Source organism: Sporosarcina sp. P16b, from assembly GCF_002743065.1.
Taxonomy (GTDB): Bacteria; Bacillota; Bacilli; order Bacillales_A; family Planococcaceae; genus Sporosarcina.
Genome location: NZ_PDYO01000010.1, coordinates 1 through 57,671 on the forward strand (window position 1 = coordinate 1; position 57,671 = coordinate 57,671).

The window sequence follows — 57,671 nt, forward strand, 5'->3', positions numbered from 1 at the left end:
AGTTATATGACGTACTACAATCATTATCGAGGTCAATGGAATTTGAAAAAGCTGCCGCCTGCAAAATACAGACAACAGCTTCAACAAACAGTCTAGGCTTTTTTAAAACTGTCCTTTACAAAGGGTACATTTTAGACATCACTTGGTGTCGAGGATAGCTTTTTTATGATACTTTTGCGAGTGAAAATCCTCTACCGAGAATTTCCGAAGCATTTAGAAAGACGACAAATGCCTGAGGTTCTTCCTCTCTTAAGATCTTCTTCAAGTAAATTGCTTCCGATTGCTCAACCACACATAGAATCATGGTCCTTTCCTGATTGGAAAAGCCACCTACCGAACGAACTTTAGTCAATCCACGATCAATCTTCTCCTTGATAATCGTCTGGATATGTTCTTCATGATCCGTAATAATCAATACTAGTTTAGATTGAGAAGTTTGTAACTGTACAAAGTCAATCACCTTACTCGTCACAAAAATCGCCATCATCGCAAATAATGCCAACTCCAGATTGAATACGATAGCGGACGCAATCACAACCAATCCATCCACGAATAATTGCGCATACCCACTAGACAGACCCGTGTACTTCTTAACAACCTGAGCCACTGTCGCAAGTCCTCCAGTTGATCCATTTCCCCGGTAGACTATGCCAAGCCCTACTCCTAACATAATTCCCCCATAGATTGCTGACAATAAAGGATTGTCAATCGTTGAAGGTATATCAGCAGTCAGCCAAATGGTTAGCGGTACAAAAAACGTTCCCACTAATGTTTTCAGACTAAAATCCTTACCTAGAAGCACAAGACCTATAAAAAATATCGGGATATTAATAAGCCACTGCACAAAGGCGGGTTCAAATCCATACATCTCATACAGAATGGTACTAATACCAGACACGCCCCCAGCTGCGAGTCTTGCTGGTAAGAAAAATATATTGAAAGCCAAACCGACTAACATGGATCCGATCATAATCCAAACATATTCAATCAGTAGCTTTTTTCTCGGTGAACGGGTCTTCATTTATAAAACCTCCCTATCTTGATGAGCTAAAAGCACTTTTGCTATTTTACATCATATTGTAAGCGGTGAATAGCCTATCCGTAGTTTATAGGCATAAGTGGTCCCTTCTATGCATCTACTAGTTTTGATAGTAAATTCACTTGGAAGGAAGCGATGTATTGAAATTAACACCGTTTATTGATCCACTACCTATTCCACAATATCTAACTCCACTTGAGAGGCATAAATGCTTCTCGTACTATGAAATTGGGATGAAGGAGTTCTTCCACGAATTTCATTCAGAGCTGACCCCAACAAAGATTTGGGGATATGAGGGGCAATTCCCCGGTCCTTTAGTAAATGTAAACAGCGGCGAGTGTGCACATATCAAGTGGAAGAACGAACTACCCGATAAACATTTCCTACCGATTGATAGAACACTCCACGGTTCAAGCGAACATATGCCAGATGTTCGTACAGTGGTGCATTTACACGGAGCGGAAGTAGAGCCCGAAAGTGACGGACATCCTGAAGCATGGTTTACGAATAACTATCATACAGTGGGTCCAGTATTTGACTCTCCCGTTTATAAATACAATAATAATCAGCGTGCCGCTACACTTTGGTACCATGATCACGCAGTCGGCATTACCCGTTTAAATGTCTATGCGGGTCTCGTTGGCATGTATATTATTCGCGATGAAGAAGAACGCAAACTAAAACTTCCTTCCGGGGCGTATGAAATTCCATTAATTATCGCTGATCGCGGCTTTAACGAAGACGGCTCCCTTTTCTATTCAGACACAACTAATGTAAGACCAGGACCTGTACAGCCTGGATTGACATTCCCGCATCCATCCGTCACACCTGGTGAAGCGTTTGAAAACATCACAGTTAACGGGAAGGTCTGGCCCTACCTAGAAGTAGAGCCAAGAAAGTACCGATTCCGCATATTGAACGCCTCAAATGAACGCTTTTACAAAATGAACTTATCAAACGGACAAAAAATTATACAAATCGGCTCAGATGGTGGGTTATTGGAAACGCCTGTATATATGGATGCGTTAACGATTGCACCCGCTGAACGAATGGATGTAATTATTGATTTTTCTAAACTGGCACCCGATGATACGATTGTTTTAGAAAATACGGCTGCCACACCATTTGATTTCCCACCGCCAATAGGCACTCTCCCTGATCCTGAAACCGATGGACAGATTATGCAGTTTAGGGTGGTTGAATTAACAGGACCAGATACAAGCAAAGTTCCCGCTATACTCAGCAACATACCTAAACTACGGGAATGTGACGCCGCCCAAACACGTGACATTACACTGGATGCAGACATCGATGAATATGGTCGTTTAAAGTTCTTGTTTAATAATAAAGGTTTCATGGAACGAATCGATTTCAAGCCTAAACTGAATGATACAGAGATCTGGCGCATCATCAACACGGCTGGCGCAACGCATCCTATACACATCCACTTGATCCAATTCCAGATTCTCGACCGTATTCCCTTTGACGCCCAAGGCTTCACGGCGAATGGTTTACTCAACTTTACAGGCCCGCCTGTACAACCAGACGTAAATGAACGAGGCTGGAAAGACGTCGTCCAGTCTCCACCCGGGTTTGTGACACGGGTCATTATGCGCTTTGCTCCATTCACCGGTCGCTATATGTATCATTGTCATATTTTAGAGCACGAAGATCATGATATGATGCGTTCTTTCGAAGTAGTGGAGCGCAAATGTGGTTGCAAAAATAACTGCATATGCAAGGAACATAAACCAAAACGTAAATGTGAGTGCAAGAAGAATTGCAGATGTCACGGCAAGTGTACATGTAAAAAAACCTGTACTTGCAAGAAAAAGAAATCAAATCACCCATCGAAAGAAGAACGTCGTCATAAAAAGTGTCCTACGTGTCCTCCTTGTTCTGAGACGTATCGTTGTGAATGTGAATAATGAAAATGAGCCCCGCGAGATATTTTAATCTCGCGGGGATTTTTAGGCTTCTATCAAATAATCATAGAGTTTATTTTCTACCGGATGTTCCATTACCATGTTCATATGGACTACTGGCAAACGCTTTCCTTTACCGTCTATCATATAGTCTTCCGCAACACTTTGCTGGTCAGGTAGGCCTTTACCCAAATAATAGAAGTCTGTTCCCTCGTCGTCATCTTTCTTCACGAATAGATGAATATCTATATCCTTTTCCTTAGCCTGAATAATAGTTTGTACTTCATTCGATCGCAACGTTCGGTTACTGCGTGTATACCATTTGAATAACTCAGGATTGATGAATTCATCACCGTAATCCACACTTGCTTCTACTTCTCCATGCTTATGATACGTTACGAATATAGGACAAGTTCCATGTTTCGTTTTATAACCATACATCGTCGAGCTTTCGTCCGCCTGCCAATTCAATAATTTACATACATCTTTACGTGAGTATTTGGCATGCAGCGTTAACTTGTTAGCGCAATCGTATACTCTCGACTTTTCCTTCGCACTGCGCAACACGTCTTCAATTAGAGATACTACGTACGAATCCTGTTCAATACTCTGTTGGATTTTTTCGTTAAATGTGAACACTTGGTTATGATCCATCGTAATAATCGCTTGATTTCCGTATTTCTTTTGGGCATTTTGTGTGAAAAACGATAAGTCATAGATTCGCGTGACGGATTCGATCGTATCGTCATCAACTTGACAGCCTGTAGACTTCAGCTCGTAGATGAATTCGTCCAAACGAACTTTTCCCTTATTGAGCAACATCTCGGCTAGCACTACTTCATGAATCCGTTTGCCATTGATCAATTCCAGAGAGAACATCGTTAATATCTGACTTTCATATGGTGTGATCGTTGGAATAGGATCTTCTGTAGATTTAACTTTCATTAGAAAATCAAAGTAATTATTGTGTTTGTTTATAATAACGACTGGATCGATAGAGTGCTGTTCGATAAAATCATATAGATAAGGCACTTTACCAATTTTATTCCTCAGATCCTGATACGCATCTTTCAAGATTTTCAAAGACGTTAAATTACTGCTATTGATTGCGTTGAAAATACGCTTCTGTGCAACTTCCTCAAAATTGATTGTCGAGACACCCTTGATATAACTAGTATCTTTCATATTTCGTCGAACATTATCTTTATTCATCGAACGGTCACCAGACAACGCAATTGGAATCAAATAGTTATTCGCATAGTTTCCGATAAAATCAATGACCGTAACAAATGGCTTATCTTGATCCTTGCGCAGTCCTCGCCCTAGTTGTTGAATAAAAATGATACTGGACTGTGTTTGTCTAAGCATGACCACCTGATTGATACTTGGGATATCGATACCTTCATTGAAAATATCCACAGTCAGTATATAATCGAGTTCTCCTTTTTCTAGCTGATCAACTCTACGCATGCGCTCTTCGTACGAATCATCACCCGTTAATGCTACAGTTTTATAGCCGCGCAAATTCAGTTCTCTTGAAAACTCACGCGCCTCTTCTTTTCGACTGCAAAACATCAAACCTCTCACTTGATCGCCGGCATGACTGTAATAGGATACTTTTTCAATTACATGTTCTACACGTTCGCTCGTTACCAATTTAGAAAGAATCGTGTGATCACCTATTAGCTCGCCATCTATTTCAAAATCTGTTACGCCGAAATAATGAAACGGGCATAGCATATCCTCTTCTAGTGCTTCTTGAAGACGGATTTCATACGCAATATTATAATCGAAGAGTTCGTATATATTGAAGTCGTCGGTTCGTTCAGGTGTAGCGGTCATCCCCATCAAAAACTGAGGGGTGAAATAATCGATCACACGCAAATAGCTAGTCGCACCCGCTTTGTGTACTTCATCAATCAAAACATAATCAAAGTCTTCCGAATTAAAGTCCCGAAGGTTTTCAGGCTTGGACAACGTTTGGATACTTGCAAACACATACTTCTTATTCGACTGCCGATTGGCTCCGACATACAACCCGAATTCTTCGTCTATTCCTCCGAGTACCCGCTTGAAGTCTTGCATAGCTTTCTTCAAGATTTGCTCTCTATGCACAATGAATAGCATACGTTTCGGTGCAAACTTACGTACGTCAAAAGCGGATAGATACGTCTTCCCTGTACCTGTTGCCGAAATGATCAGCCCTTTATCCTGACCGTTCGCACGCACCGCTTCAATATTCGCCAGAGCCGCCTGTTGCATTTTATTTGGCGTAATCTCTAACGCCTGTTCAATTGCATTGGTTTGATAGGCCGATGGATGCTCAAATACTTGAGCCGCGCTTGTCCGATCTGCATGTTCCTGATAAATCGTTTCATAGTGTGCTATCCAACCTTCAGTTAATACTTTGGCATCTGACCATACATCCTCAAACTGGTCTTTAAAATGATAGACAATTTCCCCATCACGATGAGATGTTAGCTTCACATTCCACTCATAATTCACTTGTAGCGCATGTGCCGTCAAGTTGGAACTGCCTACAATTAATGAGTATTGATCACTCTTTTGAAAAATATAACCCTTTGAATGAAAGCCTTCCTTTTCAGTTAGACGTACTTTTACATTCGGAATGTTCAGGAGCTCACGAAACACTTTTGGCTGATTGAAATATAAGTAAGTAGACGTAATGATTCGGCCGTTAACGCCCCGTTTATGTAAATCGTAAAACAAAGATTTAAGTGTAGCCAATCCACTTTCCGTGATAAATGCCACTGAAAATAAGAATTGGTCACAGTGTCGAAGTTCATCCTGAATCGAGGATAGCACCGTCGTATTCTTTATTGAATTATTCACCAATAGCTCCGGTTTATAACTGTCACTCTGCTTATGTCCTTTATTCACAAACCCCTTGTGCAAAGACGCTTCCAGCTGCCGAATAAAATCTCCCATCCCACAGACACCTCTCTCTTCATGCTATTGATTTTCCAACTTTTCAATCGCCGGTATATCCGCAGGTGCCCACTCCAGCATATGTAACTGATCTTTTGGAATCCAACGTAATTCCGCATGTTCTGTCGCCACAGGCTTTCCTTCTACGATCTTCGACATGAATGTTTCTAATCGAACAATGACTTTTTCGTACTCATATGTAGTGTCTTCTACTGCTTCTCCTACCGTAATGGTGCAACCGAGTTCCTCTTGAATTTCACGTCGCAAGGCTTGCTGATGTGTTTCCCCCATTTCAATTTTGCCTCCAGGGAACTCCCAATAATTCGGCAGTGTCATCGTAGGACTACGAAGTGCGGCTAATACTTCACCTTTCTCGTTTTCAATCACCGCTCCCACTACATGCACATTTTTCTTCATGTGTTCCGACCTCCAGTTTATTACCCACCCATTTGGGATCCATTATACCATCAACCATTATAAATTGAAGAAAGCTTCCCATGTTTCACCCCGCATTAAATCAGGAATACTTAACTATGGACTACACTATAATGAAACAAAGTGGAGGTGTGGAAATGAAACAAGAGAAAACTTCTGTGCTGTTACGCATAGCTATTTTTATCACCTACGCAATCATGATCACAGCTAACGCATTGGCCAATATCCTTCCTCTAAATGGACAAACAACAGGTGAGCTATCGGATAAATACGGAAATCTATTTGCGCCGGCAGGATTTACGTTTTCTATTTGGAGTCTGATCTACTCACTGTTATTATTCCATGTCATCTATCAACTAGGCTTTTTCCATAAGAATAAAAATCCACAACGTCTAAGTCAAGTAGGCATATGGTTCTGTATCTCTTCTGTATTGAATGCATCGTGGATTTTCTTATGGCATTATGAATATCTGTTACTTTCCGTTATAGTCATGTTACTCATATTGCTGACATTAATAAGAATTAATACCCTCACATTTAATGCTTCACTGACTAGAAGAGAAGCGTTCTTCATAAAGCTCCCGTTCAGCATCTATTTCGGATGGATCACTATCGCTACGATTGCAAACATTACCGCTTTTCTCGTTTCTATTGAGTGGGACGGATTGGGTTTATCTGACGTCACATGGACGATTATCATTTTATTCGTCGGAGCTGTTATCGGAATTTTAACAACGATTCGACGCCAGGATATAGCCTACGCACTTGTATTGATTTGGGCATATTACGGGATATATTCTAAGCACACTTCAGAAAGTGGATTTAATGGAGAGTATCCTTCTATTATCTTATCTATCTTAATCTGTTTGGTGCTCATAGTTTTGTCTATTGTACTCGTTGCAGCAAATAAGCTTCGCAAATAAAAAGCGCAAAGGAGCAGGCTATTGCCTCTTCCTTTGCGTCAAATAATCATGCCATCAGGTCGTGTTATCATACAATACCCAATACTTACATACTACTACAAAAACTTATCGTGATGTTTTTAACAGCCTGTGCAATCGGGGATAATTAAAACGTTGCACACGTCAACCGATATACTTTGCTAGGGAACAATTGATTCAAGTTATGACATCAACCATGCTTCCGGCCATAAATCCTCTTTAAAAAACTCTATTAAATCCTCTGCGCGTCAGAGTTAATTGGTGTTGTCTAACCTTGTCCTGCCTGCACCAATTTCGTGTACTTTTATCATTTTCTTCATCTCCCCACTTCTATTGTCAAATAACATATAGTTCGAGAAGATATATCCAATAAGAAATTCCACAACTAAAGAGCCAGTGTTTTTTAAAACTATGTGAAAAGCCTTTGCCCTGACCCCTTAACTTTATTACAAATTGACTCTTTTTAAAGCATCAGATTTCCTTTATTCTAAATTTACTACTTTTTACGTGAGGAAGGTTCAGGCCATGCAAAAAACATATAGCTATCCAGCACAACGAACGAAGACGTTTGATCTAATTCTGACATCCATGCTTGCATCACTCGTCTTCGTCGCTACTCTTTTACTCAATATTAAACTACCTCTTGGAAACGGTGGACTAATCCACCTCGGCACTTCCATGTTGTTCATTGTCTCCATTTTATTCGGACCGAAGAAAGGTATGATTGCTGGGGCTGTCGGAATGGGCTTGTTCGACTTGGTTAGCGGATGGGCTCTATGGGCACCTATTACAATCCTAACACGCGGCTTGCAAGGTTATATCGTAGGTAAAATCGCTTGGTCAAACGGTCGTAAAGGAACGAGCTTCAAGTTCAATCTACTCGCCATGCTAGCTTCCATACCATTCACTATTGCTGGCTATTATATCGGAGAGAGTATTCTATATCACAGTTTGATCATCCCGCTTGCTTCCATTCCTGGTGATCTGGTCCAATGTGCAGTGGGAATCGCCATTGCCGTTCCCGTCTGTGCCATGTTAAAAAAGGTTTCAATGTTCAAGTAAATATACAGTTGAAATCCACGGTATCTCACACGCTGCCATTAATTCAAAATTCTTAAAGTCCACTTGATTAGTCGTTTTAGTGTCATAGACTATCTACATGCATGAGTATGGAAACAGTAGTTCGTGACAAAAAATAACCTGTCCGAGAGATTTTTCTCCCCGACAGGTTATTTCTATTACTGCTTCATATTTACGAATACACTTTTCACTTCCGTGTAATTCGCTAAGCCATATTCTCCGCCCATTTCGCGGCCAATGCCCGATTGCTTATAACCACCGAATGGCATAGTCTCCCACTCAAGACCGAAGTCATTAATCCATACAGTACCAGACTGCAACTTACTTGCAATATAATGTGCTTTTTTGACATTCTCTGTCCAAACACTTGCCGCCAAGCCATATTCACTATCATTCGCACGCTGGATTACTTCTTCTATTGTATCAAAGACGAATAGTGATAAAACAGGCCCAAAGATCTCCTCACGAGCGATCGTCATATGATCTTCTACATCCGCAAACACTGTTGGTTGTACGAAGAAACCTCTTTCATGCGCTTTCCCGCCTCCAGCTACTAGACGTGCACCTTCTTCTTTCCCTTTTTCGATATACTCTAAGACCGTTTTCTGTTGCTTAGCAGATACGAGCGGACCCATTTCGGTAGTTAGGTCCATTCCTGGTCCAACTTTCAACGCTTTCGCTTTGTCAGCTAATGCTTCAACGAATTGATCATACAGGCTACGATGGATGTACGCGCGAGTACACGCGCTACAGTTTTGTCCATGGTTATACATAGTTCCTGCAAATACGCCTTCGATAGCCTCTTCTACATCCGCATCTTCCAATACAATAGAAGGTGATTTTCCACCCAGCTCAAGGGTAATACCTTTCATCTGATCTGCAGCAGATTTCATTACTTGTTTCCCTACTGCAGTAGATCCTGTAAATGCCACCTTGTCTACCTTTTCATGTGTGATTAAAGCATTACCTGCTACACTTCCAGCGCCTGGCAATACGTTAACAACACCGTCGGGGAAACCGGCTTCTTTAAACAGGCGAGCCGCATAAAGTAACGATAATGGTGTTTCACTTGCCGGTTTGATGACTACTGTACAACCTACTGCAAGTGCAGATCCAAGCTTCCACGCTGCCATCGCTAGAGGGAAGTTCCAAGGAATTACTTGCCCTACCACGCCAACCGGCTCATGCACGATATAGTTGAGGTAATCAGGAGATACTTGAACAGTTTGTCCAGTGATCTTCGTTGCCCAGCCTGCATAGTAACGGAAATGCTGTACAGTACCGTCTACATCGTCAGCCAATGCCACTTCGTATGGTTTCCCATTGTCTAATGCTTCAAGCTGTGCCAGTTCTTCGCGGTTCTCGTCAAGTAAATCTGCAAACTTGTAGATCAAGTGTGAACGGGTTGCCGCGTCCATCTTTGTCCATTCACCTTCATCGAATGCTTTACGAGCGGCTTCCACCGCAACATCGACATCTTCTGGCTGTGCTTCACTTACTTTGGCAATGATTTCTTCCGTTGCAGGATCGATTACGTCAAATATTTTCCCGCTCTTCGCCTCTACATACTTTCCATTAATATAAAGACCTTTTGTATTGTGTAAAAATTCCTGTACTTTAGGTTTTAGTTCATAATCTACTTTCAGCATTCGTCGCTACCTCCAATTCTTTCTCCAGTACGCCAAGTCCATCCATCAAATCTTTTAGCTTTTGATCTTCTTCTTCGTTTAATGGCAGACGCGGCAGACGGCAAGGTCCTCCTGCACAGCCTTTAAGCTCCATTGCACGTTTTGTGATTTGTACATATTTACCCGAACCTTCAAGGAACTCACACAGAGGCAGTAATTCATCATATAACTTCCACGCTTCATCCATATTTCCGCCCTGCAATGCATTGTACAATTTCATAACATGACCCGGTACGATGTTCCCTGAAACGGAAATCCATCCTGTTGCGCCAACCAAGAATGATTCAATCGCCAAGTCTTCTGAACCGCAGAATACTTTTAGGAATCCTTCACCTTGACGTGCAATATCGCGCGCTTTACCGATTCCACCGCTAGACTCTTTGATGTGTGTAATATTTTCCACGTCACGACCTACGCGCAGAATCGTTTCTGTGCTGATGTCTACGCCAGACGTGAACGGGTTGTTGTAAATCATAACTGGTATTTTAACGGATTCAGCTACTGCTTTGAAATGCTCGTAGATTTCGTCTTCTTTTGGATGGGCGTAATAAGAGTTAATTAATAATGCTGTGTGTGCACCCGCTTTTTCTGCCTGCTGTGTGTATTCAATTGCATCCGCTGTTGTTTCAGCTGCTGTACCCACGATCAACGGAACGCGGCCATTGATTTGTTCCACTGCTACTTCTACTGCTTTGAAACGCTCTTCTTTTGTTAAACTGACGAATTCTCCTGTACTTCCGTTAATCGCAATTCCATTAACGCCTTCTCCAATAAAATGCTCAATATTATTACGGAATCCGTCCCAATCAATCTCTTTCTGATTTAACATCGGTGTTACCAATACTGGAAAGATACCTTTTACTTCTGTCATTTTAAATTCCTCCAATTAGTGTTTTAGTTAGTTACATTTCCTATTTTATTTATACTGCTTACGCTACTTGTTTCACCCTCAAGCTCTTGCGTTTGCTCGCCAGGCTGGGTCCGCCAAATAAATTTACCTGTAAACCCGTAAATAAGCGAGATGATGAGGACTAAAAAGTTAAACCATAAGAATGGCAGATAACTCATTGTGGATACTCCGAGTGCTGCGGCCATAAATACACCGCCATCCGACCAGGGAACCATAGCCGTAGTGACTGTTCCACCGGCTTCTGAGTTTCTCGACAGCACCCGGCGATCCATATGCAATTTATCATAGTTATCTCCAGTAATTTTAGTAGCCGTAATCAACGAAACATATGCTCCACCGAATGCGTTACCAAGAAGACCTGCCAACAATGTCGTTACCGTTGCTTTACCAGGATTGTTTGCCCATTTACCAAGATAATTTCCTACTGCACGCAATACACCAATTCGCTCCATCAATCCACCTACACCTAAAGCAAAAATGATCAATGCGATTACATCTAACATAAAGACAATCCCACCACGATTTAATAAATTATCGATAAATGGTACGCCTGATTCAATCGTGTTACCTGCATACATAATATTGAATGCCCCGAGGAACGTCGCACCTTGGAACAAAAATGCCCAGATTGTTCCTAAAAATGCACCAAACAAAATAACAGGAATAGAAGGCATTTTGAATATCAACAACAAAATAACCACTGCCGCTGGAACCAACATATACCAGCTTATATTGAAATACTCTTCTAATGAATCCATTGTGTTCAATGCAGCTGATAGATCTCCGCTCCCTTTGTAGAAGAGTCCTACAACTAAGAACAAGACAGCTGAAATAATCCACGCTGGCAATGCGACTGTGAACATCGACTTAATATGATCGATGAGATCAACCTTTGACAGTGATGCCGTCATAACCGTTGTGTCAGAAAGCGGCGACATTTTATCCCCTACATAACAACCCGAAATAACAGCACCTGCAACAAGCGGTAATGGGAATCCGAAACTAGCTCCAATTGCCATCATGGCAATACCGGCAGTACCTGCAGATCCGAATGAAGTTCCTGTGGCAATCGATGTTATCGTACAAATAATGAAAGCAGCCAATAAGAAAATACTTGGGTTAATGACTGATAATCCGTAATAGATAATCGAAGGAACAATACCGCCCGCAATCCAGGTACCAATTAACGCACCCACCGACGTCAGAACGATGATAGCTTCCAGACCATCATTGACACCACTCAATAAACCATCTTGCATTTGCTTATAGCTATAACCAATCTTTAATCCTAAGCCTATAATCAGGAACCAAGTCGTCAAGAGCGCCAGATGAATGGAAATGCCGAATACGACAATAAATGTCACCATAATTGCTCCAAATCCGATTAGCACAAACAATACTTCGGCCAAGCTGGGTAATCTCTTCTCCATTTTAAAACCCCCTGTGGTTTTACTAGACGTGGCTTTTAAGCTAAGATAAATCCTTTTGGTAATGGATCTTCAGGATCAAGAATGAATTCATGCGAACCTGTTATGTAAGGTACGCCCTCCACCGAGAAAATCCCTTTGTCGCCTGGGACAGATTGAATCTCAATTTTGCTTTCGAAAATACTTTGATTGCTCAATGAATTTATAGTGCGCTGCTCATTCACTGCCAAAGCGATGGTACTTTCTATACCTGGCGAACGTAAGATATAGCCGTCCCGTTCAAACGTAACTGATCGATACTCGTAATCTCCAAGTTGCTCCTGCAAGATAATGCCATCAAAAGCTTTCTGTTGTGACTTCAGCTTTTTTACCTGTATTGCTCCCCACTCCATAATCTCTGACAGTTGTCCCAATTGAAGAGATTCAATAGTAATGGGCAACGGATACACATAGAACCTGTGACCACTTGATAGCTCCACGCAAGAAGCTTCGGAATCACTCACCAGCATTTTTCCTTCTGCTACTTCCATCTTCACATCGATTACTTCCTGTTGCTCTACCGCCACTTTTACATGCCATACACCATGAACGGTTTCCACAGTATATTGCCCATCTTCCTTCTGTTGCAAATGCCCTATTTCAAGCAGTGCAGCCGTAGTGGCAAGTAGTGATTCGTATTTAAAACTGATTGCTTCCTGATGATGAAGAAACAACAACTGATAATCTGCTTTGGCTGAAGGACCTACGATACAACCGTTCATTCCACGGTGTCCGCGGGGTTCATTTAACAGTAAATTCTTTTCGGCATTAAAGTGATTTTCTAACTTCTTTTGATTACTCTGCGTATCCAGGCCTTCAAAGTAAAAAGGTGAATGCACAATGATACGGTACGCCTCTCCAAATACCTGTGTGTCCATCGTACGGAACATCTTTTGTAGAATCATTCAGTTTTCCCACCTTCAATGATCCATTGGCGGAATGAGAAGGTACCCTTCCCGCAAAGGATCTTTTTCGTTGTAGTAAAAGCGGTGCATGCCCATGATCCATGCAGAACCGGTTACCTCAGGAATGACTCCGGCAACACCACCTACCGTTACCTCTTCTAGAATACGCGCTGTAAAGAGTGTTCCGACGATACTTTCATAGACAAAACGTTCATGAACTTTCAACTCATTTTTACTATGCAATGTCGCAAGTTTTGCAGACGTTCCCGTGCCGCATGGTGAACGGTCGATGCCGCCAGGTGGTACGATGACCGTATTTTTTAAATCCGCTTCTGGATGAGTGGGATCAGTATAAAATTCGATATGTGTCAACCCATTGATGAAAGGAAACTCGGGATGAATAATTTCCTCAGTTGCATTGATTGCGTTACGAATCTTGATTCCTTTACTAATGAGCGATGCTCCATTTTCTTCCGTCAGCTGAAGATCTAGCTTCCGGGCATCAACAATGCCATAGAAGTTACCGCCGTAAGCAATTTCACAAACGACATGACCCACATCCTCTACATCCAACTCTACTGTTTTCAATAAGAAAGAAGGGACATTGACGAACGTAACTTCCTTCGCCACACCTTTTTCCACTTTTACCGTAACATCCACTAAACCAGCCGGTGTATCTACTTTGATCATAGTGTAAGGCTCTCTCACTTCTATCATGCCGGTTTCAATCAGTGCAGTGCAAAAACCAATCGTGTCATGCCCGCACATCGGCAAATAGCCTCCCGTTTCAATATAAATGACACCCACATCTGCATCGGGATGACATGGATCCGTCATAATTGCTCCCGACATAACACCATGTCCACGCGGTTCATTCATTAGGAACCTTCGTATCCAGTCATACTCTTTCTGCATGTAAAGCATTTTTTCAGACATCGTATTGCCCTGTAGTGGAGGCATGCCACTAATTAACGTACGGGTTGGATTACCCCCGGTGTGCGTATCTAGTGTCGTAAATACTCGTTGATACTTCACGCATGCACAACCCCCTGTCGAAAACGATCGAGACTTAACTGTTCAATAGGTATGCAAGTTTCCTTATCGTTCAACATTTCTTCTATTAACTTACCTGTAACTGCTGCTAGGCTGATTCCATCACCTTCATGACCCGCCGCAATATAATAACCAGGGATATGGTCGACTCTCGAGATAATCGGCAAATGATCTTCTGTCCACGGACGTAAGCCTGCATACGTGCGAATGACAGTCATATCGGCCATCTGAGGATAGAAGCGCAATGCACGTTTGGCGATTTGCCGTATCACTTTATAGTCTACTTTTGTATTGAACCCAGCAAATTCACGACTGCTACCAATTAAAAAGTTCTGTGCTTCCGTTGGTTCAAAGACCAATGCCACGCCATACTTTTCCGTCAGTGGATCTACAGAACGTTCACCACCAAACTTTGAGATTAAGTAACCGAACTCCATGACTTTTCGTAATCCGACAGGCTGTTGTCTAGATGCGACAATTAGTTGCCCTTTTCTAGGTACAATGGGTATAGACAAATCTAGCATCTGACCAATCACCGGTGACCAGACACCCGCCGCATTCACTACACGCTTGGCAGTAAATTGCCCTCTAGTCGTCTCTATTAAAAACTCACCTGAAACATTGCGTGACATACTCGTTACTTCCGTGTTTTTATGAATGATTGCCCCTTGCTTTTCAGCACTGTGAAACATGGAAAATGTCATCATATAGGGATTAACGGTAGAATCCGTCTTACATTCCAATCCGCCGTATAAGTCATCTGCAAAATACTTTGATTCATTTCGTAAATCTTGCCGGTCCAGCATCTTGAAGCTCAAGCCCGCTTCTACTTGCTTTGATACCCATTGATTTGCGGCTCCCATCTCTGCATCATTCTCACAAACTAAAATACTTCCTGGGTTTCGATATTCAAATGAAAGCTCCAAGTCTTTATCTAATTGATGAACCAGTTCCTGACTCTTTAAAGACATTTGACTGTCGAAACCGGGATCTTTATCAATCGCCAGTATGTTTCCATCACATTTTGAGGAAGTACCACTCGCCAGTTCATTCTTTTCAAGCACCGTAATTTCTAAGCCCGCTTTAGAACCGTAGTACGCAATGGCGGCTCCCATAATTCCCCCACCAATCACAACGATATCGCTATGTTGTATTCCCTTCACAGGATTCCTCCTCTCGGTTGCCTATTCACTTTTATATAATGCAAGAACCATGCCAAATTTATGATTCAACAATTACGTGACAGTTCATTACCGATAAAAACCTTATGGAATGGTAGCGCTCTCTATTTACGGAATCTTCTATAACTACTATACTTTTAGAAGGCGGTTCGCTGTAACTATTGAATTATCAGACAAGTTGCGTAAAGTATTTTATACACTGTAAAAAAAACTGACACTGGAGTGACCAAAATGTTGAAATATATTCAGGACTTTATTACAGACATTATGAAAAAAGACTTTCTTATCATGAACGGACATACAAATGAAGAAACTATTGAAAAACATTTGATAAGCTCTCCATCTACACAGCTGTTTATTAAACAAGCACAAGACTACTGGCATGTACGTTTGCACAAAAATCAACTCCGCTACGCAAACGCACCAATCCTATCTATAGATATTCCAATCAGTGAAGTATCCGTGAAACTTTCCCATGGTGAATTCTTAGTATGTCGTGACACGCATGGTGAAATTACAGGGTATATAAAAGCTGAACAATTTATTGATAAGTTAATAGAACAACATGAAAAGACGTTGGCGTATTTGCAGACCGTCCTTCAGACTATCGACGAATCTTGTACCGTAATTGATCAAGACGCCAATGTATTGTACTGGACCAAAGGAGCGGAGTCTTTATTTTCTCTCAAAGAACAAGACGTAATAGGTAAACCCATTACAGACTTTTTTGATACGAAGCACCTAGAGATACTACATACACTACAAAATGGTTCTTCAGTGCGTCATTCGCAGCATCATGCACGCAAGGATCTCGTAGTGCTAATCAACTCCAACCCTATTTATCATAGGGATCGTATCATCGGTGCTGTCGTATCAGAAACCGATATAACGAGCCAGATTCGGATGAATGAAGAGTTGTACGCGACTTCCGAAAAACTGTTCCTGCTTGAGGAAGAGATGCGGAAAAGCGCATCCAGCCACAGTCCTTTCGATTATATAAAAGGAAACAGCGATAAGCTAAAGCAGACAATTGATATGACCAAAAAGGCGGCTACTACGGATGCCAGCATATTGCTATACGGAGAGAGTGGTGTGGGGAAGGAACTGTTCGCAAAAGCTATCCATAATCTAAGAGAATCGCAGAACGCACCATTCGTCGCTATAAACTGCGGGGCAATTCCCGAGAGCCTATTTGAAAGTGAAATATTTGGTTATGATAAGGGAGCATTTTCAGGCGCTGACCAGCGAGGGAAAAAGGGAAAAATCGAATTAGCCAGGGGCGGTACTCTTCTATTAGATGAAGTAGGAGAAATGCCGCTCGATATGCAGGTGAAATTTCTACGGGTCCTTCAAGAGCGGAGATACTATTCAGTGGGCGGTACAAAAGAGATTGAGGCAGACTTCCGCATTGTTGCCGCAACCAATCGTGACTTAAGGGAGCTTGTAAGTGAAGGGTCTTTCAGGGAAGACTTGTATTATCGACTGAATGTTGTCAACGTGAAAATCCCTGCATTACGCGAAAGGGCAGAGGATATCATAGAATTGACACATTACTTCCTTTATGAATTCTCCATTAAGTACAACCGGCAGATCAATAGTATTTCGCAAGTAGTAATGCAAGCTCTTTTACAACATAATTGGCCGGGAAATATTCGGGAACTCCGCAATGCTATTGAGCGCCTAGTCGTATTCTCTGACAAAGGTCTCGTCAATGTTCATGACCTCCCTTCTGAAGTCATTGAAAATACCAACTCGCTACCTTCAATCCATATGACAAAACCTGTTCAATCAGAAAGCGCACCACTTACGGAACAGATGCAGAACTTTGAACGCAAGTTAATTGTGCAGGAGTTGGAAAAAGCAAACGGTAATAAACTACAGTGTGCAAAAAATCTAGAAATCACCCGTGCCACTCTATACAATAAAATGCATAAATTAGACATACCTTTCTAAGAGCTTCTTTCATTGGCATGATTCTTGCATATTAGTTAAGCAGTAAACTAGCAAGGAGTGAACATATATGTCCGAAAAAGATATAATTATTTGTAGATGCGAAGAAGTTACTTACTACGATTTAAAAGAAACGGCAAAAAGATTTCAATGCACACCGAGAGAACTTAAATTACGCACGCGCGCAGGCATGGGCTATTGCGGAGGAAGAACTTGCCGCAACGCCGTAGACAGCATAGCACTAGAAAGTACAGAACGGGATGAATCCCAAATCACCTTAAAATATCAACCACCAATCAGACCCGTAAGTTTTGGAAAATTAGGGGAGGTGTTTGAATGAGTCAGCGTATCCTCAACCACCCGGTACTCGGAACTTTAGACGAATCACGAAGCATCACATTTACATTCAATGATATAGAATACAAAGCGCTTCAAGACGAATCGATTGCCGCTGCCCTGCTAGCCAACGGGATTAGAACGTTGCGCCATCACGAAGAAAGCGGTTCCCCTAGAGGGATTTACTGCAATATTGGTCACTGCTTTGAATGCCGAGTAACCGTGGATGGCGTACAAGGCGAACGAGCTTGTCTAACGCCTATTACACAAGGGATGAAAGTTGTAAGCGGTGGTAAACTACTGACTGATGTGCGTGATTGGAGGGCCAATCATGGAAAATAAAACTATCATTATCGGTGCGGGACCAGCAGGATTAACTGCGGCCATCACGATCGCGTCACGCGGTCACAGTGTAATGGTTATCGATGAATACATGAAACCCGGTGGAAGATTACTTGGCCAACTATACGAAGAACCTAACGGCAATTGGTGGAACGGTATCGTAGAATCCAATAAACTGCATCAACGAGCTAAGGAACTGGGTGTCGATATCAAGCTTCACACACCCGTCTCTAACATCGAGTTCCAGGACGGAATTTGGAGTGTCCATACAGACGTAGACATTCATGAAACTACTCATTTACTGCTAGCAACAGGCGCGGCAGAGAGTCCTCTTCCCATTAAGGGTTGGACACTTCCAGGCGTCATGTCAGTCGGTGCTGCACAAGTCATGACGAATGTTCATCGTGTCAAGCCGGGAGATCGTGGGGTCATTATCGGAGTAAATGTTTTATCATCGGCAATTGCAATGGAACTAAAAATGGCAGATATTGATATCGCTTGTATTACATTGCCCGAATCCAATACCGTTAATGAAAGATTCGGTCAGCCATTGGAAGTGATGAACTCACTTCTGCATGTTTCACATATGGCGCCTTCTGCATTTATTAAAATGGGTAGTAAGCTGATGAAAAATGACTTCTTCAAACAACTTGGCATTACATTCTTTCCAAAGAACGGTGTAAAAATGTGGGATATACCGATCATGTTACGAAAAGCAGTCACAGAAATCATTGGTGACGGACAGGTCGAAGGCGTGAAAATTTCTACGATTAATGCAGCTGGCGAAGTAATTCCTGGAACTGAAGAGGTCATTAGAGCAGATTTCGTGTGCATTGCCGGTGGATTGTATCCATTAGCGGAATTGGCGGCAGTCGCTGGCTGTCCTTTCTATCACATAGAAGAACTTGGCGGATATGTCCCGTTGCATAACGAACGCATGGAATCCACCCTTCCCGGGCTTTATGTAGCGGGGAACATCACGGGTATTGAAGGAGCTAAAGTTGCTATGAGCCAAGGACAAACTGCTGGTCTCTCTATTTCCAACGACTTGGAGAACGGCATACTGGAAAATGACTTAATTTCCTCGATACGGGATACCGAGCATACGAGAGAGAATGCTTACATTCAATTTCATCCTGAAATTAGTCAAGGTAAGAATAAGCTGAAGATGTATTGGGATGAATACCACGCCGTGGTAACAACATAGTTTTTCTAATCGAAAAAGCTCTACTGCGACATACATCGCAGTAGAGCTTTTCACTATCTTCACTATTAACTATGAACGGTTTCTTTCTCCAGCTCATTTTCTGTTAGCTTCAATATCTTGGAAGTAGAAGCATGCATGTCCTTCAATAATTCAGGATGCTCTGCTAATGCTTTTCCGTATGAAGGAATCATTTCTTTCAACTTTGGCTCCCAATCGCTTACTTGTTCCGGGAAGCACTTGTTAATCAGATCCAGCATAACTGCTACTGCAGTTGATGCACCTGGAGAAGCTCCAAGCAATGCTGCAATGGAACCATCCTGATCCGTTACAAGCTCTGTACCAAATTGAAGCGTACCTTTGCCATCTGGAGTATCTTTGATGACTTGCACGCGTTGACCTGCAGTCCATAGATCCCAATCTTCGCTTTTCGCGTCAGGAATAAACTCGCGCAGTTCATTGATACGTTGTTCTTTTGTTTGTACTACTTGTTCTACCAAGTATTTAGTCAACGACAGATTTTTTGCACCACATGCAAGCATTGTCGTAAGGTTATTTGGTTTCACGGAACCAATAAGGTCCATCATGGATCCTTCTTTCAAGAACTTCGGTGAGAAGCCCGCGAACGGTCCGAATAGTAAGGACTTTTCTCCATCAATATAGCGAGTATCCAAGTGTGGGACAGACATTGGTGGTGCACCAACTTTTGCTTTTCCGTATACTTTCGCGTGATGTTTTGCAATTACGTCTGGATTTTTACAGACCATGAAGACACCACTGATCGGGAATCCACCGATATGCTTACTTTCAGGAATACCTGTTTTCTGTAGCAATGGAAGACTTCCGCCTCCGCCACCAATGAAAACAAATTTAGTTTTATGGAATTCAAGCTTGCCATCTTTGTTATTCTTTATTTTTAATTCCCATTCGCCATCACTTGTACGTTTGATATCTTCTACTTGATGACCGTAGTTTACATCAACGCCCACTTTTTGCATATGCTCGATTAACATACGAGTCAATGCACCAAAGTTTACGTCTGTACCTGTGTCAATTTTCGTTGCAGCAATTGCTTCATCGACAGTACGGTCTTTCATGATCAACGGAATCCATTCTTTTAGTTTTTCCGGATCTTCCGAAAACTCCATTCCTTCGAATAGTGGATTTGCTGTCATAGCCTCAAAGCGTTTCTTCAAATACGTCACATTGTCTTCACCTTGTACAAGACTCATGTGTGGCAGTGGCATAATAAATTGCTCAGGGTCTTTAATCAAATTTTTCTCTACTAGATGTGACCAAAACTGCATGGATAATTGGAACTGTTCATTTACTTTAACCGCTTTGGTGATATCTACAGTCCCGTCCGACTTTTCGGAAGTATAGTTCAGTTCACACAATGCTGCGTGTCCTGTTCCCGCATTATTCATCTCATGCGAACTCTCTTCCCCTGCTTTATCTAATTTCTCAAATACCGAGATATTCCAGTCAGGCGCTAATTCTTTTAGCATTGTTCCTAGCGTTGCACTCATAATTCCGGCACCAATTAATATAACATCTGATTTAGTTTGTCTATTACTCATTTTGACCTTCCTTATATGTGAAATTTACAGAAACGTAAATGTTCCTAAATAAGGCGTCACAGCCTACATGGCGCGTACTAGGAGCATTTATTCTGTCTCAGTTTAACCATACATCTACTACTATCTGTTCTATTATACATCAAATATAACGAGGTTTAAAGGGACTTGTTTATTTGTCAGGATAAAGCTAGGAATATGTCGGAATTTTGAACCATCTTATGACTTTTATTAGATTAATGGTTGGTTTCATGTCAATAAGTCTTCCGAAATCACTTTGAATCCTTCAATGACTGTATCCTCTTCTACCTCAATTAAAATACATTGCTTGCCATCATAGTTCACTTGTTTCACATATTTCAAGTCTTGTGGACTGATTGAAATGTTTGCTACTTTGGTTTCGATTTTAATCGATTTCGACGTATAGCTTGGTACGATGTGAGTTGCTTTCATTTCATAAGAGGTATCATCCACTACGGTCTGGAAAGCGGTTTCTACTGCTTCTGTATTGACGTAGTCGACACCACTCATTTTCAACACACGTTCTACTTGCTTCGCATCGATTGCTGGTGGCTCTTCCGGTTCTTCCTCTTCTTCATCCGCTACAGTTAATCGGTATATTGCTTCATATACATTTCCCAGTGTTTCCGTATCTACTTCACCACCGACTACTTGTTTTACGATTTCCTCGAAAACGGCCTTGTCGTCGGCAGCGGTAACCACTTCTTCGCCATTCAGGACATTCTCTATGAACGCATAATCGGGTTTATTCGCTTTACCCGCCGAATATAGTACATGATTGACATCAGCTGAATTGTCTGTAAAGCAAGGGAATAAAAAGCCACCTATTGGTGAAGCAAGATTAATGATTGGATCGAGCATCGTATTCGATTTGAATTCACGCTCTTGAAAGTCAAATATAATGGAGCGCTTCGGCAAGTCTGTATGATTCATACTGCACAAAATAAACGGTGTGGTAAACACTTCATCTCGCATATCAATTTCAGATTCTTCACTGTTACGCTTGGTCTTCTTAAAGTAGTTACCACGAATAAACGTCACGACCAGATCTTTTTCATATTGGACATCTTTCACCATCTTTAGTGCTAGATGTTGCATCTCTTCTTTCCATTCTTCAGCTTCTTCCGCCTGCAATCCTTCATACAATAATTTTTGTGCGTGATCTTCATGACTCTCTTCATCCTGACGTTCAAACTTCACTTCAAACAACTTCACACCTAGTTTACCGCCAAGCACTTTTTTAAAATTGGTCATGAACAGTTCCTGTTGCTCGCGGTCAAGCAAAGCAAATGCCTGACTTTCTTCATGGTAAATCTCACTGCTTTCCTGCCTAATATAGACATGGTAAATGTCAGTGATCGTCAAAAGATCGGTATCTAATTTAAATCGTTTACGGATATCTGCAATATCATTTTTATTCATTTCGTGTTCCCACTTCCTAACTGATTTACATACACTTTTTCACTACGTTGGATGACGTCACTATACACGTGCATAAAAGATTAAAGTTTTCACACATAATTATCCAATATTCGGGTACACAATGGAGTGAGACTAAAAATCAGACAAGGGGTAGTGATTTCATGTCAGAAAAATTATTTACATCCACAGCAACAGCTAGTGGGGGGAGAGAAGGACATGTGGTATCCTCCGACAAAGTAGTAGAGTTTGATACAGCAATGCCTGGAACGAAAAGAGCAAAAGAATTAGAGAACTCTACTAACCCTGAGCAATTATTTGCTGCGGGTTACGCAGCTTGTTTCGACGGTGCGCTTCAACTTGTCGCAAGCAAAGAACGCGTTCAATTTTCATCGGAAGTCACTGCAAACGTTAGCCTGTGCAAAGACGAAACAGATGGCGGTTTCCATCTAGAAGTTGAATTACAAGTAACAGGTACAGACATTGAAAAGGCACAGCTTGAACAACTAGTAGAGAAAGCGCACCAAGTCTGTCCGTATTCCAAAGCCACTAGGGGCAATATTGAAGTGACACTAACAGTACTTTAATTCTATATTCTAAAAAACGCTATAGGCTGTGCTGAAAATTGCGAAGACACGACCTCAAGCACAGCCTTTTAATTCAGCAGAAGATACTTTCTATTTTTCCAAGCCTTCAATTAATTTCACAATCGCAGCAGATGTCTTCATAATGTGCTCTTCATTCGATATAGCTGCTTTACCGTCACCCTTCTGCATACCATAATCACCAAAGCCTGCGTGATTCCCCCCTACTATCTCAATGAACCTCGCATCATTCGGCATACTAGACTTAGCCGCCTTAATCTTTTTCGCGTCCGCCACCTCATCATGACTGGCCCAAATTGACAGTACATCCACCGATGCTTCACTCAAATCCGTGTGACTTCCGGGATAAGAAGCTAGTAACACAAGCGCAGAAATCCTTTCATGGCGGGATGCATAATCCGATGCCGTCACACCGCCTAGGGAATGACCTCCTATTAACCATGTGTCTATTTCAGGGTGATTACGTATCACCTTATCTGCCCGGTCAGGTGAGAAGATGGCCATCTTGAGCGGCAAATGGGGAATGATTACCGTATAGCCTTGTTTAGCAATCTCCTTAGCCATGGGCGCGTATGCTTCAGCTTCTACTTTTGCTCCCTGATAAAAAATAAAACCTATGTTTTTCTTATTTAAGATAGGTTCAAACACTAGCTCTTTTCCATTCGTAACTAGTACATCTGTATCTGAGTGCAAATTTTCTTTAGCGTAAGATTGCGCTTTATAATAAGAGCTAGCGAATAGGAAGAAACCCACCGCAATCATTAACAGGAAAATAGCTAGCCCAATAAATAACTTGAACTTCCATGTCCTTTTTTGTTTCATACTTGATCCTCATTCCAGTTTATTTCTTCACGATATCGATGAAATGTTTTAACACTCTAGCCGTCAGCCCCCAGACTGTATAATTACCATATTCATAAAACCATTCTTCAAGCGAATGACTTCTGAATTTATACTGGTCTCCGTTCATAATCTTTTCAAATGGGAAATTATCCGGCGGAGCTATTTCAATCGATACCAAATGCATATACGGTTCATGTTCCATCAGCCACTTAAGCGGAATAGTAAATACCTCTTCCACTTCTTCTATATTATAACTTCGAATGATTTCTTGATAATCAATGACCGCAACGAACGGATAGACGACGAATGAAGGCGATGCAATATACGGGCTTAACTCTTCTATCATCTGTACCGTCTTCGGATCAATCCCGAGCTCTTCGTGCGTCTCCCGTAAAGCTGCTTCCATAGGCGATGCATCCGTTATATCAATTTTGCCACCGGGAAAACTGATGTCGCCCGGCTGTTTCCTCATCGTGAAAGCACGCACCTCAAATAGTACATGCCATTCCCCTTTCACTTCTACTAACGGAATAATTACAGCGGAACGGAACGCAGTCTCTTCCCCAATGAATAAAGATTTATTTTCATACAATTTATTTTGTAGTTGTTCCAAGTCCATGAAGTCCCCCACCTCATCGTTTTACTCTATCGTATCATTTCCAGACGAATCGTTAAAGAAATTAAAGGAGCTACCCTGTCAGAGCAACTCCTCATTTCATCCATATACATTAGCGCTTCACTAATTTCCCCTGCACTACATAGCGTTTATCTTTACTATTCACAGAGTTATTGCAAGTCGATAGCGTAACAATCCGATCATCCAGTCCTACTTCAACAGGCATATTAATCAGAGAACGTGATTCGATTTCCTCTAAAAACTCCAAAAATTGTTCGTCCGTCTGAAAATCGGTTTCGATATAATAAAAGTCAATCGTCGTTTCGTATGCTGCAAACACTTCAATATCGTACCCTTCATACAATGTATCGACGAAAATAATAGGGTGTTTGTCTGCATAGTCTTGGTCCCCAAACTTCTTCAAGCTACCGAACATCGTATCATTTCTCATCGCATGGCCATAGAGGACCGTGTTGCGGCTCATATCCTTAATGTCATTCCTGTAATCCATGAAAACACTGCCTGCGCGACTATTTTCCCGGGTGAAGTTACGATTCAAATAAAAGTCGTTGTCTTCAGCCTGCAAGATGGGGTTATGCAAATTGGTACCTTCTACTGAAATCCAGCCCACGATATCTGAATTTACTTCATGTAACTCTTCAAACTGTGGACGTATCGAATCCTCTTCCAAGAGTTCTTCTTTGGCGTCTCCTGTTACAGCAACCTGGGCCGTGTTTTCTAATGCCACTTCATACATCTGTTGCGTTTCCTTCAACGAACTGGCTGATTCCACGTAAGTATACAAATACTGCAAGAGTAAATAACCCGAGTAGAGAAAGATTGCCAGATAAATGAAAGGCATAAGTTTCGACAGGCGTTTCTTCATCCGCTTACCTCCTAAATACCAAGAGACATCATATAAAGACCTAATTCGTCATCTTCCTTAAAGACGGCGTTGACTCCATACACTTCTTTAATGACATCCTTTGTAATGATGTCACGTGGCCGTCCTTCTGCAATGATGCGACCATTCTTCATCATAATGATCTCATCACTGTACCGAATTGCCTGATTGATATCATGCAATACCATGACAATCGTCAATCCATAGTCTTCATTCAGTGATTTCACGAGCTCCAATAATTCAATTTGATAATAAATATCCAAATATGTTGTTGGCTCATCCAAGCAAAGTATTTCTGATTGTTGTGCCAACGCCATCGCAATCCATACACGCTGACGCTCTCCACCCGACAATGCTTCTAAGTCTTTATGGCGTTTGTCGGTCAGGTTCGTTACGGTTAATGCCCAATCTATAGCCTTGCAATCCTCTTCTTGGTTTCTCTGCAATAACGTTTTATGAGGCAACCGACCGAAGCCAATCAATTTTTCAATCGTCAAATCCTTTGGTACTTCATTCTGCTGATAAACAATCGCTAACTTTTTCGCAAACTCTTTCGGCTTAAACATCACTAAATCACGATTTTCTAAAGAAGCTGTTCCTGAAGTCGGCATAATACTTCGAGAGAGTACACTTAGTAATGTCGATTTTCCACAACCATTTGGCCCAATGATCGTCGTAACTTTCCCTTTAGAAATGGACGTCGAGACATCATCCAAATGATTCGTTATATTATCATGCGATACAATAATGCGTTTTATTTCCACAATAGGTCACTCTTTTCGCAGTAAGAATATTAAGAACGGTCCGCCGATGATCGCCATTAGCGTCGAAGCAGGTATTTCAAGCGGTGCCACGATCGTTCTACCGAGCGTGTCAGCTAACAAGATAATCAATGCTCCTAAAAGCGCAGTAAACGGTATAAGCACCTTATGGTCATAGCCAACTAATCTGCGGGCAATATGCGGTACAAGTAATCCAACGAATGATATCACACCCGCCACTACGACCGAAATGGCTGCTAGTAAAACAGCTACTGCCGCAATGATTAAACGGGCGCGCGCGACGTGGAAGCCAATACTCTTTGCTGTCTTGTCCTGTAGTACTAATAAATTACACCAGCTATACAGGGCAAACGCTAGAATCAGTCCGATGGTTCCGTATGTTGCAATAGTGGAAACATCACTCCACGTACGCATCGTTAAATTCGAACCGATCACACTTGAGGCTGAGACGTTTAACGAACCGCCAAAGCTGATAAATGCTTCGGTAACACCCGTAAACATCGCATTAATTGCAATTCCTACAAGAATTAATTTCAACGGGCTAAGACCGGATTTCCACGATAGTGCAAAGACGAGAAAACAAGCGAACGCCCCACCCATGAATGCAAATAAAGGCGTCATGGAGAAAAGTGTCGGAAAGAGCGAAATAATGAATAACTGCACGAATGCCGCACCGGAAGATATCCCGATAATCCCTGCATCCGCAAGGGGGTTACGCATAACGGACTGCAGCAAGACACCCGAAACCGACAATGCCGCGCCTGCAAATATCGCCACAATCATCCGTGGAAAACGCAAATCACGAATGGCTTCCATTTGACTGTTGCCTTGTTCAAAGAGCGCGCTGAAAAACTCGAAAAATCCCATTTTAATACTGCCTGTCGTAGCCGAATATACGATGGTTACAACAAGCAGCAGGGATACGACTATATAACTAGCAATTCTTTTTCTCATGATGGCCTTCCTTTTCAAACGAAATTCATCGAGTTATCGATAGAATATCTTCATTAGCTCACTTAATGCTTCAGGTACTTGCAATGAAGCCGTTGTGCCAAATAACTCTTCTTCCAAATCATAGACTTTACCATTTTTCACTGCATCAAAATGCTTCCATACATCATTCGTTTGGAACTCTTCGTTGAACATTTCCACGACTTCGTCTGGCATACCATGTGATAAACGCAAGATAATATCTGGATTACTATTATGAAGATACTCTGTATTAGACGATAAGTATTCAGGATCTTGACCTTCCATTACATTCGTTCCACCCGCACGTTTCACGAGATCACCCGCGTAGGAGTTTTCCGTCGCGACTAAGTAACTGCCTGGAATGCCCAATAATATTAGTACACTCGGACCTTTGCGATTGGCCGCTACTACTTCCGCGGCTTCAATCTTTTTCTGTAAGTCCCCTACTAATTTATCTGCTTGCGCTTTACGGTCATAGCGTTCTCCTAGACCTTGGATTTCTTGTATCATTGAATCAACACTTTGGAAGTTTAAAAACGTCGTCGGAATATTCAATTGTTCAAAGCCCGCTTCTAGGTCATACTCCAATGTAGAAACGGATAAAAAATCTGTTGGATTCATTGATTTCACAATTTCCATATCGGGTGTCATCGCATTACCGATGGTTGGAAGCCCATCAAATCGTCTCGCCATATTTTTTTCCGTTTCAGGAATAGCGATGGCATCTATATCTAACTTATCTAGAATATCTGCAATGACTACAGTACCCGCAATAATACGTTGATCACTTGTATCGGCTTTTTCACTTTTCTCGACTTTATCTGTCGAAGCGGCTTTTTCTTCTTTATCATTTCCGCAGCCTGCGATAATTGCTACTGTCATGACTGCTAACATCAGCCATACATATCTCCACTTTTTTTGCACGATGTAATCCTCCACTCGTTATTCATTACTCGTAACGTTATTTTTCTTTGTCAGTCGACGTATTAATAAGACGCCCGACAGAATACATAATGTGAACAATACACCGATCTTCATTGTATCAAAGGGAATCGTTTGTTCATCCTGTACATGAATGGCCAGCTCTTCCGGTTCGTTTGCTACCTGTGCAACGACCTTGGCTGGTTCTTCCTTCACATCGTCCCCCGTGCGATCAAATTCCAATTGCGCTTCCGGAAGGAGAGGTGGTAACTCGTCATGCTTTTGTTCTTTTTCTTCGGACGACTTCTCTATCTTCTTTTCTTTTTCGGTCATGGTTTGTTTAGGTGGAGTAGTGGTTTCTCTAGGTTGCTCAGTCCGTTTAGTTAATGAGGAAACTGCTTTGTTGTTTGAAGGTACCTTGCTCAAAAACTTCGCTGTTTGTTGTGGATCGAAAGCAATTTGTAAAAATGCTTCCCCTACATGCAAGTTCTCAGAGTCCTCGACTTTCATCCAGACACGAGTCCCCTTGTGGAAATCTTCAACTTCAAACTGCACAATACGCGTCTTGTTTTGCGATACCACTTTTGGTTCCACTAAATCGCCATGTTGCTCTACTGTGAAGCCTTTGACCTTACTCGGTTGAAGAATCTCTAACTGTGCATAGTATCGATTGTCACGTGTTACAATGCGCAGTACTGGATTGACGTATTCATTCATTGCCGAAGGTTTACCGTCTGAAAGCAATCGGTAGTGTACCGTATCATCACCTGACTGAATGGACTTAGCTGGTTGATTTTGGTCAATCTTCGATAATGACTGCCCCTGGATCAATACTTCATATGAAAAGGATTGCTGCGTATTTTCCTTTCCCAAACGATATGTACCTGTGAGTTCAATCTTTTGATGCATATCCTGTATATCAAACTGAACTAAATTTTCTGCCCGATCCAGTCGCGTGCTCGTTTTGTTTCCTTGCTGCATGGCAGTGATTTGTGTAAGGAGATGATCTTTCTTTGCCGAAATGGATAATGTATAGCGATCTTCCTTAACAATTAACGTGGCCTGCTTAGTAAATAAAAAGTTTGCACCCTCGGCTTCATCTGATAGAAAACTTAGTTCAACATGATATATATCATTTGCGTGTACAGAATGAAAAGGAAGCCACGCGGAGATGAGTAGCAAAAGTAGGGGCAACAAAACCATTTTTTTCATTTCAGACGTACACTCCTTTACACCTTATGTAAAACGACAGGAACTTCCCTCCGCTTTTGGAAAAGCGAAAGGAAGTATCTGTGTTGATTCTTATTTTTCCATGAAGTTTAATGAACCGTTTAGGATTTTAGCCATTTGTGTGCGTTGCAATGAATCGCCAGAGTTGATCAAAACTTTACCATTCGGTTGTTTTGCGCCTGTCATGATTTTTTCTGCATACAACAATGCAAATGCTTGCTTCGCTTCAGGATCTATAATGGCTTTTCCATCCGCGTAGAATGGAAGTGTTGTATCACCTTTTTTGATTTCCTTATCTTCAGCAAATTGAATTGCACGGTATAGCATCAATGCCCCTTGCTGACGAGTCAGTGTGTTGTTCGGGTTGAACTTTGCATTCGATTGAACAATACCTGCTTTCGCGAGAGCATTAATTGCGTTGATACGCTCTTTATCTGTGATTTTCCCTAAATCCTGGAACCCAGCGGATGGAGCCTCTTCTAATTTCAACGCACGTGCAACCATCAATGCGAACTGTGAACGTGTGATGTTGTTACGTGGATTGAACTTGTCCGCACTTTTTACAATACCTTTGTCAAGAAGTGCAAGAATCGCTTCTTTGTTGCCGTCTTTATCAATGTCCTTAAACGGGTTCACAGTTGGTTTAGCACCGTCAAGAGCAATTCGTACTTTGTGGTTAGAATCATATTTAATAGGACCTTCATTGACAATAACGTGAATTTCAGCATTCACTAACTTTGTTAAATCCGCTACGTTGAATGTATATGTGCGTACACCTGTTGATTTATCATCTGTTGCTACAGGCACGTCCTTACCGGCAATTTTGAATCCTTGGATATAGCCGCCTTTAGGGAACGTTACGGTTACTTCATTACCGTCCGTTACTTTCTTTACAGATGCAACTGGCAACATGTAATCATTCATGATGGATTCTTCTGTTGTGCTATCTTTATAAACCTTGATGCTTATTTCCTCAATTACTTCTGCTTCATAATCAAATTCATACCACATGTCGTGTCCTGGAACTTGAACGTGCATCTTTCCAGAGTTGATCTTATTTAACTCTACCGGAAAACTGTACAATACAGATCCATCTGAGTTCTCCACTCCTGGTGTGGTAACAAATTCATTGCCTTGCTTTGTTTGTACTTCTGAAATCATGGGTGCTGACTTAGCAATGACTGTCAGATTTGCAAATGTCTTACCTTCATTTTCTACAATTGTTACTTGGGGCAAAACATGATTACTAATTGCAGGTTGCGGTTCAGTTGTACCCGTTTTATACACCTTGAAATCGACTGCTTTATCCACTGCTGCCGCTTGTTTCAAAGCCGACGTTGCTTGATCGCTTGTGCTGATCGGGTTAGCGGATGCCGCTGTTGGAATAGCGATAGAAGCTGCAAGTAATGAAGCAAGCACTACTTTCGTTGCGCTAAATGATGTTTTTTTCTTCATAATTATTGTTCCCCCTGTTTTCTTTGGAATCTAGTTTTATACAATAAAAATGCTGAACTTGCTAATACAATAATTAATAGGTACGGCGTTGAATCACTGGTTTGTGGATTCTTAACTGGTACTTGGGTAGTTGGTTTTTTTGTCACTGTACTGGTACTAGTGTTGGTATTTGTGTTGGTATTTGTGTTCGTGTTAGGTGGTGGGGTGGTAGTAGTTGCAGGTTGTTTTACTGCCGGTGGTGTCACGGCGCTTTTGTCCTCAAACACCAAATCAACTGTATACTCGTGGTGGTAATTAATATGTTCTACATCCACTTTCATCGGGATCTTCACTGGTTTTGATATATCACTTACGCTAAACTCTACAACACGCGTATCAGCCTTAAGATCTTCATTGACTACTTCCGCTCCGCCTGCTGGCTCAAACTTCGTAATCCATGAACTGTTTTTAAGCGTTAGCTGTACAATAGCAGACCCATTCGTTACAGTGACGAGTGCCGGTTTTTGGAAATAATCATTCGCAATAGATGCGTTAGTGCTGTCTGGCTGATTCACTTGATAATTTAATTGCTGGGTACCGTCTGCTATTTTAGCAGATGCTTGCGGCAGACCTACCGTCAACACGAAAAAACTTACAACTAAAAAGTATAAAAATGCTTTTCTCACTTTGACATCATCCCCTTTCATTGTCCATTTCACGCTACATAAATCCACCGATCAACTTCCATTCACTGGGTATATTTCCACTTCTAAATTATCTCATAAATTACCCCATACATAAATCTTTGCAACCTGATCATCTAGCAGTCTATGACGAATATGTGACATTTACAACGCACAAATGAGAATAATTATCATTTAATATAGCCCATTTTGCCAGTAATGTCAATTGCTATCTGGAAAATTATTTCAATTTGACTCGTAAACTTCTCCACTAGTCACTAAATCCAAAACTTCGCATAGGCTAGAACGATACGATTTATGGATGAAAGGGGTACTGCGATGAATATTCAGTCTTTCAGTGGTGTCGTAATGGTTATAAATGAATTTTATACGGGGCAAAATAATAACGCTGGTTGCTACATGTTGATGACAGTCGACAATGGTAGAGGAAATGTCGTTAACTTTGTTGTAGGGCCGACAACTTATTTTGTCAATCATGTAAAAGTTCATGTAGGTGATCGCGTTACAGGATTTTATGACGCCGACGCTGCCACACCTATGATCTATCCTCCACAATTTGGAGCGGTGGTTATGGCCAAAGATTCTAAACATGAAAACGTCAAAGTCGACTACTTCAATCGTCGCCTGCAAAGTAGTGATGGAACGCTTCAGCTTAATCTGTCTCCACAAACTGAAATACTTTCGACAAATGGTCAGTATTTCACAGGAAATATAGCAGAGCGAAATTTGATCGTTATATACGGTGCAACTACAAAGAGTATCCCTTCCCAAACAACACCACATAAAATTATTGTGATTTGTTCATGAATAGTGTACTTAGATAAAACAGAGACACGCATCAATGAGCGTGTCTCTGTTTTATATGCGAAAGAATCGTTGTGTCGTCTTATAGATTTCTCTATATGCCTCATCAACCGTTACACCTTTAATTTTAGCGATACTGTGAATACTCTCATGCATCATAGAAGGATGTGTTAATTTATCTTTAAAAGAATATTCAAAAGGCCACGGTCCATCTGTTTCTACCATTAGCTGAGTGAACGGAACTTGTTTGACTAGATGTTGAATCTTTTCACGATACGTAACTTCTGGCGTCACAGAAATCATATAACCGTTCGAGATAATTTGCTCCAATATAATGTCATCGCCTTTAAACCAGTGAAATTGCGCTTTCGATATTGAATACCGTTCCAACATCTCACAAACAATAGCTGCATCTTCATAAACGGCATGTAAGGCAATTGGCAAGTTACATTCGGCTGCCTTCCGAACAAAACATTCCAACACATACTTATATAGTGCTACGTCTAAATCAGACTGTTGTTGTCGCAAGTAATAAGGTAACCCCACTTCTCCAATTGCAGTGAGGTAATTTGCATGTTCATCGATCAATTGCAGAATAGCCGAAAGTTCCGTTTCACTTGGTAGAGCTTGTTCTGGATGATAACCTATTGCAGGTTTGATGCGTCTATCCATTTTCGAAAGTTCAATTTGCTTAACGGAAGATGCGAAGTCATTTGAAACCGCCACTATTGCAGTTATATCATTCACATCTAACTCGCCCAAAATTTGAATTTGGTCTTCCTCTTCATACATATCTAAATGAATATGCGCATCGATTATACGTCTGACCAAAATTTTCACTCTCTTTCACTAATATGCTATGTTTCACGTGAAACTTCTCGCCGTGAATGAACCTAAACTATTATCTGAGCGTCATACTAATTTCCATTATGAAAAAGTAGGCGGAGACGTATGAATATACATGCATTACGTATGAAAACAATGAATACAACACGACAACTCTTTATTTTCGGATGGCAACAAGCTTTAGCTTGCATTTTTCCTGTTATGATCTTCAGCTCACTCGCGCTTACGCAAATCATATCTCTCCCCTTCTTGCCACGATATGACTGGCTACTCATCATTTTTATCGGAACTCAGTGGTGGATGGTACGATCTGGACTCGAAACACGTGATGAACTTAAAGTGATTACGTTATTTCATATAATTGGACTTACTTTGGAAATATTTAAAGTACATATGGGTTCTTGGTCTTATCCTGAAGAAGGCTATTTCAAAATTCTAGGCGTCCCTTTGTACAGCGGTTTCATGTATGCGAGTGTAGCAAGCTACTTGTGTCAGGCTTGGAGAAGATTGCACGTAAACCTGATTAAATGGCCACCGTTCTGGGCAGTTATTCCGCTTGCCATGGCGATATATGGAAACTTTTTCACTCATCATTATTGGTTTGATATAAGATGGTGGTTATCCGCATTAGTACTAGTTGTTTTTTGGCGTGCATCGGTTAGTTTTCGGGTAAGCGAGACACACTACGTTATGCCATTAACTCTTTCATTCGTATTGATTGGCTTTTTCGTTTGGGTAGCTGAAAATATTGCTACTTTCTTCGGGGCGTGGACCTATCCCAATCAAGGCGAGACATGGCATCTCGTTGGCATCGGCAAATTAAGTTCTTGGTTACTACTAGTCATCGTCAGTTTCCTCATCGTAGCGGTATTAAAACATATTAAAAAGGAATAGTTAAGTATAAGGTAACGAGTAATACTTTACTATACAGTTTATCTTTGGAAAATTTCATTGCAAGGGAAATAAATGAACTTGCTATATCAAAAACGCAGCAAGCTCAATAGCCTACTGCGTTTTTATGATGATTAGTGTGTAACTGGTTCAGGGTAATCGAAGCCTTTTGTATCTACTTCCACTGTCTTCATCTTCTGCTCTTTGATAGGCTTATCCATAGCGTCTGTTTCATTAGCTACGATAGCATCCACTGTCTCCATGCCTTCCGTCACTTTACCGAAAGCCGCATACTCGCCGTCAAGTGAAGAGTTGTCGTCTGTCATGATGAAGAATTGTGACCCTGCAGAGTTCGGATCTTGCGTACGTGCAGTCGAAATCACACCGCGCTCATGTTTCATAGTATTTTCAAAACCATTCGAAGAGAATTCTCCATCAATTGCATATCCCGGTCCGCCTGATCCGTCACCGGATGAATCTCCACCTTGAATCATAAAGCCCGGAATCACACGGTGGAAAATCAAGCCATCGTAATAGCCATCTTCAATTAAAGAAATGAAATTCGCTACCGTATTTGGCGCAACAGTCGGCTCTAGTTCCACTGCAATCTGCTCATCATTTTCCATCGTGATCGTCACGACAGGGTTCTCTTTTACATCTTTCGAGTAGTCAAGAGCTTCTTCCTTAGGTTGTTCTGTAGATTCTTCTTCCGGTGTCTTCACTGGTTTTTCTTCAGCCGCTTTCCCACACCCTACTAAAAGAACGGTCAACGCCATCAAACTCATTATGAAATACCATGCTTTATTACGCTTGAACATATCCGTCTAACACTCCCTATTATTTTATATCTTCTACGACCTACTCCCAGTTATGTTTTTACTCATCACGGTAACGTAATGCTAATCCCTTTAGGAAGTTTCGGGCGTATCGATCACCACACGGTTTATAGTTTCGATGACCTTCTTTACGAAGAACAGCACTTAATTCGTTTTTAGATATCGTAACACCTGCATTTTCTAAAATCTCCAGCATATCTTCACTTGTAAGAGATAATGCGATTTTCACTTTCTTCAGCAAAATATTATTGACATTACGATGGCCTTCTTCTGACATAAGAAATGGTTGTGGAGCATTACCGGTATCTTCCGGTACTCCTCTTTTTGAGCTGATTAAGCCATTTAGAAATGACTCCAATGTGATGTTGTCGATTTCCTTTGCATATTCATTCATCTGCAGTTCATCCGCACTATCTTCATTCGTTTTTGTCAGCATCTCTTTTACTTCCGCTCTGTTTGTCTTCAGTCCGCCTAACGCAAACATTTCTACAACTGCGGAATCTTTTAGATCCAGCGCGTAGCGTAATCTGCTTAAAATATCATTATTATTCATGTAATCACCTGTACCCTCTCTACTATATTGCTGTAATTCTTAGTATAGCTTGATTCGTTACAATTTGTCTTCATTCAGTCAACTAACGTTGAATCTGTCTCTTGTTCAATTGTTTGCATAAACTGATCGCCAAAATTACAAATCGATGTAACGACTGGTTCCAATAATAAACCCACTTCACTTAATTTGTACTCCACTTTTGGTGGCACGACGGGATAGACATAGCGCGTAATGATTTTATCCTCTTCTAATTCTCGTAACTGTCTGATCAACATACGTTGATTGGCATCCGGAAGTTTTTTCTGTATTTCGCTCAACCTTAACGGTGTTTCGTGCAGTAAGCACCAGATGATCGCAATTTTCCAACGACCTCCTATGACAGACAAAGCCAAATCCTTGCTTGTAAAGTACTGCTTATCTTTATAATGAATGACCATATTGCTTCACTTCTTTCTATACTATTCATGTTCATAGTGACAAAAGAGTCAGTATTGCATGGTGAATTATAATATGTAATGATAGAAAAGTAAACACAATACAGTAAAAGAAAGAAGGGCTTCATTTGAAAAGTAGAGCAGCTGTAGCATTCAAACCTGGAGAACCACTTAAAATTGTAGAAATCGATGTAGAAGAACCAAAAGCTCATGAGGTATTAGTCAAAATTCTTTACACTTCTGTCTGTCACACAGACGCATATACATTATCAGGCGATGACGCAGAAGGAGTATTTCCTGCCGTTTTAGGTCATGAAGGCGCTGGTGTCGTTGTTTCAGTAGGTGAAGGAGTCACTTCCGTTAAACCTGGCGATCACGTTATTCCACTTTATACACCTGAATGTGGGAAATGTAAATTCTGTCTATCCGGTAAAACTAACCTATGTGGGGCAATTCGCGAAACACAAGGTAAAGGATTAATGCCTGACGGTACGACTCGCTTCTCTTATAATGGCGAACCGATTTATCACTACATGGGAACGAGCACTTTCAGTGAGTATACTGTCGTGTCTGAGATCTCTCTAGTTAAAGTGGAAGATCATAACGTACCACTTGATAAAGTTTGTCTATTCGGGTGTGGCGTCACTACTGGTATCGGAGCTGTTCATAATACAGCGAAGGTAGAAGAAGGTGCGGTTACGGCAGTCTTCGGTCTTGGAGCTATTGGTTTGGCTGTTATTCAAGGATTGAAGCAAGCAAAAGCAAGCCGCATCATTGCAATCGACTTGAATGAAGACAAATTTGAACTGGCAAAGAAGATGGGCGCAACAGACTTCGTTAATCCTTCGTCATTTGATAAACCAATCCAGGAAGTCATTGTAGACATGACAGATGGCGGTGTTGATTACAGCTTCGAGTGTATTGGTAATGTTGAAGTGATGAAAGCTGCTCTTGAATGCTGCCATAAAGGTTGGGGTGAGAGCATCATCATTGGTGTCGCAGGTGCTGGTAAAGAAATTCATACCCGTCCATTCCAACTAGTTACGGGTCGCGTATGGCGCGGTTCCGCATTTGGTGGAGTAAAAGGTAGAACGGAATTGCCGGGAATGATTGATGACTACATGGATGGTGAAATTGATTTGGATTCGTTCATTACACACCAATTAAACTTCACGGATATTAATGAAGCCTTTGATTTACTGCATAAAGGTGAATCAATTCGATCAATACTAACATATGGAGAGTGAGATCATGAGTCTAGAACGCGTTGAGCAAAGACGCTCTTTTGGTGGGGAACAAAACAAATACAACCATTATTCAGAAGTCCTCAAGTGCGATATGACATTTAGTATCTTCTTACCGTCAAATAAAGAACAAAAAGAAATACCGCTTATTTGGTTTTTATCAGGATTAACATGTACAGATGATAACTTTAGTCAAAAAAGTGGTTTCCAAAGCTTGGCTGAAAAACATCAAGTAGCTGTTATCATTCCGGATACATCTCCACGCGGAGAAGACGTAGCGAACGATGAGGCATTTGACCTTGGACAAGGTGCGAGCTTTTATCTAAACGCAACAGAAGAGCCATGGGCTAAACATTATCAAATGTATTCCTATATAACAGAGGAGCTACGTGAAATTGCCGCTACTCTAGTGCCTAATTTCTCTGGTAACGAAAGTATCATGGGCCACTCAATGGGTGGTTATGGTGCATTGATGATTGGAATGAAGAATGCAAATCGTTTCAAAGCGATTTCTGCATTTTCTCCTATTTCAAGTCCGAGCGAGGTTCCTTGGGGAATTAAGGCGTTTACGACTTACCTAGGGGAAGATAAGGCGACGTGGAAAGAATGGGACACTGCTGTGCTAGTGAAGGAAGCAGGTATTCCACCCATCCTTATTACGCAAGGAACTGCAGATGGGTTTTATCCTGAGCAATTGAATGAAAAACCGTTCCTTGAAAATGCAAAGCAGTATGACCAAGCAGTAGAATATAACAAAGTAGACGGCTATGACCATAGCTACTTCTTCATCTCTTCCTTCTTGGAAGAACACTTTGATTTTCACATGAAGAACTTAGGGTAACATGAATACATTTTGATAGTTGAAGTAGCTACTGCTTCCAAAGGGTGACGCCTTCGGGAGGGTGTGTCTTGCAGTCTAGATTAAAGGTGTCTTACGCTCACCCATTAACAGTCCAAAACATTCACATTGCCACGCAGTGTGAATGTTTTTGTTTTTAAGGGTATATGAACTAAGATAGAAGAACGAAGTGAAAAATATATTACATAGGAGGGATAGTTACGATGGATCTAAAGAAATTGTTAGCCGATGAACGTGTGAAGCCGTATGTTCTGAAAGCTCGGTATGGTATTGAAAAAGAAGGACAACGCGTGGATCTCGATGGGCACTTGGCAACAACCGACCACCCTGCGAATATCGGAATGGGTGACGAGCATCCGTATATTCAACGCGACTTCTCAGAAACTCAAATGGAACTGATCACTCCTGTCCTGAACACACTGGACGAACTATTTGATTACCTATCAGGCATTCATGACGTCGCCTATCGTTCAATGGGCAAGAATGAAATGCTCTGGCCGTTAAGTATGCCCCCTGCTCTTCCTAAAAAAGAGGAAGATATCATGATTGCGAAGCTGAATAGTTTTGAAAATGTTCTGTATCGTCGTTCACTTGCCAATTCATACGGTCGTCGCAAGCAAATGATTTGTGGAATTCATTTCAATTTTGAATTCAGAGACGACCTACTCCGCATGTTATTTGAATTACAATCGGATATCGATAATTATCAGCAATTCAAAACTGATATTTATTTGAAATTGACTAGAAACTATTTGTACTATCGCTGGCTCGTCACGTATTTCTACGGTGCGTCCCCTACAAGTGAAGAAAACTTCTACGGATGCGACGATAAACCAGACGAACCGGTTAGAAGTATTCGTAGTAGCCGATTCGGCTATACGAATCATGACGATGTAAATGTGTCGTTCAGCACGATTCAAAAATATATTTCGGATTTATCTTCGGTAGTTAATCGAGGTTTACTAGTAGAAGAAAAAGAGTTCTACACGGCTATGCGTTTACGTGGGAGTGATCGGGTGGCAGAATTCGAGCATACCGGTGTGCGTTATGTGGAGTTACGGAATATCGACTTGAACCCATTTGAAACAAATGGCATTAGCTATGAGCAAGCGGAATTCCTACATATATTCCTGCTATATCTACTACAAAAAGAAGAAAATCCCGAGAGCGATGAATGGGGTAAAGTAGGTGATGCGCGCAATGATGTTGTCGCACTTGAACACCCATTGGCACATACACAATTTGAAGCCGAAGCATATGAACTCGTTAACGAAATGGAACAGTTATCAAAAGATCTCGACTTCCCTGTTTCCGAAACATTATTTACAAATCTGAGAGAGATGCTTGCTGATCCTTCTAAAACCTTGGCGGGAAGACTTTACTCAGAGAGTCAAAAGACGAGTCAAAGCCAAGTAGCAACAGAAATTGCAAGGGAAACCTATAGTCAGCTGTGGAAAAAGCCATACGAACTGACAGGCTTTACGGATATGGAGCTATCCACGCAGATCATGATGTATGATGCGATACAGAAAGGCATCAAGGTAGAGGTTTTGGATCGCCAAGATCAATTCTTAAAGCTAAAACTGCGTGATCATATTGAATACGTGAAAAACGGTAATATGACGAGCAAAGATACGTATGTCTCTACGTTGATTATGGAAAATAAAACCGTGACGAAGAAAATTCTTCATCAAGCGGGCTATCATGTCCCGGGTGGAGATGAGTTCAGTAATAAGGAAGAGGCTTTGTATGCCTATAAGATGTTTGCCAAGACGCCATTTGTCGTGAAGCCGAAAACTACTAATTACGGACTTGGAATTTCCATCTTTAAAGACGGTGCCAGTTATGAGGACTATGAGAAAGCGATCACTCTCGCATTCGATGAAGACTCGTCAGTTTTAATAGAAGAGTTCCTTGCTGGCACAGAGTACCGTTTCTTTGTGCTACAAGATAAAGTACTCGCCGTCATGCTGCGTGTGCCTGCAAACGTCACGGGTGACGGTACACACACGATTCAGGAACTCGTTGAAGAGAAGAACCGTGATCCACTAAGGGGGACAGACCACCGTACACCACTAGAGCTTATTCAACTGGGCGAACTAGAAGTTCTTATGCTGAAAGGTCAAGGCTATCAAATTGATTCCATTCCCGAAGACGGCGAGATCGTCTACTTGCGTGAGAACTCCAACGTCAGTACTGGTGGAGACTCAATTGATGTAACCGATCAAGTTTCCGAAGACTATAAGAAGATTGCAGTAGATGCAGTAGCGGCACTTGGAGCAAAAATTAGCGGCATCGATTTGATTATTGAAGACCTCGATGTACCGGCAGCGAATCCAGGCGCGTATGGCATCATCGAAGCGAACTTTAACCCATCGATGTATATGCATATTTACCCTTATAAAGGTAAAACACGACGGGTAACAACGGATATTTTACATTACTTATTCCCGGAACTGTTATAAACTATTTGTAACTCGTCAAATGAAAATCTTTGCATGGTAACTATGCATGAATAATGAAAATCTTAGTTGAACCACTAAAACGGGCCTATCCAGATAAACTGGATAGGCCCGTTTTAGTTTTATCAAGTGAATAAATAGATTAAAATGGATTCGTAGCAATGAAACTGGCTGTTTTTACATATACACGTCGATTTAATTTCAATTGATTTACAATCACTTCAGCCATGTCTTCTGATTGAATCAATTTGGAATCATCGTTTTCTTTAATTAAGTTTTAATCTAGTGCCAAATCCGTTGCGACAGTACTTGGCGTTAAAGCCGAAACACGAATATTATTTCGTCGTACCTCTTGTGCTATTGATTCTGTGAAGCCAATTACCGCAAATTTGGATGCACTTGAAGTAGATGCTCCATTTAAACCACTTGTCGATGAAATATTAATGATGTCGCCTGCATTTTTTTCAATTAATTTCGGTAATATAGCACGTGTAACATAATACGTGCCCATTAAATTTACATCTACTATGTTCTTCCATTCCTCTGAGTCCATCTCCAAGACAGTACCAAATGTTGCAATGCCCGCATTATTTATTAGAATATCGGCCGTTCCTAAATCAGTAGTTAATGATGCAATGGCTTCTTCAACTTGCTCTTTAGATGAAACATCGGCTGTTGCATAAGCGACTTTCACACCATGACTTTCAATTTCTGCAGCCACTTCATTTAAAACAGACTCCGTTCTTGCAAGCAACCCAATATGGACTCCCTCTTTTGCTAAGTGAAGTGTCGCCACTTTCCCTTTTAGTATAACTGCTGAAAAGATCCTTGGCATGAATGGAAGCTTGTATAGCTACTTTGTAAAGTTAACTACTGTTCTATTCATCGTTCCTTTAGTCATTTTTAATGAACACAGTTTATTATCTTTATACCTTATTTACTTATGGTAAGGTTCTCCCTTAATAATCCGAAACCCACGGTAAATCTGCTCCACCAACACCAACTTCATGAGCTGATGCGGAAACGTCATCTTGGAAAAGGATAACTTCTCATTCGAACGCTGCAATACACTACTATGTAAACCAAGTGATCCGCCAATCACAAAGACAATCTTGCTTTTACCGTATGTCATCAACGAATCGATACTAGCTGCGAATTCCTCAGAAGTTTTCATTTTTCCGTCGATTGCTAGTGCAATGACATGCGCGTCTGGTGCAATTTTTGCCAGAATTCGATCAGCTTCTTTCTTTTTTACGATTTCCATGTCGGCTTCGCTTAGTGTTTCAGGTGCTTTTTCGTCCGCCACTTCGATTAATTGCATTTTTGCATAGCTATTCAGACGTTTCGTATACTCTTCTATTCCTTGTTTCAAATACTTTTCTTTTAACTTACCCACGGTCACAATTGATATATTCACAGTTTATCCACTCGCTCTCCAAATGTTATACACAATACTTATGCACATATCCACAACCCTATCTACATATTGTGTCCGATTATTTGTTCCGTACTACATGTAAATCTTACTGATTATTGTATCACATCAATGTGGATAACTTTTCATTCTTTTTTCATTTTGAATAGATTGATCTTTTTACCATAAAAAATGAAAATACCTCAACCTATTGACCTGTAAGGGATTAACGCTTGTCACTTTGATTTAATTTATTATTTTCCGAACACTTTCTTTTACACAATGTTGTACACATTATTTAGACTTTATCCACAATTGGATAACTTCATAAAAAAATCAGGCATCGTAGCGTAGTTTCGCTAGATACCTGATGTGGACGGGAAGTTGTTCACTTTGTGGACAATGTACAATCTCTTAGAATGTATTTCCGTCTTTCAACACCATTTCCAAATCCAGTTTCTTTCCATCACGATAGACTGTAATTTTCAATGGATCGCCAATTTCTTTTTTATTATACAAATACTTACGTAGACTGACCATATCTGTCACTATCTCATCATCCAACTGAACAATTGTATCATACTTCTTCACACCTGCTTCTACTGCGGATGAATTCGGTATGACATCTGTTACAACAACGCCATCCGTTACTTCTTTAGGCAAGTTCAACGTCTGTTGCTGTTGCTGAATGGGAATTTGTCGAAGATCAAGTAACGATACACCCATTGTCGGACGGTTTACTTGCCCCGTTTCTTCCAAGTGCTCAATAATTGGTAATGCAATATTGATTGGAATAGCTAGTCCAATCCCCTCTACTGTTGCTTCAGAAATCTTCATAGAGTTGATTCCGATCAATTGACCCGCCATGTTGATTAGAGCACCACCGGAGTTCCCGGGGTTGATGGCTGCATCTGTCTGCAAGACGTCTGCCTGCCAATCGATGTGTCCATCTTTGTTTAAATCCATTGGAATGGAGCGGTCTTTACCTGAAATTACACCCACTGTAACTGATCCTGCAAAGCCAAGTCCCAATGGGTTACCGATAGCAATGACTGTTTCTCCACGTTTTAATGCGTCTGAATCACCGAATTCTACCACTGTATCGACGTGTTCCGCATCAATTTCTACTACAGCCAAGTCTGTCCATAGATCACTGCCGATTAATTTTCCTTCAACCTTAGTACCATCATCGAAACTGACTTCAAGTTGTTCGGAATTCTCTACGACATGGTGGTTGGTAACAATATATGCTTTGTCGCCCTCTTTTTTATACAAGACACCAGAACCCGAACCCGCTTCTTGAGTAGACGTTGTGGAAGACCAAAAATCCTGGACCGTCTGGATATTCGTAATACCGACGACCGCGTTTGCGACATCATCTACGACGTCTGTCACTTCCGATGAGATATCGATCGATACTTGTGCGTGCTCGGATGTAGTTTTACTCTCTTTTTTTTCAATCCTTGTAGTATCGTCATGACTCGATCCTCCCGCATACATCATAGTTAAAAATACAATTAACCCACCCAATAATGCACCAAGTAAACCTGGCCAAAAACTACCTCGGCGTTTTGGGTTGCGTTTTGGCTCCGCCGGCGGAAACGGTTGTTGCCGTTCCATCTCTTCTCTTCTTTCATCATCCATTCACATTTCCTCCTTATCAGAAAGTATTCCTACATGTACTGTACCCCATTAACTCTTTGAAAATGCAAAAAGCCTCACTAATTTAGCAAGGCTTTTCGCATTTACTTCAGACTAGCACAAGCTCTGTAGATTCTGATGCATCCGTGTCATGCAAGTGGACAAATTCCCCTGCACGAATACCGCAGTCTTCAAGGGTCTGTGCTACGCTCATGCGCGCCAAGTCTTTCATATTATTATCTAAGCTAAGATGGGCTAAATAAATATGCGCTTCTTTTTGAGCTACTACTTCACTCATTGCAACAGCTGCATCCTCATTCGATACGTGGCCCACGTCACTTAGTATACGACGTTTAATGGACCACGGATAACGGCCCATCTGAAGCATGCTGACGTCGTGATTGCTTTCAAATACAAAGCTGTCAGCTCCTTGGATATGACCTTTCATACGATCACTAACATAGCCTGTGTCAGTAATAATCGCAAGTTTACGATTACCTTCATTGAACGTATAGAACATTGGGTCTGCTGCGTCATGGGATACTGCAAATGACTGGATATCCAGTGAGCCAAATGTTTTCACCGTTTCCATGTCGAAGTGAAAACGCTGGTCAACGGGAATCTCCCCTACAAGTCCGTCCATCGCCTGCCACGTTTTGGCATTGGCATAGATTGGCGTTTTATACTTCCGGGCAAGTACGCCGATTCCTTTAATATGATCACTGTGTTCATGTGTGACGAAAATGCCGTCAATTTGTTTCATGGAGCGATTGATCGATCCGAGCAAACCTTCAATTTTCTTACCGCTCATGCCGGCATCTACTAGAAAAGCATGCTCATCTGTCTCTATATATATCGAGTTGCCTGTACTGCCACTCGCCAAAATGCTAAATCGCATGTGGAAAACTCCTATTCTTTTGATTCTTCTACTATATCCGATTGGAACTCGATGACCTTTCCTTCAATCGCATTGATGAAGTAATTTTCTATCGTCCCATCTTTCAATTTTACCTGAACATTCCACGTCGGTGCAAATACTTGAGTTTCCGTTAGTTGAACAAGTGTTGAATAACCTGACTTGACTTGCATAACAGTGGAATCGGGTTTTAAATAGCCACGTGTAACAAGCGAAGAGACCGCATCGTCTTGCGATAGTAAATCCTTTTTATGATTAAAACTTAAGAATTCGTCGAGCATACTTTGTTCGTAATGCGTCACTTCGCCATCTTTACCCCAGTGCATGATGAGCATGGCATTCGGACTGTAGAAGATGGTTTCGTTCTTTACCCGTTGGAAAAATACAGCGCTCTGCTCCTCTTCGTCTACATCCCATAGCACGTAATCTTCGCCGTGGAGCACATACTTCCTTAAGAACTCGTCAAAGTAATATTCGCCTTTTCCTTCGGTTACTTTTACTGCTTTTTTCATATGGGACAGTAATCGTGATTTTTCAATCAAAACAAATGATTGGTTACTTAACCCTTTTAACTTTTCATTGGAAAAGGTGGCAATATGAGCTGATAAATACGAAACATCTTTTTTAGTGAAAGGAATGGGTTCATACGTAATATTCTCTAGCGCCAATGTTTCTTCAATCGATGTTTTCCCGAGACTCTGCATACTTCCGACACTCATTTGTCTGTCTAAATAGAGCCAATACAAGAAGACATTTAGAATGGAAAAGACGATAATAAAGATGGTTTTGGTTCTATTCCAATCCAATTACGCCACCTCCTTGCAATTCTTCTGGAGCGTGGCGAAACCAGTTATCCTTGATAAGGTAATACCAGCAAGGTTGTAAAATAATTAATTTGCGTTCTATATCATGGATCATATAATAACCGGGAGTGATTTCCTCAATCAAATCAAAGTTTAGCTCTTCCGATTCACGTAAAGACTCCGCCACTTCCACTCCTGAAGGTAAATTCTCTTGTACCGGTTCGATGTTCACATCTAATGTGTAATAAGGACGTATATATTTGAATACACGCATATCTCCCCATGTCTCCGTGATTTCGCTTATGCCTGGTTGATCACTAAAGACTGGCAAACCATCAATATATAGTTGGAACCGGACATAACGGGAATAGGGATTCATATAGGCATAGCGGAACTCATCCGTCCAGCCACCATGTTCATTGATAAAATCGATAGCATTCAGCAATAACTCCGAAGGTAGCGCGAACTCCTGACTCTCTACTGCAGGCATGACATAACTCAACCTTTTAATCTCGGTATCGACATTCATGAACGCGTGATCGTCTCCGTATTCTTCATTGGTTGGATTCACTTGATTACGTCGTACGGCGTTAGGGTCACTGAACAATGCATCACGGAAACGTAATGGATTGATTTCTTCCTGGTAATACGTATTACGCATAATGGTTATTGGATCTTTTGGCACCGCAAGAAATGGTGCATTGCCACGATCAATTTCTGCATATTCATCGAATGACTGACCAACATCCACTACGTTACGCAGAAAGCTTGTTTTATTCGGTAGCGTCACCTGCACCTGATAATGCAAGCCGCTAACTTCACTCAGTAAATGAATAACTGGCGCTTGTGTAGATTGACTCCAGTCAATGACCAGACGATTAAAGGTAGCTTCGGGAATATTCACGTCGTCGACTGGTAATACATTGTCATAGACTAACATGGGCACTTCCCCCGTGAAGTAGAGCGCCATTTGACTCGGTTGCCGCAAGGTTTGTGCAATATTAAACTTATTCATGTCCTGTCTAACTAGCTGTAGATTAGATAATTCCCATGTATTCATTTCTCTCAGGATTCTGTCGATTTTTTCGGTATCTGTAGAACCTAGTACCTGATCTTTTAAAGTGGTAATTATTTTATATGGCTTGATGATTTCATCGATTGTTTTCTTCTCAGAAATGGATATATCGACAGTCTGTAGTTGTTCCATTGGTTCATAATTCGGTGAATAGTTCCAAACCTCAAAGGTAAACAGGACACTCAGTGAGACGAGCAACAACAATACAATGGATTTAATTATTTCGATGTATTTCAATCCCACTCACCATCCTCTTGTTGTTCAAATGGTAGCTTGAAGAAGATTGTCGTTCCTTTTCCTTCCTCACTCTGCGCCCAAATATCCCCTTTATGCGCCACGATCATTTCTTTAGCGATTGCGAGGCCCAGACCGGTTCCGCCAAGTGCACGGGAACGAGCTCTATCTGCACGATAGAAACGATCGAAAATTCGATTGACATTGGACTTTGGTATACCCATTCCATCGTCTGAAATCATCACTTTAATATAATCACCTGATATCGTTACACCGAAGCGAACTTCCCCACCATCTGGCGAATACTTCAAGGCATTTGAAATAATATTGTCTAGTACTTGCGTTAGTTTATCGGTATCGATCTCCACAAATAGACTGCTTGAATACAAATTCCGTGTGAATCGTACATTTTGCGACTTGGAAAATTCAAAGCGCTCGATAACTGCATTAAAGAATCGGTTAAATTCCACCCATTCTTTATTCAATTCATATTCTTTACTATCCATACGTGAAAGTTTCAGTAAGTCATTTACGAGACGGATCATTCGCTCGGTTTCATTTTGCGTAACATGTAAGAAGTTTGGAGCAATTTCCTCATTGCGCCAAGCCCCTTCTGCCAATGCGTCTAGATAACTGCGCATTGTAGTGAGTGGAGTTCGCAGTTCATGTGAAACATTTGACACGAACTCCCGACGTTCCATATCAATTTTTTCTTGCTCGGTATTATCGTGCAATACGACAATCAAGCCGTTTACAAACCCTGTTTCACGCTGGGTAACGGAAATTGTCGCACGTAAAATATATGCCTGATCTTCTGTACTAAAATCCAGTGGAATTGATTCTTTCATCTGAATTAGCTCTTCAAACGTAAACTCTTCGTCTATACCGAGAATACTGGCGATGGGGCGATTTATGACAAGATCGTTCGTTACTCCAAGCATCTGCAGGGCGGAGTCATTAATTAGGCTAACTCGTCCTTTACGGTCGGTCGAAATGACACCGTCTGTCATATTTTCCAGAACTGAGGCTAACTTTCGCCTTTCGCTCTCAGTAGTGGACTGTGATTCTTGCAGCTGGTTAGTTAAGTGATTGAATGCGATGGCTAGCTGACCCATCTCATCCGAACCATACACTTTAACCTTTCGGGTGAAGTTCCCTTTTGCCATCGCCTGCGCTTGTCTTCGCATGTCTGATATTGGCCGGGTAAATGCCCTGGCAATGAAGATCCCAACTAGTATTGTAATGGTAAGGGAGACGGCTGCTGCCCCCGCCAATATCCTATTGATTTCTTCAATTTGTTGAAAAACGGATTCAATATTGGCTTCTACATAGAGCGAGCCAACAATTTCATTGCCGTTAAAGATCGGTTTAGCTAAGGAAAGCACGCGATTATGAGATTGCGGATCAATCGTCACAACATCTTTCATGGTCTCTGACGTTATGGACTTTCGCACATTATCATTGGTCGAATGTTGCCCTACCCTCATCTGATTTTCGAATGAAGATGTCGCTAGAATACGATACTTTGGATTTATAACCCGTATTTCAATAATGTCATCTGATGTGAACTCGACCAAGACATTTTTTAAGCTTTGTTCTAGTGTAGGATCATTGTCTTTACGTTTTTTTGTAATTTCTTCTCGCACACTGAACTCGACTAAATTCATCCGGTCTACAATTGAATTCGTAAAGTTATCTTTTAGTGTTTGTTCCAATTCACGAGCAAAGTACAGCCCGATAATCTGCATGGATACAAGTATAAGCAGGACGTAAATCAAGACAAATTTGACTTGAATCGACCGGAAAAAACCTACTTTATGCATAGTGGCTTACTCCTGTTCCGGATCACGCAAGTAATAACCTACCCCACGTCTTGTGACGATCCAATTTGGATGGCTCGGTGTATCTTCAATCTTTTCCCGAAGACGTCGAATTGTTACATCGACTGTTCGTACATCGCCGAAATAATCATAGCCCCATACCGTTTGCAGTAGATGCTCACGTGTCATCACCTGACCAATATGTTTTGCCAGGTAATACAATAATTCAAATTCACGATGTGTCAGTTCGATTGTCACTCCACGCTTTTGAACGTAGTACGCATCCGGTTGAATGACAAGTTGACCCACCGTAATATCGTTCGTTTCTTCTTCTTGATCTTCCGCTATAGTTCTTGCATGACGACGCAAGTTGGCTTTGACCCGGGCAATTAACTCCCTTGTACCAAAGGGCTTCGTGACATAATCATCTGCGCCTAGTTCAAGCCCTAAGACTTTATCAATTTCTGAGTCTTTTGCTGTCAGCATGATGATCGGGAAATCATGCTTTTTTCGTACTTCCCTACAGACTTCCATGCCGTCACGTTTAGGAAGCATAATATCAAGGAGCATAAGGTCGGGCTGAATTTCTTCTACTCGGTTGATCGCATCTTCACCGTCGTATGCGCAAAAGACGTTGAAGCCCTCCTTTTTCAAGTTAAATTCTATGATGTCTGCGATGGGTTTCTCATCGTCTACGATAAATATAGTTTTATTTTGCATGATTTGTTCCTTTCTCGCCCTACCAGGCAATCAAATTTTTTTGCTACGTTTTTGTTCCACGACAAAGTTATACGATATACACTTGTGTGGCACAGCGAACACGTATCTATCTTTTCTATGGTTACAACCTTATTCTACAGCTGAAATATATCATTCCATATCCTCTAACTCTATCACGATTTGTGCAAAATCGCACTTTTTCAGGCAGGGACGGCTTGCTTGAAACGATGAAAAACAGCGCATCCTTTTCTATGGTCATAGAAAAAGGACGCGCTGTTTTATTCGTAAGACGGTGGTGATTCATGCTGGCTCCAATCGATATTGAGGAATTTGTTGTATTCCTTTGCAAATGCCAGCGTCACAGTACCGGTTGGGCCGTTACGTTGTTTGGCAATAATGATTTCGATCATGTTTTGCATTTCAGTTTCTTTGTCATAGTAATCTTCCCGGTAAAGGAAGGAAACGATGTCGGCATCCTGCTCAATACTCCCTGACTCTCGAAGATCGGACATCATAGGGCGCTTGTCTTGACGTTGTTCAACACCCCGTGAAAGCTGTGATAGTGCAATGACTGGAATTTTCAGTTCACGTGCTAGTCCTTTTAATGAGCGGGAGATCTCAGATACTTCCTGTTGACGGTTGTCACTACCACGACCGCTTCCCATGATTAGTTGCATATAGTCAATCATCACCATGCCGAGACCGTGTTCTTGTTGTAGCCGTCTACATTTTGAACGGATTTCATTGACTCGCAGACCAGGAGTGTCATCAATGAAGATACCTGCATTTGATAATGACCCCATAGCCATTGTCAGCTTGCGCCAATCGTCTGCTTCAAGGTTACCTGTACGCAGTACTTGCGCGTCAATGTTTCCTTCTGCACATAACATACGCATGACCAGCTGTTCAGCACCCATCTCGAGACTGAAGATCGCGACGTTTTCTTCTGTCTTCGTTGCTACGTTTTGCGCTACGTTCAACGCAAACGCAGTCTTACCGACAGACGGACGAGCCGCCACGATAATCAAATCATTGCGTTGGAAGCCTGCCGTAATCTTATCCAAATCACGGAAACCGGTTGGAATACCTGTTACGTCACCTTTACGTGTATGCAGTAATTCAATATTGTCATACGTCTCCACTAATACATCTTTGATATGGCGGAAGTCGCCGGCGTTTTTCCGATTGGACACTTCCATCATTTTCTTCTCGGCTTCACCAAGTAAAGCTTCTACTTCATCTTCCCGTGTATAACCGTCTTCTACAATGTCCGTTGCAACGCGGATTAATCTGCGTAGTAATGCTTTTTCATCTACGATATTAGCATAATAGACAATGTTTGCAGCAGTCGGAACCGCGTTGGCAAGCTCTGTGATATATGAAATACCTCCAACGTCTTCAAGCTCATTTTTTACTTTAAGCTCTTCGGCGATTGTCACCAAATCGACTGGTTGGCCACGGTCATTTAGTATAAGCATGGTTTCAAAAATCTTTTTATGTGCGATTCGATAGAAATCTTCCGGCAACAATATTTCAGACGCGGTAATCAGTGCTTGTGGTTCTAAAAATATCGCCCCGAGGACCGACTGCTCTGCTTCGTTGTTATGCGGAGGTGTGCGCTCGATCATCTGGTTCAAGCTATTATCTCCTTATCATTCTTCTGTAACATGCACTTTAAGTGTCGCTGTTACATCAGGGTGTAATTTGATCGGAATATTTGTAAAACCTAGTGCACGAATTGGCTCAGGTAATTCCATTTTGCGGCGGTCTACTTTGATTTTATTTTGCTTTTCTAACGCTTGGGCGATTTGCTTTGATGTGATAGAACCAAATAGACGACCATCTTCACCAGTTTTCGCCTGTAGCTCTACAGTCAACTTTTCGACTTGCTCTTTTAATTCTTTAGCTTCTGCCAATTCCGCAGCCGCATCTTTCATTTGGCGATCCTTCTGACCTTGCAACTTACTTAAATTACCTGGAGTTGCCTCAACTGCTACATTATTTTTCAATAAAAAGTTTTGTGCATATCCAGTTGAAACCTCTTTCACTTCACCTTTTTTACCTTTTCCTTTAACGTCTTTTAAAAAAATAACTTTCATCATTCATTTCCCCTTTCAACGTATTGATCTAGTACGTCCTTTAACATAGTGATTGCTTCATCCATCGTATCTACGCTTAATTGGCAAGCAGAATTCGTTAAATGACCGCCACCACCCAATTCTTCCATAATGACTTGAACATTCAATTCGCCCAATGAGCGGGCGCTAATACCAATTTTTCCATCATCACGCTTTGCGACGACGAATGAAGCGGAAATGCCCTGCATTGTCAGCAAAATGTCCGCTGTCTGTGCGATTAGTACAGAGCTGTGCACCACTTCCTCTTGCCCTCGCGCAATCGCAATATCGCCATTGCCCACAAATTCCACAGTCTCAATTAGTTTTGATCGTTCAATATACGTCTCAATATCTTCTTTCAATAAACGCTGTACTAGCACGGTATCGGCACCATTCGTCCGCAAATAGGAAGCGGCTTCAAATGTCCGAGAACCTGTCCTAAGTGTAAAGCTTTTCGTATCAACAACAATACCCGCTAGCATCACTGTCGATTCCAACATCGTCAACTTTTCGTTCTTTGGCTGATACTCCAGCAATTCCGTTACAAGTTCCGCCGTCGAAGATGCATATGGTTCCATATAAACGAGCACAGTGTTATTGATAAACTCTTCTCCACGTCGATGATGGTCTATTAATACAACCTTCTGTGCCTTGTCCAGTACGCGCTCATCAATAACCATACTTGGCCTATGCGTATCGACAATAACGACCAACGAACGCTCCGTCATCAATTCCAATGCCTCTTCAGGCATCAACATGTGATCATATAATTCTTCGTCTTGCTGCACTTCATCCATCAAACGGCTGACACTAGCATCAAGCTGGTCGAAATTAACGACGACATAGCCTTCGACACCGTTCATTTTTGCCATCTTGCGTACACCAATCGACGCACCAATCGCATCCATGTCAGGCATTTTGTGACCCATGACGAACACGCGGTCACTATCTTGGATTAAATCACGTAGTGCATGTGAAATAACTCTTGCACGCACCCGCGTACGCTTTTAAACAGGGTTTGTCTTACCGCCATAGAATTTAAGTTTCCCATCATGGTGTTTAATAGCTACTTGGTCACCGCCACGTCCGAGAACTAAATCCAAACTCGACTGTGCCAGTTCACCGAGTTCTGTAAGCGACGTAGTACCTGTCCCTACCCCAATACTCAATGTAAGAGATACGCTGTGTTTAGACGTGTTCTCACGAATCGTATCGAGCAATGAAAACTTCGTCTTCTCCAATAATTCTAAAGTGCCTTCATTGAAAACAGCCAAGAAGCGCTCAGAAGAAATTCGTTTTACGAAGATCCCATATTCATCTGCCCATTGATTGACCAATGAAGTAACGAGGGAGTTCATCTGGCTTCGTGTCTGGTCGTCCATCGTCTGAGACAGTTCATCATAGTTATCAACCAACAATATTCCAATGGTTGTTCGATCAGCATAGTAAAGGGATTGCATCTTCATACGTTCTGTTACGTCAAATAGATAGATCAGTTTCTCTTCTGGTTTATAATAGACACGGTAAGAGCGATCATTTAATACAATGACATCTTGCTCACTGTCTTCTCTGATCACCTGACGGAATGCTTCATTCATTTCGTAAAGCTGTGAACCAACCCAAGTCTTGTCAGGATAAATGGAGTTAATAAATGGATTGACCCATTCGATTAATTGCTTATCATTTAGCAAAATGATACCGATTGGTAATTCCAGCAACGCTTCTTCTCCTACCCTTTTCATTCGATAGGATAAGGTTTCAATATATTTCTCAGTTTCCAGGTAATTATCATTCTCTACTTTCCAAGCGATGCCTAGTGCGAGTGCATAAGCGATGGCAAAAAACAGTCCAACCCAAAAATTCAATAGCATTAGTAGTACGGAACCTACCGCACCGAGTAGAGACAAGAATGCTAATGGAATTCGTATCCCGCGTTTTTTATAAATTAAATTCACTATCTCATCTCCTACGCTCTCTTGTCTTTATCTATCCATGTACGAATGTTAATGGCGATATCCAAAACACCCAACATTACGGTGAAGGGACTGAGGAACATGGCGAATAATGTAGCTAGCACATTGACGATCATTGGAAGCTTCATCTTGCGCAATGCATAGTAAATTAACGCCAAACCTTGTAAGAAGAATAAGAATCTAAAGATGAGAATGGCATTTGCCTCCAGTAGATAAAATGTCGTTCCTTGTTCGGGCTGCGACAAAACGGAAATCAACAGCAGTGCTAGATAAACCAATAACGTTGCAAGTGGAAGGCGCATAGTAAGGAAAGAAGCAAATTTAGGAACTTCAAAACGCAAACGTGTTGCAACCGCCAAAATTGGCATAACGAACAGATAAGCTGTTATAAAAACAGATAAGATGAACAATGAGGGCACAATAGTTTGATAATACGTGAATGCCTCTGCCACGGTTCTTTCTATATCTCTAGTTGAATTTCCCATTCCCGACATGATCACAAGCGCTTCTTGCTGAATAGTTGAAAATTGTTGCATCAGCTGTTCAATCGGATTAATTTTCATGAACCACACAGTACCAAGATACAATAGGCTCAATGAAATGAGCAATGTGACACCTGTTGCCATATATACATAAAGTTTCGTCTTGCCCGTCCGCACGGTATCACCGATAACGAATCCAACAGCACTTAATACAACTGCTGCTGGAATGGAAAGCAAACCGCCAATCAATAATGTGATAAGCCATGTACACATCGCCATCATCAGTGTAGATGTCCGGCCATAACGCAAACGATAAATCGTAATGGGCAATGGAACGAGCAATATTGTCAATAAGCCGAGTAATGGTACGTATAAAGTCATTGCCAGTAATATGGCAAAGAGTGCTACCATCATCGCACCGTACGTAATTCTACTTGCTTGATCTTGCATATCTACGCCCCAATTCATTCTTTGCTTCTTTTGTCGCCTGTCAATAATAAGAGGACAAAGTGTTACATTCCTAAATTCATATAAAGTGACAATCATCCTTCTAATTGTATCATGATTCGATGTGAAATCAAAAGTACAGGCAGTTGCAGTTTCCAGTAAAATGGATGCGTAAAGCACTTTGGAATATAAGACTTTCGTGATAAACAAAAAACCGCCACTGACTGAATAACTCAGTCAGTGGCGGTTCATATATTACCGCTCTTCAGATACAAACGGAAGTAGTGCCATGATGCGTGCACGTTTAATTGCAATCGTCAATTTACGTTGGTATTTAGCGCTTGTACCAGTAACTCGACGAGGCAACATCTTTCCGCGCTCAGAGATAAACTTCTTCAACAAATCTACATCTTTATAGTCGATGTGCGTAATGTGGTTAGAAGTAAAATAGCAAACCTTACGGCGTTTGCGACCTCCACGACGTGGTGCCATAATTGTTGTCCTCCTTCCTATTTACGTATCAAGTGAACCGTTCTATCAGAATGGCAAGTCGTCATCTGTTACTTCAATCGGACCGCCGCCTGGTTGGAATGGATCATTATCGACACGTGTCATATTTTGCTGATTCGGTTGGTAGGATTGCTGGTTATTGTATCCTTGTCCCTGGTCTTGAGAAGGTGCGTTATAAGAAGGCGCTCCCCCACCATAAGATGGCGTTTGCTGACGTTCTGTATTGGCTCCTCTTGGTTCCAGGAATTGAGTACTATCCGCAACAACTTCTGTCGTGTAAACACGCTTACCGTCTTGACCTTCGAAGCTGCCCGTCTGTATACGACCATCTACTCCGGCTAGACTTCCTTTTCGTAAGTAATTCGCGATATTCTCAGCCTGTTTACGCCAAGCTACACACGTGATGAAATCTGCTTCCCGTTCTCCTTGGGCATTAGCGAACGCACGGTTCACTGCCAATGTAAAACGTGTTACAGCAATTCCAGTCTGTGTGTATTTCAGCTCAGGATCTTTTGTTAATCGGCCAACTAAAACGACACGGTTTATCATTCAGAATCAAACCTCCCTCATCATAAATTTTAAAACTTTATATCAGATTACGCATCTACACGAATTGTCATATGACGAATGATACCTTCGTTGATGTTCGCTAGACGTGTAAATTCATCGATTGCTTCTGCACCAGCGTTAGCAGTTACTAATTGGTAGTAACCTTCACGTAAGTCGTCGATTTCGTAAGCAAGACGACGCTTGCCCCACTCTTTCGACTCGATGATTTCCGCTCCGTTTGAAGTTAGAACAGTATCAAAGCGTTCAATCAACGCTTTTTTCGCATCCTCTTCAAGAGTTGGACGCATAATGTACATAATTTCGTACTTTCTCATCAATAGTCACCTCCTTATGGACTTGGGCCCTACTTTTACAAGTGGGCAAGGAGTAAGTAAATTTAATATTACTCACATCAGTACATGTTATCACATTGCAATTGGAATATCAACCACCAATATATTATACTAAATGAATATAAGGAGTGATCTCGCATGGAAGAACAACAGCCTGTGATTGTCGAGCTTGATTTACAGAAAATAGCGAAGCAAAGTCTTTGGCTCACTCTCCTACCGCTCATAGCACTTTTAATAATCCGTGGTCTGTTACAAGGTGGACTATCTCTGTCTTTTTCAGTGTGGTATTTTGTCTATGCTTTGGCCGGATATATTTTATTGATCGTTATACATGAGTTTTTTCATTTGCTCGGTTTCCGCATTTTTTGTAATGTACCGTGGAAGAACATGGCGTATGGCGTCAATTTGAAGATGGGGGTTGCGTATGCTACCGCAGATCAGTTAATGGACAACAAAGGCATTCGCAAAGCGTTGTTACTGCCCTTTTGGATGACGGGTGTGTTGCCTGCCATTAGTGCATTGTATTTCAATGACGGTGTGCTGTTGCTGTTAGGCGCGATGCTAATTGGCGGGGCAGCTGGAGATTTCGCGATGTACAAGGAATTGAAGAAGTTTCCAGATGATGCAATGGTGAGGGATGATCCAGAGCTACCAAAGTTGTATGTGTACCCTGTTGAATGAAATAAGGAGGCTGGAGTTGCCATCTCCTCGTACCCCCTACTTAACTTTCCACTGAGGGTCTAAGTCGTTCTTGAACTCAACCAACTTCAAATCAAAAAAGGCTGATTCTCACATGGAAAATCAGCCTTTTGTATTATACGTTGAAACGGAACAACATGACGTCTCCGTCTTTAACGACATATTCTTTACCTTCCAAACGAACCTTGCCAGCCTCTTTTGCTGCTGTCATGGAACCATGCTCGACTAAGTCGTCGTATGCTACTGTTTCTGCACGGATAAATCCACGTTCGAAGTCGGTATGAATTACTCCAGCACATTGTGGTGCTTTCATGCCCTTGCGGAATGTCCATGCACGAACTTCTTGCACACCCGCCGTGAAGTACGTAGCAAATCCAAGTAAATTGTAAGTTGCTTTAATCAACTGATCAAGACCGGATTCTTTGATGCCTAGCTCTTCAAGGAACATTTCCTTCTCATCATCTTCAAGCTCAGCCATCTCTTCTTCGATCTTCGCACAAACTACGATTACTTCCGCATTGTCCTTCTCTGCAAAGTCACGAACCTGTTGTACGTAGGGATTATTGTCTGCATCTGCAATTTCATCTTCTGAAACGTTCGCTACATATAACATTGGTTTAATCGTTAATAGATGCATACCTTTAACGACTTGTAGCTCATCATCCGTCAAATCAACGGAACGAGCTGCCATTGAGTTTTCAAATGCATCACGTAACTTCAGTAAAATTGGCTCTTCGACCATTGCCTCTTTGTCTTTTTGTTTCGCCATCTTGGAAACACGCGCTAAACGCTTATCTACACTTTCCATATCTGCCAAGATCAATTCCAAGTTAATGACCTCGATATCATCAATTGGATTTACTTTCCCTGATACGTGTGTAATGTTTTCATCTACAAAACAACGGACTACCTGACAAATCGCATCTACTTCTCGAATATGTGAAAGGAACTTGTTACCAAGACCTTCGCCTTTACTTGCACCTTCTACAATCCCCGCAATATCAGTAAATTCGAATGCAGTTGGAACTGTCTTTTTCGGTGTGACGAGCTCAGTCAATTTGTCCAAACGCTCATCTGGCACCTCAACTATTCCTACGTTTGGGTCAATCGTACAGAACGGATAGTTCGCCGCCTCTGCTCCTGCTTTTGTTATTGCATTAAATAAAGTTGATTTTCCCACGTTCGGAAGACCTACAATCCCAGCCGTTAACGCCATTATTCCCACACCTTTCTTATCTATCCAAAGCTTACATTATTCGTTAGTCAACCACTTCATTATAAGGACAATACGCTAAATTGTCCATGTGTTCTCAAGACTCGTTCTTCAGTAGAATCTTTTTCATCTTCTTAGCAAACTCATTACGCGGAATCATAACGCTGTGTCCACAGCCTTCACATTTAATGCGAATATCCGCGCCCATTCGGATGATTTTCCAAGCATTTGTTCCACACGGGTGCTGTTTCTTCATCTCTACCACATCATGCAAGTTAAATTCTTTGGTCGCCATTGTGTGAATCTCCTTCCCTCTGTTCTTCACGTATCACCATTCGTGGATA

At 41.5% G+C, this 57,671-nt stretch carries 55 protein-coding genes and 2 pseudogenes (1 of these 57 running past the window's edge); 15 read left to right on the forward strand and 42 right to left on the reverse strand.

Annotation, left to right across the window (positions count from 1 at the left end; all coding sequences use genetic code 11):
• Positions 1 to 96 (forward strand): IS3 family transposase (locus CSV77_RS17395; RefSeq protein WP_369802765.1); only part of this gene is annotated, 96 nt, incomplete at its 5' end.
• 67 nt (positions 97 to 163) lie between these two features.
• Here CSV77_RS17395 and CSV77_RS11645 read toward each other — a convergent pair.
• Positions 164 to 1,021, reverse strand: a complete 858-nt coding sequence (locus CSV77_RS11645) for a YitT family protein (RefSeq protein ID WP_099673561.1) — start codon at positions 1,019 to 1,021, stop codon at positions 164 to 166.
• Between the two features lie 158 nt (positions 1,022 to 1,179).
• Here CSV77_RS11645 and CSV77_RS11650 point away from each other — a divergent pair, with 158 nt between their 5' ends.
• On the forward strand, positions 1,180 to 2,967 hold the full coding sequence (locus CSV77_RS11650; RefSeq protein WP_099673562.1) for a multicopper oxidase family protein: 1,788 nt from the start codon (positions 1,180 to 1,182) through the stop codon (positions 2,965 to 2,967).
• 42 nt (positions 2,968 to 3,009) lie between these two features.
• On the opposite strand, the gene CSV77_RS11655 is transcribed toward CSV77_RS11650, so the two are convergent.
• Together CSV77_RS11655 and CSV77_RS11660 are read right to left on the reverse strand one after the other, a co-directional pair.
• The gene (locus tag CSV77_RS11655) at positions 3,010 to 5,913 is read right to left on the reverse strand and encodes a DEAD/DEAH box helicase (RefSeq protein ID WP_099673563.1); all 2,904 of its coding nucleotides are present in this window, start codon (positions 5,911 to 5,913) and stop codon (positions 3,010 to 3,012) included.
• Between the two features lie 24 nt (positions 5,914 to 5,937).
• Positions 5,938 to 6,330, reverse strand: coding sequence for a (deoxy)nucleoside triphosphate pyrophosphohydrolase (locus CSV77_RS11660; RefSeq protein WP_099673564.1), 393 nt, complete (start codon positions 6,328 to 6,330; stop codon positions 5,938 to 5,940).
• Between the two features lie 155 nt (positions 6,331 to 6,485).
• Here CSV77_RS11660 and CSV77_RS11665 point away from each other — a divergent pair, with 155 nt between their 5' ends.
• Positions 6,486 to 7,271, forward strand: a complete 786-nt coding sequence (locus CSV77_RS11665) for a tryptophan-rich sensory protein (RefSeq protein WP_099673605.1) — start codon at positions 6,486 to 6,488, stop codon at positions 7,269 to 7,271.
• A 543-nt stretch (positions 7,272 to 7,814) separates the two neighbouring features.
• Positions 7,815 to 8,351 (forward strand): ECF transporter S component, encoded by a 537-nt coding sequence (locus tag CSV77_RS11670; RefSeq protein ID WP_099673565.1) that lies wholly within the window; start codon positions 7,815 to 7,817, stop codon positions 8,349 to 8,351.
• Between the two features lie 176 nt (positions 8,352 to 8,527).
• Here the strand turns inward: CSV77_RS11670 and CSV77_RS11675 are convergent, their stop codons facing one another.
• Genes CSV77_RS11675 through CSV77_RS11700 form a run of 6 tightly spaced genes read right to left on the reverse strand, consistent with a single transcriptional unit; the run spans position 8,528 to position 15,506 of the window.
• The gene (locus tag CSV77_RS11675; protein ID WP_099673566.1) at positions 8,528 to 10,018 is read right to left on the reverse strand and encodes an aldehyde dehydrogenase family protein; all 1,491 of its coding nucleotides are present in this window, start codon (positions 10,016 to 10,018) and stop codon (positions 8,528 to 8,530) included.
• The gene (dapA, locus tag CSV77_RS11680; RefSeq protein WP_099673567.1) at positions 9,999 to 10,928 is read right to left on the reverse strand and encodes a 4-hydroxy-tetrahydrodipicolinate synthase; all 930 of its coding nucleotides are present in this window, start codon (positions 10,926 to 10,928) and stop codon (positions 9,999 to 10,001) included. The genes CSV77_RS11675 and dapA overlap by 20 nt, the downstream gene beginning before the upstream one ends.
• A 23-nt stretch (positions 10,929 to 10,951) precedes the next feature.
• Complete coding sequence (gene nhaC / locus CSV77_RS11685; protein WP_099673568.1) at positions 10,952 to 12,397, reverse strand: Na+/H+ antiporter NhaC; 1,446 nt, start codon at positions 12,395 to 12,397, stop codon at positions 10,952 to 10,954.
• A gap of 35 nt (positions 12,398 to 12,432) precedes the next feature.
• On the reverse strand, positions 12,433 to 13,338 hold the full coding sequence (locus CSV77_RS11690) for a proline racemase family protein (protein WP_099673569.1): 906 nt from the start codon (positions 13,336 to 13,338) through the stop codon (positions 12,433 to 12,435).
• A gap of 15 nt (positions 13,339 to 13,353) precedes the next feature.
• On the reverse strand, positions 13,354 to 14,373 hold the full coding sequence (locus tag CSV77_RS11695) for a proline racemase family protein (RefSeq protein ID WP_099635863.1): 1,020 nt from the start codon (positions 14,371 to 14,373) through the stop codon (positions 13,354 to 13,356).
• Complete coding sequence (locus CSV77_RS11700) at positions 14,370 to 15,506, reverse strand: NAD(P)/FAD-dependent oxidoreductase (RefSeq protein WP_369802766.1); 1,137 nt, start codon at positions 15,504 to 15,506, stop codon at positions 14,370 to 14,372. Before CSV77_RS11700 ends, CSV77_RS11695 begins: the two co-directional genes overlap by 4 nt.
• A gap of 297 nt (positions 15,507 to 15,803) precedes the next feature.
• Between CSV77_RS11700 and CSV77_RS11705 the strand changes: the two genes are divergently transcribed.
• The 4 genes from CSV77_RS11705 (at position 15,804) to CSV77_RS11720 (ending at position 19,407) form a co-directional block, all read left to right on the forward strand.
• Complete coding sequence (locus CSV77_RS11705; RefSeq protein WP_233212236.1) at positions 15,804 to 17,525, forward strand: sigma-54 interaction domain-containing protein; 1,722 nt, start codon at positions 15,804 to 15,806, stop codon at positions 17,523 to 17,525.
• A 67-nt stretch (positions 17,526 to 17,592) separates the two neighbouring features.
• A complete protein-coding gene (locus CSV77_RS11710) occupies positions 17,593 to 17,862 on the forward strand; it encodes a (2Fe-2S)-binding protein (RefSeq protein ID WP_099673570.1) in 270 nt (89 codons plus the stop codon).
• Complete coding sequence (locus tag CSV77_RS11715) at positions 17,859 to 18,200, forward strand: (2Fe-2S)-binding protein (RefSeq protein WP_099673571.1); 342 nt, start codon at positions 17,859 to 17,861, stop codon at positions 18,198 to 18,200. The genes CSV77_RS11710 and CSV77_RS11715 overlap by 4 nt, the downstream gene beginning before the upstream one ends.
• Complete coding sequence (locus tag CSV77_RS11720) at positions 18,190 to 19,407, forward strand: NAD(P)/FAD-dependent oxidoreductase (protein ID WP_099673572.1); 1,218 nt, start codon at positions 18,190 to 18,192, stop codon at positions 19,405 to 19,407. The genes CSV77_RS11715 and CSV77_RS11720 overlap by 11 nt, the downstream gene beginning before the upstream one ends.
• Before the next feature lie 65 nt (positions 19,408 to 19,472).
• Here CSV77_RS11720 and CSV77_RS11725 read toward each other — a convergent pair whose 3' ends face one another.
• Positions 19,473 to 20,984, reverse strand: a complete 1,512-nt coding sequence (locus CSV77_RS11725) for a malate:quinone oxidoreductase (protein WP_099673573.1) — start codon at positions 20,982 to 20,984, stop codon at positions 19,473 to 19,475.
• 246 nt (positions 20,985 to 21,230) lie between these two features.
• Complete coding sequence (locus CSV77_RS11730) at positions 21,231 to 22,424, reverse strand: DUF4317 domain-containing protein (protein ID WP_099673574.1); 1,194 nt, start codon at positions 22,422 to 22,424, stop codon at positions 21,231 to 21,233.
• Between the two features lie 161 nt (positions 22,425 to 22,585).
• Between CSV77_RS11730 and CSV77_RS11735 the strand changes: the two genes are divergently transcribed.
• Positions 22,586 to 23,008, forward strand: a complete 423-nt coding sequence (locus CSV77_RS11735) for an organic hydroperoxide resistance protein (RefSeq protein ID WP_099630381.1) — start codon at positions 22,586 to 22,588, stop codon at positions 23,006 to 23,008.
• 90 nt (positions 23,009 to 23,098) lie between these two features.
• Here the strand turns inward: CSV77_RS11735 and CSV77_RS11740 are convergent, their stop codons facing one another.
• The 9 genes from CSV77_RS11740 to isdC all read right to left on the reverse strand — a co-directional run bounded on the left by CSV77_RS11740 (position 23,099) and on the right by isdC (position 31,447).
• Positions 23,099 to 23,848 carry an alpha/beta hydrolase gene (locus tag CSV77_RS11740; RefSeq protein ID WP_099673575.1) on the reverse strand — a complete coding sequence of 250 codons (750 nt, stop codon included), beginning with the start codon at positions 23,846 to 23,848 and terminating at the stop codon, positions 23,099 to 23,101.
• 19 nt (positions 23,849 to 23,867) lie between these two features.
• A complete protein-coding gene (locus tag CSV77_RS11745) occupies positions 23,868 to 24,488 on the reverse strand; it encodes an NUDIX hydrolase (protein WP_099630379.1) in 621 nt (206 codons plus the stop codon).
• 109 nt (positions 24,489 to 24,597) lie between these two features.
• Positions 24,598 to 25,371 carry a class B sortase gene (gene srtB / locus CSV77_RS11750; protein ID WP_099673576.1) on the reverse strand — a complete coding sequence of 258 codons (774 nt, stop codon included), beginning with the start codon at positions 25,369 to 25,371 and terminating at the stop codon, positions 24,598 to 24,600.
• 11 nt (positions 25,372 to 25,382) lie between these two features.
• Positions 25,383 to 26,153, reverse strand: a complete 771-nt coding sequence (locus CSV77_RS11755) for an ABC transporter ATP-binding protein (RefSeq protein ID WP_099673577.1) — start codon at positions 26,151 to 26,153, stop codon at positions 25,383 to 25,385.
• A 6-nt stretch (positions 26,154 to 26,159) separates the two neighbouring features.
• Complete coding sequence (locus tag CSV77_RS11760) at positions 26,160 to 27,125, reverse strand: FecCD family ABC transporter permease (protein WP_099673578.1); 966 nt, start codon at positions 27,123 to 27,125, stop codon at positions 26,160 to 26,162.
• Positions 27,126 to 27,158: 33 nt separating this feature from the next.
• Positions 27,159 to 28,037, reverse strand: coding sequence for a heme ABC transporter substrate-binding protein IsdE (gene isdE / locus CSV77_RS11765; RefSeq protein WP_099673608.1), 879 nt, complete (start codon positions 28,035 to 28,037; stop codon positions 27,159 to 27,161).
• A gap of 48 nt (positions 28,038 to 28,085) precedes the next feature.
• Positions 28,086 to 29,276, reverse strand: a complete 1,191-nt coding sequence (locus tag CSV77_RS11770; RefSeq protein WP_099673579.1) for an NEAT domain-containing protein — start codon at positions 29,274 to 29,276, stop codon at positions 28,086 to 28,088.
• A 90-nt stretch (positions 29,277 to 29,366) separates the two neighbouring features.
• Entirely contained in the window at positions 29,367 to 30,749 is a 1,383-nt protein-coding gene (locus CSV77_RS11775; RefSeq protein WP_099673580.1) for an NEAT domain-containing protein, read from the reverse strand.
• A 2-nt stretch (positions 30,750 to 30,751) separates the two neighbouring features.
• Positions 30,752 to 31,447 (reverse strand): heme uptake protein IsdC, encoded by a 696-nt coding sequence (gene isdC, locus CSV77_RS11780; RefSeq protein ID WP_233212238.1) that lies wholly within the window; start codon positions 31,445 to 31,447, stop codon positions 30,752 to 30,754.
• Positions 31,448 to 31,750: 303 nt separating this feature from the next.
• Here isdC and CSV77_RS11785 point away from each other — a divergent pair, with 303 nt between their 5' ends.
• Positions 31,751 to 32,239 carry a hypothetical protein gene (locus CSV77_RS11785; RefSeq protein ID WP_099673581.1) on the forward strand — a complete coding sequence of 163 codons (489 nt, stop codon included), beginning with the start codon at positions 31,751 to 31,753 and terminating at the stop codon, positions 32,237 to 32,239.
• A 51-nt stretch (positions 32,240 to 32,290) separates the two neighbouring features.
• Here the strand turns inward: CSV77_RS11785 and CSV77_RS11790 are convergent, their stop codons facing one another.
• Positions 32,291 to 33,076, reverse strand: coding sequence for a TatD family hydrolase (locus CSV77_RS11790; RefSeq protein WP_233212239.1), 786 nt, complete (start codon positions 33,074 to 33,076; stop codon positions 32,291 to 32,293).
• Between the two features lie 111 nt (positions 33,077 to 33,187).
• On the opposite strand from CSV77_RS11790, the gene CSV77_RS11795 reads away from it, so the two are divergent.
• The gene (locus CSV77_RS11795; RefSeq protein ID WP_369802764.1) at positions 33,188 to 33,976 is read left to right on the forward strand and encodes a DUF817 domain-containing protein; all 789 of its coding nucleotides are present in this window, start codon (positions 33,188 to 33,190) and stop codon (positions 33,974 to 33,976) included.
• Positions 33,977 to 34,107: 131 nt separating this feature from the next.
• Here the strand turns inward: CSV77_RS11795 and CSV77_RS11800 are convergent, their stop codons facing one another.
• The 3 genes from CSV77_RS11800 to CSV77_RS11810 all read right to left on the reverse strand — a co-directional run bounded on the left by CSV77_RS11800 (position 34,108) and on the right by CSV77_RS11810 (position 35,799).
• Positions 34,108 to 34,791 (reverse strand): peptidylprolyl isomerase, encoded by a 684-nt coding sequence (locus CSV77_RS11800; RefSeq protein WP_099673582.1) that lies wholly within the window; start codon positions 34,789 to 34,791, stop codon positions 34,108 to 34,110.
• 58 nt (positions 34,792 to 34,849) lie between these two features.
• A complete protein-coding gene (locus CSV77_RS11805) occupies positions 34,850 to 35,362 on the reverse strand; it encodes a YehS family protein (RefSeq protein ID WP_099673583.1) in 513 nt (170 codons plus the stop codon).
• 74 nt (positions 35,363 to 35,436) lie between these two features.
• Positions 35,437 to 35,799 carry a winged helix-turn-helix transcriptional regulator gene (locus CSV77_RS11810; protein ID WP_099673584.1) on the reverse strand — a complete coding sequence of 121 codons (363 nt, stop codon included), beginning with the start codon at positions 35,797 to 35,799 and terminating at the stop codon, positions 35,437 to 35,439.
• Positions 35,800 to 35,924: 125 nt separating this feature from the next.
• Here CSV77_RS11810 and CSV77_RS11815 point away from each other — a divergent pair, with 125 nt between their 5' ends.
• The 3 genes from CSV77_RS11815 (at position 35,925) to gshAB (ending at position 40,364) form a co-directional block, all read left to right on the forward strand.
• Complete coding sequence (locus CSV77_RS11815; RefSeq protein WP_099635873.1) at positions 35,925 to 37,043, forward strand: S-(hydroxymethyl)glutathione dehydrogenase/class III alcohol dehydrogenase; 1,119 nt, start codon at positions 35,925 to 35,927, stop codon at positions 37,041 to 37,043.
• A gap of 4 nt (positions 37,044 to 37,047) precedes the next feature.
• A complete protein-coding gene (gene fghA / locus CSV77_RS11820) occupies positions 37,048 to 37,881 on the forward strand; it encodes an S-formylglutathione hydrolase (protein WP_099673585.1) in 834 nt (277 codons plus the stop codon).
• A gap of 221 nt (positions 37,882 to 38,102) precedes the next feature.
• Positions 38,103 to 40,364 carry a bifunctional glutamate--cysteine ligase GshA/glutathione synthetase GshB gene (gshAB, locus tag CSV77_RS11825; RefSeq protein ID WP_099673586.1) on the forward strand — a complete coding sequence of 754 codons (2,262 nt, stop codon included), beginning with the start codon at positions 38,103 to 38,105 and terminating at the stop codon, positions 40,362 to 40,364.
• A gap of 139 nt (positions 40,365 to 40,503) precedes the next feature.
• Here the strand turns inward: gshAB and CSV77_RS11830 are convergent.
• From CSV77_RS11830 to rpsF, 15 genes and pseudogenes are all read right to left on the reverse strand, one after another.
• A pseudogene (locus CSV77_RS11830) lies at positions 40,504 to 41,196 on the reverse strand (3-ketoacyl-ACP reductase).
• A gap of 102 nt (positions 41,197 to 41,298) precedes the next feature.
• Positions 41,299 to 41,778 (reverse strand): 23S rRNA (pseudouridine(1915)-N(3))-methyltransferase RlmH, encoded by a 480-nt coding sequence (rlmH, locus tag CSV77_RS11835; RefSeq protein ID WP_029054359.1) that lies wholly within the window; start codon positions 41,776 to 41,778, stop codon positions 41,299 to 41,301.
• Positions 41,779 to 42,189: 411 nt separating this feature from the next.
• Positions 42,190 to 43,419 (reverse strand): S1C family serine protease, encoded by a 1,230-nt coding sequence (locus tag CSV77_RS11840; RefSeq protein WP_099673587.1) that lies wholly within the window; start codon positions 43,417 to 43,419, stop codon positions 42,190 to 42,192.
• A gap of 106 nt (positions 43,420 to 43,525) precedes the next feature.
• On the reverse strand, positions 43,526 to 44,314 hold the full coding sequence (locus CSV77_RS11845; RefSeq protein WP_099673588.1) for an MBL fold metallo-hydrolase: 789 nt from the start codon (positions 44,312 to 44,314) through the stop codon (positions 43,526 to 43,528).
• An 11-nt stretch (positions 44,315 to 44,325) separates the two neighbouring features.
• Positions 44,326 to 45,138, reverse strand: a complete 813-nt coding sequence (locus CSV77_RS11850) for a two-component system regulatory protein YycI (RefSeq protein WP_099673589.1) — start codon at positions 45,136 to 45,138, stop codon at positions 44,326 to 44,328.
• A complete protein-coding gene (locus CSV77_RS11855; protein ID WP_099673590.1) occupies positions 45,125 to 46,453 on the reverse strand; it encodes a YycH family regulatory protein in 1,329 nt (442 codons plus the stop codon). The genes CSV77_RS11850 and CSV77_RS11855 overlap by 14 nt, the downstream gene beginning before the upstream one ends.
• Positions 46,444 to 48,267, reverse strand: coding sequence for a cell wall metabolism sensor histidine kinase WalK (walK, locus tag CSV77_RS11860; RefSeq protein WP_099673591.1), 1,824 nt, complete (start codon positions 48,265 to 48,267; stop codon positions 46,444 to 46,446). Before walK ends, CSV77_RS11855 begins: the two co-directional genes overlap by 10 nt.
• Before the next feature lie 6 nt (positions 48,268 to 48,273).
• On the reverse strand, positions 48,274 to 48,984 hold the full coding sequence (gene yycF / locus CSV77_RS11865; RefSeq protein ID WP_099630359.1) for a response regulator YycF: 711 nt from the start codon (positions 48,982 to 48,984) through the stop codon (positions 48,274 to 48,276).
• A gap of 278 nt (positions 48,985 to 49,262) precedes the next feature.
• The gene (dnaB, locus tag CSV77_RS11870; protein ID WP_369802767.1) at positions 49,263 to 50,612 is read right to left on the reverse strand and encodes a replicative DNA helicase; all 1,350 of its coding nucleotides are present in this window, start codon (positions 50,610 to 50,612) and stop codon (positions 49,263 to 49,265) included.
• Positions 50,613 to 50,636: 24 nt separating this feature from the next.
• Positions 50,637 to 51,083: a 50S ribosomal protein L9 gene (rplI, locus tag CSV77_RS11875; protein ID WP_099630357.1), complete on the reverse strand. Its 447-nt coding sequence runs from the start codon at positions 51,081 to 51,083 to the stop codon at positions 50,637 to 50,639.
• A pseudogene (locus CSV77_RS11880) lies at positions 51,083 to 53,056 on the reverse strand (DHH family phosphoesterase). Before CSV77_RS11880 ends, rplI begins: the two are co-directional and overlap by 1 nt.
• A gap of 11 nt (positions 53,057 to 53,067) precedes the next feature.
• Positions 53,068 to 54,024, reverse strand: a complete 957-nt coding sequence (locus tag CSV77_RS11885; RefSeq protein WP_158231652.1) for a DUF2232 domain-containing protein — start codon at positions 54,022 to 54,024, stop codon at positions 53,068 to 53,070.
• 234 nt (positions 54,025 to 54,258) lie between these two features.
• A complete protein-coding gene (gene rpsR / locus CSV77_RS11890) occupies positions 54,259 to 54,495 on the reverse strand; it encodes a 30S ribosomal protein S18 (RefSeq protein WP_099635880.1) in 237 nt (78 codons plus the stop codon).
• 45 nt (positions 54,496 to 54,540) lie between these two features.
• Positions 54,541 to 55,062, reverse strand: coding sequence for a single-stranded DNA-binding protein (gene ssb, locus CSV77_RS11895; RefSeq protein WP_099630353.1), 522 nt, complete (start codon positions 55,060 to 55,062; stop codon positions 54,541 to 54,543).
• Positions 55,063 to 55,109: 47 nt separating this feature from the next.
• Positions 55,110 to 55,397, reverse strand: a complete 288-nt coding sequence (gene rpsF / locus CSV77_RS11900) for a 30S ribosomal protein S6 (protein ID WP_085132250.1) — start codon at positions 55,395 to 55,397, stop codon at positions 55,110 to 55,112.
• Positions 55,398 to 55,553: 156 nt separating this feature from the next.
• On the opposite strand from rpsF, the gene CSV77_RS11905 reads away from it, so the two are divergent.
• Entirely contained in the window at positions 55,554 to 56,096 is a 543-nt protein-coding gene (locus CSV77_RS11905; protein WP_099635881.1) for a DUF3267 domain-containing protein, read from the forward strand.
• Positions 56,097 to 56,229: 133 nt separating this feature from the next.
• Here CSV77_RS11905 and ychF read toward each other — a convergent pair whose 3' ends face one another.
• The 3 genes from ychF to CSV77_RS11920 form a co-directional block, all read right to left on the reverse strand.
• A complete protein-coding gene (ychF, locus tag CSV77_RS11910) occupies positions 56,230 to 57,330 on the reverse strand; it encodes a redox-regulated ATPase YchF (protein WP_099632571.1) in 1,101 nt (366 codons plus the stop codon).
• Between the two features lie 94 nt (positions 57,331 to 57,424).
• Positions 57,425 to 57,622: a DUF951 domain-containing protein gene (locus CSV77_RS11915; RefSeq protein ID WP_099632570.1), complete on the reverse strand. Its 198-nt coding sequence runs from the start codon at positions 57,620 to 57,622 to the stop codon at positions 57,425 to 57,427.
• A protein-coding gene (locus tag CSV77_RS11920; RefSeq protein WP_233189516.1) for a mechanosensitive ion channel family protein crosses the window boundary here: on the reverse strand, positions 57,603 to 57,671 show its final stretch. It continues 870 nt past the right edge of the window; the window shows 69 of its 939 coding nt (coding positions 871–939); the start codon falls outside the window, past its right edge; its stop codon occupies positions 57,603 to 57,605. The genes CSV77_RS11915 and CSV77_RS11920 overlap by 20 nt, the downstream gene beginning before the upstream one ends.

Coding starts and splice junctions, on each gene's coding strand:
- CSV77_RS11645 (WP_099673561.1), bottom strand. CDS start 1,021: ATGAAGACCCGTTCACCGAGAAAAAAGCTACTGATTGAATATGTTTGG.
- CSV77_RS11655 (WP_099673563.1), bottom strand. CDS start 5,913: ATGGGAGATTTTATTCGGCAGCTGGAAGCGTCTTTGCACAAGGGGTTT.
- CSV77_RS11660 (WP_099673564.1), bottom strand. CDS start 6,330: ATGAAGAAAAATGTGCATGTAGTGGGAGCGGTGATTGAAAACGAGAAA.
- CSV77_RS11665 (WP_099673605.1), top strand. CDS start 6,486: ATGAAACAAGAGAAAACTTCTGTGCTGTTACGCATAGCTATTTTTATC.
- CSV77_RS11670 (WP_099673565.1), top strand. CDS start 7,815: ATGCAAAAAACATATAGCTATCCAGCACAACGAACGAAGACGTTTGAT.
- CSV77_RS11675 (WP_099673566.1), bottom strand. CDS start 10,018: ATGCTGAAAGTAGATTATGAACTAAAACCTAAAGTACAGGAATTTTTA.
- dapA (WP_099673567.1), bottom strand. CDS start 10,928: ATGACAGAAGTAAAAGGTATCTTTCCAGTATTGGTAACACCGATGTTA.
- nhaC (WP_099673568.1), bottom strand. CDS start 12,397: ATGGAGAAGAGATTACCCAGCTTGGCCGAAGTATTGTTTGTGCTAATC.
- CSV77_RS11690 (WP_099673569.1), bottom strand. CDS start 13,338: ATGATTCTACAAAAGATGTTCCGTACGATGGACACACAGGTATTTGGA.
- CSV77_RS11700 (WP_369802766.1), bottom strand. CDS start 15,506: ATGGGAGCCGCCATTGCGTACTACGGTTCTAAAGCGGGCTTAGAAATT.
- CSV77_RS11705 (WP_233212236.1), top strand. CDS start 15,804: ATGTTGAAATATATTCAGGACTTTATTACAGACATTATGAAAAAAGAC.
- CSV77_RS11710 (WP_099673570.1), top strand. CDS start 17,593: ATGTCCGAAAAAGATATAATTATTTGTAGATGCGAAGAAGTTACTTAC.
- CSV77_RS11715 (WP_099673571.1), top strand. CDS start 17,859: ATGAGTCAGCGTATCCTCAACCACCCGGTACTCGGAACTTTAGACGAA.
- CSV77_RS11720 (WP_099673572.1), top strand. CDS start 18,190: ATGGAAAATAAAACTATCATTATCGGTGCGGGACCAGCAGGATTAACT.
- CSV77_RS11725 (WP_099673573.1), bottom strand. CDS start 20,984: ATGAGTAATAGACAAACTAAATCAGATGTTATATTAATTGGTGCCGGA.
- CSV77_RS11730 (WP_099673574.1), bottom strand. CDS start 22,424: ATGAATAAAAATGATATTGCAGATATCCGTAAACGATTTAAATTAGAT.
- CSV77_RS11735 (WP_099630381.1), top strand. CDS start 22,586: ATGTCAGAAAAATTATTTACATCCACAGCAACAGCTAGTGGGGGGAGA.
- CSV77_RS11740 (WP_099673575.1), bottom strand. CDS start 23,848: ATGAAACAAAAAAGGACATGGAAGTTCAAGTTATTTATTGGGCTAGCT.
- CSV77_RS11745 (WP_099630379.1), bottom strand. CDS start 24,488: ATGGACTTGGAACAACTACAAAATAAATTGTATGAAAATAAATCTTTA.
- srtB (WP_099673576.1), bottom strand. CDS start 25,371: ATGAAGAAACGCCTGTCGAAACTTATGCCTTTCATTTATCTGGCAATC.
- CSV77_RS11760 (WP_099673578.1), bottom strand. CDS start 27,125: ATGAGAAAAAGAATTGCTAGTTATATAGTCGTATCCCTGCTGCTTGTT.
- isdE (WP_099673608.1), bottom strand. CDS start 28,037: ATGTTAGCAGTCATGACAGTAGCAATTATCGCAGGCTGCGGAAATGAT.
- CSV77_RS11770 (WP_099673579.1), bottom strand. CDS start 29,276: ATGAAAAAAATGGTTTTGTTGCCCCTACTTTTGCTACTCATCTCCGCG.
- CSV77_RS11775 (WP_099673580.1), bottom strand. CDS start 30,749: ATGAAGAAAAAAACATCATTTAGCGCAACGAAAGTAGTGCTTGCTTCA.
- CSV77_RS11785 (WP_099673581.1), top strand. CDS start 31,751: ATGAATATTCAGTCTTTCAGTGGTGTCGTAATGGTTATAAATGAATTT.
- CSV77_RS11795 (WP_369802764.1), top strand. CDS start 33,188: ATGAATATACATGCATTACGTATGAAAACAATGAATACAACACGACAA.
- CSV77_RS11800 (WP_099673582.1), bottom strand. CDS start 34,791: ATGTTCAAGCGTAATAAAGCATGGTATTTCATAATGAGTTTGATGGCG.
- CSV77_RS11805 (WP_099673583.1), bottom strand. CDS start 35,362: ATGAATAATAATGATATTTTAAGCAGATTACGCTACGCGCTGGATCTA.
- CSV77_RS11810 (WP_099673584.1), bottom strand. CDS start 35,799: ATGGTCATTCATTATAAAGATAAGCAGTACTTTACAAGCAAGGATTTG.
- fghA (WP_099673585.1), top strand. CDS start 37,048: ATGAGTCTAGAACGCGTTGAGCAAAGACGCTCTTTTGGTGGGGAACAA.
- gshAB (WP_099673586.1), top strand. CDS start 38,103: ATGGATCTAAAGAAATTGTTAGCCGATGAACGTGTGAAGCCGTATGTT.
- CSV77_RS11840 (WP_099673587.1), bottom strand. CDS start 43,419: ATGGATGATGAAAGAAGAGAAGAGATGGAACGGCAACAACCGTTTCCG.
- CSV77_RS11845 (WP_099673588.1), bottom strand. CDS start 44,314: ATGCGATTTAGCATTTTGGCGAGTGGCAGTACAGGCAACTCGATATAT.
- walK (WP_099673591.1), bottom strand. CDS start 48,267: ATGCATAAAGTAGGTTTTTTCCGGTCGATTCAAGTCAAATTTGTCTTG.
- yycF (WP_099630359.1), bottom strand. CDS start 48,984: ATGCAAAATAAAACTATATTTATCGTAGACGATGAGAAACCCATCGCA.
- dnaB (WP_369802767.1), bottom strand. CDS start 50,612: ATGATCGAGCGCACACCTCCGCATAACAACGAAGCAGAGCAGTCGGTC.
- rplI (WP_099630357.1), bottom strand. CDS start 51,083: ATGAAAGTTATTTTTTTAAAAGACGTTAAAGGAAAAGGTAAAAAAGGT.
- CSV77_RS11885 (WP_158231652.1), bottom strand. CDS start 54,024: ATGAATTGGGGCGTAGATATGCAAGATCAAGCAAGTAGAATTACGTAC.
- rpsR (WP_099635880.1), bottom strand. CDS start 54,495: ATGGCACCACGTCGTGGAGGTCGCAAACGCCGTAAGGTTTGCTATTTT.
- ssb (WP_099630353.1), bottom strand. CDS start 55,062: ATGATAAACCGTGTCGTTTTAGTTGGCCGATTAACAAAAGATCCTGAG.
- rpsF (WP_085132250.1), bottom strand. CDS start 55,397: ATGAGAAAGTACGAAATTATGTACATTATGCGTCCAACTCTTGAAGAG.
- CSV77_RS11905 (WP_099635881.1), top strand. CDS start 55,554: ATGGAAGAACAACAGCCTGTGATTGTCGAGCTTGATTTACAGAAAATA.
- ychF (WP_099632571.1), bottom strand. CDS start 57,330: ATGGCGTTAACGGCTGGGATTGTAGGTCTTCCGAACGTGGGAAAATCA.
- CSV77_RS11915 (WP_099632570.1), bottom strand. CDS start 57,622: ATGGCGACCAAAGAATTTAACTTGCATGATGTGGTAGAGATGAAGAAA.